This window comes from Amycolatopsis samaneae (assembly GCF_039541975.1).
Taxonomy (GTDB): domain Bacteria; phylum Actinomycetota; class Actinomycetes; order Mycobacteriales; family Pseudonocardiaceae; genus Amycolatopsis; species Amycolatopsis samaneae.
Map to the genome: position 1 here is coordinate 113504 of NZ_BAABHG010000017.1, position 56161 is coordinate 169664.

Below are 56161 nucleotides of genomic sequence, written 5' to 3' on the forward strand. Positions count from 1 at the left end.
CGCGTCCGGCGGAGGTGGCCCGACCGGGCCCGGGACCCGGCCTGGGGGTGTCGCCCGTCCGCCCGGCCACCGCAGGGGCCGGGAACCCGCCGTCGCCTGGGGACGCCGCCGGGTCCTGCTGCTCAACGCCACTTTCGAGCCGCTCACCGCGTTGCCGCTGCGGCGCGCGGTGGTGCTCGTCATGTGTGGCAAGGCCGAGGTGGTGCACGGGGACCCGGCCGGCGTCGAACTGCACGCCGCGACTGTCTCCCTGCCCGTGCCCTCGGTGATCCGGCTGAGCACCTACGTCCGCGTACCGTACCGGGCCAAGGTGCCGCTCACGCGAGCCGGGCTGATGCATCGTGACCGATATCGCTGTGCCTACTGCGGCGGGCGGGCCGAGACGATCGATCACGTCGTCCCGCGCAGCAGGGGCGGGGCGCACAGCTGGCAGAACTGCGTGGCCTGTTGCGCCAAGTGCAACCACCGCAAGGCCGATCGGATGCTGTCCGAGATCGGCTGGCGACTGCGGGTGGTACCGAGGGCGCCGCACGGGCCGCACTGGCGGCTGCTCGCCCATTCCAAGGAAGCCGACCCGTTGTGGCGGCCCTACCTGGGATCCGCCGCGTAACTGCGCGCGTCGGCGCCCCGGCAGCCGGTGGGCGGCCGGGGCGAGCCGATGACCTGTGACGCGGTACTCAGGCGGCGAGCGCGTAGTCGCCCTGGCAGGTGACGCGGGTGCCCATAGTGACTCGCGTGCCCATCGTGACCCGGGTGCCTCGCGTGACCCTGGTGCCGCGCGTGACGCGGGTGCCGCAGGTGACGCGGGTACCGGCGGTGACACGCGTGCCCATCGTGACGCGAGTGCCACGGGTGACCCTGGTGCCGCGGGTGACGCGCGTGCCCATGGTGACTCGCGTGCCCGCCGTGACGCGGGTGCCCATCGTGACGCGGGTGCCCGCCGTGACTCGCGTGCCACGGGTGACGCGGGTGCCGCGCGTGACCCGGGTGCCCATGGTCACCCTGGTGCCCGCCGTGACGCGGGTACCGCGGGTGACGCGAGTACCGCGCGTAACCCTTGTGCCGGACGTCACACGGGTCCCGGGCTGGAATTCGACGTCGCTGGGTGACCAAACGGCCTCGGTGATCGCCTGTGCGGGGGGCTGGACGCTCTGCATGACGTGGCCTCCTGGGACCGGTGCGTTACCTGCTGGGGGCTGGGAAGCGGGGCGCAAGGCCCGTACAGGTGAAAAAGCTACGAGGATTTCAAGGGCCGGACAAGACGAATGCGTCGGGTGCGGCCACCTGTACGGTGAGTTGCCATCTTTCGGTCCGACGCGCTTCGCCTCAACGTTCCAGTCCGGGGACGGCAAGCGGCGGACGGCACCCGGGCGGCGATGAGCGGTCGGTCTCCGCACGGGCGCGGTGAGCGGGTGGCCGCGAAGGCCATCCGATACGCTCACCGGCGTGAACCTTGTCGAGACGATCCTGGTCTTCGCGGTGATCCCCTTGGCCATCTACGGAGTGGTCGGCCTGGCCACCCTGCGGACCAAGTTCGCCGGTACCCCCCGGTACCGGCCGGGACAGCCGTGGGAGTACCCGGCCATGTGGTGGAGTGCCAACCCCGACGGGGTCGGCACCGGGCACCGGCACGCCGGTGCGGACAACGCGGCGCCCGCGGACGGCGCCCCGACCGCTGCGGGAGGCGCTCGTGGCAACTGGTGAACTGACCCACGCGCACGGCGCCGACGTGGCCGGGCGTGAGCTCGCCTACGGGGAGGCCGTTACCTCCAGTGGGCGCCTCTCGGCGGCCAAGATGTACGAACCGGCTGCTCCGAAAGGCCCATTCACGATCAAGCAGTTGTCCCGGCTCGACGAGGCGCTGACCTTCGCCAGCCGGGAGACCGGCCTCGACTTCAGCATCTACCTCGGCGACCTCGGTGAGGACAGCCGGGCGGAGGCGGAGAAGCTGCACTCGGGCACGCAGGACCCGGCGAACGCCGTGCTGATCGCGGTGTCGCCCGCCGCGCGGGTGATCGAGATCGTCACCGGCACGCACGCCTTCCTGCGCCTGCCGGACCGCGGCGCGAAGCTCGCGGTCGCCAGCATGGTCGCCTCCTTCAAGGAGGGTGACCTGGTCGGTGGCCTCGTCAACGCCCTGCGCATGCTCTCGGACCAGGCCGGTTCGCCCGCCTGATCCGCCGAACGCCTCGAAGGGGCCCGTTCGCACCTGCCGGTGCGGACGGGCCCCTTCGTCGTTCGCCCGGTCAGTGGCAGGGATCGGCCTCGGCCGCGGTCTTGAGATCGCGGAGCCAGGTTTCGAGGCCCATGTCGGAGCCGGGGTCGGCCTGCGGGCCCCGGTGGCTCTCCTCGGTGCGGACGAGGACGCCGCCGGGGACCTTGACGAAGTTCCAGACGTGGACGCCGTCGATGCGATAGCCGGGGCCCTCGGCGGGGCCGGTCCAGCGGAGGCACTGGCCGTACCGGAGCTGCTGGACGGTCGAGGTGATGACCACGGTGCCGGGCGGGGTCGCGGGCGTCGGGGGAATCCGTACGGTCGCCTGGAACCGGGAGCGCTCGCGCAGCGGGCCGTGGTCGAGGCGCTCGACGGTCATGGGGGCGGCGGGTTTCTGCCAGGACGGCCAGTCCGCCACGTCGGTCTGCAGGCTCCAGACGGTGCGCAACGGTGCCCGGACGAACGTTTCGGCCCGGTGGCGGGCCTCGGCGCCGGTGTCGACACCCTTGCCTTCGCAGGTCAGCGAAGCCGGGCGGAGGCCTTGGCCGGAAGTGGTGGCCTGGGCGGGTGCCGTGACGCCAAGGAGACCGGCGGCCAGCGGGAGCGCGAGCAGGGCGGCCCGCGTGCCGGTCCGGCGCCGGGAGGTCTGTGCGGTGGCCGTGCGGGTACCGGGCAAGGTCCTTCTCCTTCGTTCAGCTGAGCACTACTAGTTATAGTTATAAGTTATAACGAACGAGCGTGAGCGTCAATAGAAAAAGTGAGAGGCTATAACTCGCCGTCGGAAACGCCGTTAAAGGCCACCTTCACAGCGTCGGCCTCGTCCGCGGTCGAGCGCCCCAATGTGGCATTGGGTGCTCCGCCCTTGCCCCCACCGCCACCCTCAACGGAGACGCTCCGCGTCCGGCCCCGATTCCACGCACCCAATGTGGCGTTCGGTGCGTTGGACGCACCGAACGCCACATTGGGGCGCATGGGCCGCCGGAGAAGGGGCCCCGCGCGGCTCCCCGGACATGCCGTCAAGGACCCTTGGCGCGTTCCGCGTACGGGTAACAAGCCCCGAAAACGCCGTGAAGGCCCTCTTACCGGCGCTCAACGCCGGTAAGGGGGCCTTCACGGACCAGGGACGATCAGGAGCGGTCGAAGTCCCGGGCGGCCAGCGCGCGGACGATGCCGGCGCGGCCCTCCGAGACCAGCCGCCGCAGCGCCGCCGGGTGCTCACCGGCGAGCCAGGCGTCCGAGGCCTCGACCGTGGCGGGCTCCACCGCCCACGACGGGTACAGGCCGATGATCGTCGGCTGCGCCCGCTCGCTCGACCGCCGCTGCCACACCTCGTCGACGACCGCGAAGTACTTCGCGACGTACTCGCCGAGCAGCGCCTTCTGGCCGGGGTGCGAGAACCCCGAGATGAGCGAGTCGCTGACCGCGTTGGGCAGCTCGTCGTCGTGGATCGCGCGCTGCCAGGCGTCCGCCTTGGCCGCCGCGGTCGGCCGCAGCGCGCGCGAGCGCTCGGCCTGGCGCCGCCCGGCGGCGGTGTCGTCCCGCGCCTGCTCGGCCTCGATCTCGGCCTGGTCCGCCTTGCCGTGCGCCACCAGGGCGTGCAGCAGCCGCCACCGCAGGTCGGTGTCGACGGTGAGCCCTTCGAGCGGCGCCGAGCCGTCGAGCCAGCCCGCGACGACCGCCAGGGTGTCCTCGTCCAATACCGAACCGGCGAGCGAGTTGACGAACGCAAGCTGGTGGTCCGAGCCCGGCTCCGCCGCGCGCACCAGCTCCAGCAGCCGGGTGGTGAACGCGGGCCAGCCCGTGGCCACCGCCCACTCCTGCTCGGCGTAGGAGTTCAGCGCGGTCTGCGCCTGCAGCAGCAGCCGCTGCACGACCCCGACCTCGGTCTCGGCGTGGATGCCGCGGGCCACCAGCGTGACGAAGTCGCGGGCCTTGAGCTCGGCCTCGCGGGTCATCTCCCACGCCGCCGACCAGCACAGCGTGCGGGGGAGCGGATCGGTGAAGTCGGCGACGCGGTCGATCAGCGTGGTCAGCGACGCCGGGTCGAGCCGCATCCGGCAGTAGGTGAGGTCGTCGTCGTTGACCAGCACCAGCTTGCCCGCGGGCACCCCGACCAGCGCCGGGACGTCGGTGCGCTCGCCGTCGACGTCCAGTTCGACGCGGTGCGTGCGCACGAGGCGGCCGTTCCCGTCCTCGTCGTACACGCCGACCGCGACCCGGTGCGTGCGCAGCTCACCGGCACCCGGCTTCGCCCCGGTCTGCACGACCGCGAACGAGCCGAACGTGCCGTCCCCGGCGACCTCGTAGCGCGGGCTCAGCGAGTTCAGCCCGGTGGTCTCCAGCCACTGCGCGCTCCACCACGACAGATCGCGCCCGGACGCCTCCTCCAGCGCGCCCAGCAGATCCGCCAGTGTCGCGTTGCCCCAGGCGTGCTTGCCGAAGTAGACCTTCAGGCCCTCCAGGAAGTGCTCCTGGCCGACGTAGGCGACGAGCTGCTTGAGCACGCTCGCGCCCTTGGCGTAGGTGATGCCGTCGAAGTTCACCTCGACCGCGTGCAGGTCGACGATGTCCGCGGCGATCGGGTGCGTCGAGGGCAGCTGGTCCTGCCGGTAGGCCCACGACTTCTCGATGTTCGCGAAGCTCGTCCACGCGTTGGTGTACTCGGTCGCCTCGGCCTGTGCGAGCACGCTGGCGAAGGTCGCGAACGACTCGTTGAGCCACAGGTCGTCCCACCACCGCATGGTGACGAGGTCGCCGAACCACATGTGCGCCATCTCGTGCAGCAGCGTCTCGGCGCGCCGCTCGTAGGCGTAGCGGGTGACCCGGCTGCGGAAGACGTAGTCCTCCAGGAAGGTCACCGCGCCCGCGTTCTCCATCGCGCCCGCGTTGAACTCCGGCACGAACAGCTGGTCGTACTTCGAGAACGGATACGGCGTCGCGAACTTCTCGTGGTAGAAGGCGAAACCCTGCTTGGTCTCGACGAACAGCTTGTCCGCGTCCATGTGCTCGGCCAGCGAGGCGCGGCAGTAGATCCCGAGCGGGATGGTGCGGTGCTCGTCGGAGAACTCGTCGCGCCATTCGGCGTACGGGCCGGCGATCAGCGCGACCAGGTACGTCGAAATCCGCTCGGACACCTTGAACACCGTGCGCACGGCGCCTTCCGGGGTGTCCTCGGCCGATTCGACGAGCGCGTTCGAGATGATCTTCCAGCTCTTCGGCGCGGTGACCGTCAGCCGGTACACCGACTTGAGGTCGGGCTGGTCGAAGCAGGCGAACATCCGCTTCGCGTCGGCGGTTTCGAACTGCGTGTACAGGTAGACGCCGTCGTCGACCGGGTCGACGAAGCGGTGCAGGCCCTCGCCGGTGTTCATGTACCGGCAGTCGGCGGTGACCACGAGCTCGTTGCTCTCGGCGAGCCCGGGCAACGTGATGCCGTCGTCCTCGACGTACGCGCTGACGTCCAGGTCGGTTCCGTTCAGCGTGGCGGACCGGACTCCTTCGGCGACGACGTCGACCCAGGACTGTTCACCGGCCCGGGCGCTCGAGAACCGGATGGTGGTCTTCGAGGCGAAGGTCTTCTCCCCGGGACCGCCTCGGCCGTCGGTGAGGTCCAGTTCGATGTCGTAGGACTCAACGTCGAGCAGGTCGGCGCGCTGCTTGGCTTGGTCTCGGGTCAGGTTCGGGGCGGGCACGGGCACCTCTGGTCAGTGAATTCGGTTTCGGTTTCCAACTACAGGCATCCAATCATGGGGACGTACCTACTGACGATGGGGAACAAGCGCGCGCCCGACGATGTTGGGCGGAGTGGGGGCCGTCACCCGGACCGCCCACGCCCCGCAGGACCCGCGCCACCTGGAGAGAGAAACGATGACCGCTGAGTCCCGGCCCACCAAGGTCGACTTCTTCTTCGACCCGATCTGCCCCTTCGCGTGGATCACCTCGCGCTGGATCCTCGAAGTCGAGAAGCACCGTGACCTGGACCTGAACTTCCGCGTGATGAGCCTGTCGGTGCTCAACGAGAACCGGGAGGACCTGCCCGAGCGGTACAAGGCGCTGCTGTCGGAGGGCTGGGCGCCGGTCCGCGTCGCGATCGCGCTCGAACAGCTCAAGGGCCAGCAGGCCGTCCGCGACTTCTACACCGAGTTCGGCACCCGCTACCACAACCAGGGCAACGAGGACCGCCGCCAGGTCATCAAGGAGGCGCTGGAAGCCGTCGGCGCGCCCGAGCTGATCGAGGCCGGTGACTCGGCCGAGTACGACGAAGCGCTGCGGAAGAGCCACCACGAGGGCATGGACCCGGTCGGCACGGAGGTCGGCACGCCGACCATCCACATCGACGGCGTCGCGTTCTTCGGCCCGGTGCTCAGCTCGATCCCGCGGGGCGAGGACGCGCTCAAGGTGTTCGACGGCGCGGTCGCCCTCGCGAGCTACCCCGACTTCTTCGAGCTCAAGCGCACGCGGACCGGCGAGCTGAACTTCGACTGATTCCGCTGATTCCGCGTCCGGCTCACGGCGTGCTCAGCGCGGCACGCGTGACGTCGGCGGGGTAGGGGGACATCGCGACGGCCTCCTCCTCGGTCGTTTCTCCCGCCGCGACAGCGGTTTTGAGGATGACGAGCCGGTGGAGGCCGTCGCGGTGCCGTGTCAAGAACGCGGCGTCGACGGGATCGCCGTGCCCCGGCACGACGGTTTCCGGCCGCAGCGCGAGGATCCGATCGAGCGCGGCGGCCCAGGCGGCGAGGTGTGTGTCGGTGCCGAACGAGTCGGCGGTGAAGCCGGACGGCCCGTGCTCGACGGTGTCGCCGGCGAACACGATCCCGGCGTCGGGCACGTGCGCGACGAGGTCGTGGTCGGTGTGCGCGAGCCCGGGATGCACCAGCGCCACGACCCGGCCGCCGAGGTCGAGCTCCGCGCGGTCGGTCACCAGGTGTCCCGGCGGGATGATCGTGGTCCGTGTCAGCGCGTCGGCGATGTGCGGCTTTCCCTCCTCGCGGTAGGTGGTGATCCGCCGCTGCCGGGCGCGTTCGCCGTACGCGGCCAGTTCGGCGACACACCCCGCCTGCGCCCAGACTTCGCACGGCAGGAACGGCGTGGTCCCGAAGCAGTGGTCGAAGTGCGCGTGCGTGTAGGCCACGGCCCACGGCAGCGACGTGATCTCCCGGACCGCCGCGGCGAGTTCGGTGCCCTGGTCGACGTCGCCCCTGCTGTCGATCACCAGGCAGCGTTCGGTGCCGACGACGAGCCCGGTGGTCAGGTCCAGCTCCTCGTACCGGCGCGCGTAAACGCCCTCGGCGAGTTCGAGCCAACGGCCTTCGGTCACGATGACAAAATCCCTTCGGAAAGAACGGGGGCGACCATGCTGACATCCACCTGCGCGGCCAGCGTGATGTTCACTTCGTGCCCGGCCGCGCCGTGTTCCCTGCCCGAGGTGCAGGCGTGCAGCGCGCGGAGCACGTCGGTGCCGCCGTACGCCGTGGCCGCCAGCGCCGCTTCGGGCGATGGGACGCGGTCGTAGGCGGTCAACGCCGCCACGATCGCGCCCGCGCCGAGCTGATCCTCGACACACGGGCGCAGCGGCCCGAGCTCACCGTCGTTGTCGCCGAACAGGCTGACGCCCCAGCGTTCCCCGGCGGCGATCACCCCGATCGGCCCGCCGCGGGAAAGTTCGTGCGCGCGTTCCGCGACGGCGTACGCGTTGCGCAGACATCCGACGAGGACCGCCGCCCCCGCTGTGCTCGCCTTGTCGCACAGGGTGGCGCCGTTCGGCGAGGGTAACGCGAGCAAGGTGTCGGAGGGGATTTCGGTCACCGTCGAAGGACGCAGGGTCCGCGCGCCTTCTCCCGCGAGGTCGGCTCCGGCCGCCCGCGCGCGTGCCACGCCCTGCTCGTCCCGCCATCGCAGCGGGAGTACCCGGCTGCCCCGGCCGAGGACGATGTCCGTGGTGGTGCTGAAGGAAAGTACGTCGACGATGACCAGCGCGGTGCAACCCGGCCCGAGGTTTTCGATGCCCTCCGCACCCCATTCGAGCCGGACGTCGTAGCCCGGCTGCTCCCAGATGTCCACCCCCACAGCATGCCCGTGCGGAGGCGGGATGGCAGACTCCCTTGCTGTGCGTGTCTACCTGGGATCCGACCATGCCGGTTTCGAGCTGAAGAACCACCTGGTGAGCCACCTGCGCGAGCAGGGCCACGAGGTCACGGACATCGGTCCGGCCGTCTACGACGCCGCCGACGACTACCCTGCGTTCTGCGTCGAGACGGCGCTGCGGGTGGTCGCCGACGAGGGCAGCCTCGGCATCGTGATCGGCGGCTCCGGCAACGGCGAGCAGATCGCCGCGAACAAGGTTCCCGGCGCGCGGGCGGGCCTCGCCTGGAGTGTCGAGACCGCGAAGCTGTGCCGCGAGCACAACCACGCGCAGCTCATCGGTGTCGGTGCCCGGATGCACACCACCGAACAGGCCACCGAGATCGTCGAGGCCTTCCTCGCGACACCGGTTTCGCCCGACGAGCGGCACGCGCGCCGGGTCCGGCAGCTGCTGGACTACGAGCGCACCGGCACCCCGCCGGCACTGCCGGGGGCCTGATGCCCGAAGGGCACACCCTGCACCGGCTCGCCCGCCTGCACAAACGGCGCTACGCGGGCGCACCGGTGTCGGTCAGCAGCCCGCAGGGCCGGTTCGCCGCCGAGGCGTCCCGTTTGGACGGTCGGGTGCTGGTGTCCGCCGAGGCGCACGGCAAGCACCTGTTCCACCACTACGGTCCACAGGGGACGGTGCACGTCCACCTCGGGCTGTACGGCACCTTCGGCGAGGCGAAGCTGCCCGCGAGCGCGCCGGTCGGCCAGGTCAGGATGCGGCTGGAGGGCCGGACGCACTGGACGGACCTGCGCGGCCCGACCCGGTGCGAACTCCTGGACGAGGCGCAGGTCGACGCGATCAAGGCGCGGCTCGGGCCCGATCCGCTGCGCGCGGACGCGGACCCGGACCGCGCGTGGGCACGGATCTCCCGTTCCCGCACGTCGATCGCGGCGTTGCTGATGGACCAGTCCGTGCTCGCCGGGGTCGGCAACGTCTACCGCGCCGAGGTGCTGTTCCGGCACGGCGTGCCGCCGCTGCTGGCCGGGCGCGAGCTCGACCGGGCGCTGTGGGACGACATGTGGGCCGATCTGGTCGCGCTCATGCGCGACGGCGTCCGCGTCGGTCGCATCGACACCGTCGCGCCCGAGCACCTGCCGGAGGCCACCGGCCGCGCCCCGCGCCAGGACCGGCACGGCGGCGAGGTCTACGTCTACCGCCGCGCGGGCGAGGAGTGCCTGGTGTGCGGGACCTCGGTGGCCCACGCCGATCTCGTGGGCCGCAACCTCTACTGGTGCCCGGCCTGCCAGCCCGCCTGAGCCGGCGTCGTCAGGCGGGTCGTGTCCGGTAGTGGTAGCGCGCGGCCGTGGTGAATCCCGCGCGGTCGTAGAGCTTCAACGCCGGTTCGTTGTCCGCGAGTACCTGGAGCCACACCGAATCGACGCCGTGCCCCGACGCCTCGGCGAGTAGCGCGCGCAGCACGGCCGCGGCCTGGCCTCGCCGTCGCGCGTCCGGGCGGACGGCGAGTCCGTACAGCCCGCCCCAGGTGCCGACGAGCGCGAGCCTGCCGATCGCGGTGACCCCGGAACCCCCGGTCACCGAGGCGTAGAGCGCGGGGGTGGACTCCATGATTTCGCGTGCCACGGCGAGGGTTTCGGCGCCGCCCCTGCCATCCGTGCGGGACCACAGGTCCAGCCAGGCGGCGTCCGGGCTCTTGTCGATCCGCACGGCGGACTCGTCCGGCGGGAGCCGTCTCAGCACGGTCGCGACCTCGGCGGTCTGGAGGACCGTCGGGCGGAGTGGCGTGTAGCCGCGTGCGGCGAGGAGGTCGTCGAGGTCGCCGGGCCGTGCGGCGGGACCGACCTGGAACGTCGAGGCCAGCCCCGCGTCGTGGTAGAGCCGTTCGACCTCGCGCAGCGCGCGGACGGGGTCGGCGGGCGGGGTGCGGGGCAGCACCGAGTTCGCCCGGGTGGTGACCCCTGCCGACCGGCGGACGAGCCAGCCGTCGACCTCGGCGCAGGTCAGCGCCCGCCAGCCCTGGTGCATCAGATCGTCGAGTTCTCGTGCGGTGATCATGCGGTCAACGCTAAGCGGCCTGTATGAAGAACCGCAACTGTGTATAGATATTCATTATGCCGCCGAGCGGGTGATCGGCCCGGAAACGACGAAGGGGATTTTCCGCCTGGTGTGGCGAAAAATCCCCTTCGGGTCAGGAAGCCGGGGGCTCAGAAGTCGAAGCCGCCGCCCCCGCCGTCGAACCCGCCGCCGCCACCGTCGAAGCCGCCCCAGTCGCCGCCGAAGTCACCGCCGCCGTCGAACCCGCCGCCGAAGTCGCCCCCGCTGTCGAGCCCGCCGGAGCCCAGCGCGTCCATCTGGCCCGCGTCGTAACCGGACTCCCAGGCCGACGCGCTGGCGATGCCGCCCATGCCGCTGAACATCGCGCCGAACAGCAGCGCCGAGCCCAGGCCCCACGCGCCGCCGATCAGGGCGGGCTTCCACCACGGCTCGCTGTACCAGCCCTCGGGTACCGGGCGCCCGGCGACGCGGCCGCCGGGGTAGTAGTACGGCGTGTTCTGGCCCGCCTCGGGCGAGGCCTCGTAGTGCTGGCCCTCGACGTCCACCCTGCGGTGCTCGGTGACCTTGCCGGCGCGCTCGCGCTCGGCTTCCTCCGGCAGTTTCGGGCCGGGGTCCATGCCCATCGCGGTGCGCGCCGCGCGCACGTAGTAGAGGCCCTCGATGGCGGTTTCCTTGACCAGCTTGGCCTGCTCGGCCGTCTTGGCCTGCTCCAGCTGGGAACCCGCCGCGTTGTACCGCTCGCTCGCGTCGGCCATCGCCTGCTGCGAGGCGGTGTCATTGCCGGTGATGTTGAGGACCTGCCCGCCGAGCCGCTCCACCAGACGGCGGGCCTCGGCCTTGGCGTCCTCGAGCTGCCGCTGTCGTGCCGCGGCCTGGGATCGTGCGAAGTAGAGGCCGCCGCCGACGATGACGACGACGAGCACGATCAGGAAGATCGCGGTCCCCATGGGTCACTCCATTAACTCGGGTGCGGGTGTCCCGCAAGACGCCCTTTGAAACGGACAACGCGGACGGTACCCGGTGGGTTCCCGGGACGTGACCCGGCGCACCGGCGGGGGGACGGCGGACTGGCCGAACAAACTAGAACACGTTATAGTTCGGCGGTATGAAGTTCACCCTGTCGGTCGCGATGAACCCCCTGGAACAGCTGACCGGGCTCGCCAGGGTGGCGGAAGAGGCGGGGTTCGCCTCGATCGCCCTCCCTGACTCGCTCTTTTACTCCGAAACGGTGTCCGCCGACTACCCGTACACCCCGGACGGGAGCCGGTTCTGGAACGAGGAAACCCCCTGGGCGGATCCTCTCGTCGCGGCCGCCTCGATGGGGGCGGTGACGAACAGGATCAGGTTCTACACCTCGGTGCTGAAACTGGGTTCGCGCAACCCGGTGCTGCTGGCCCGTCAGGTCAACTCGGTGGCCGCGCTGACCGGCGGCCGGTTCGGGCTCGGCCTCGGCGTCGGGTGGTCGCCCGAGGAGTTCGAGTGGTGCGGGGCGCCCTACGCGCGGCGCGGCAAGCGCGTCGACGAGGCGATCGACGTGCTCCGGCTGATCCTCGACGGCGGCATGGTGGAGTACCACGGGGAGTTCTTCGACTTCGACAAGCTGCGCATGAGCCCCACGCCGCCCTCGCGGGTGCCCTTCTACATCGGCGGGCACACCGACGTCGCGCTGCGGCGGGCGGCCAGGGCGGCGGACGGCTGGTCCTCGGCGATGATGAAGTTCGACGACCTGCGCGACACGATCGCGCGCCTGCGCGAACTGCTCGCCGAGCGGGGGCGCGCCGACGAGCCGTTCGAGTACCAGGCCGTGTGCGTCGACCGGTTCGGCCTCGACGGCTACCGGGAGCAGGCCGCGATCGGCGTGACCGACGTGATCACGATGCCGTGGGTGTTCGAGGGAATCGGGTTCGACGCGGACATCGAGCCGAAGCTCGCCGCGATCCGGAAGTTCGGTACGGAGATCATCGCGAAGTTCGGAGACTGAGACATGGGCATATCGGTCAGCTGGGACAGTGCGGCGGAACAGCCGCCGGCGCGGACGGCCGCGTGGCGGTCGATGAACGCCGTGTGCGCGGGGGACAAGGCGGGCTGGCTCGCGCTGTTCGCCCCGGACGGGGTGGTCGAGGACCCGGTGGGGCCGTCGATGTTCGACGCCGAGGGCAAGGGACATCACGGCCAGGAGGGGATCGCCGCGTTCTGGGATGCCACGATCGCGAACGTCGAGCGCTTCGAGTTCGAGATCCGGGATTCGCACGCCGCGGGCGACGAGGTGGCCAACGTCGGCACCATCACGACCTACCTGCCCGGCGGCTACCGCGTGGACACCGACGGCGTGTTCGTCTACCGCGTCGGGGAGGACGGCCTGATCAGGTCGATGCGCGCGTTCTGGGAGACCGAGCGCGCGATGGCCACCGCCCGCAAGGTTGAGTGACGACGGTGCGTCATATCTGATGTCTGGTGTGTTTGGGTCTTGACCGCGCTTCGGTAGGTCTCTTAACTTTTTAGGGTCAGACCTCCTGCCCTCCGCCGTCGCACGAGGTGCGTGCTCACGAGCCGAGGAGCGGTCATGCCCTTGTTTCGTCGTCCCTTGTTCCGGCGCCGCGCGATGGCGGCCGCGGCCGTCATCGCGCTCACCGCGACCGCGGTCGCCGTCGGTCCGCCCGCCGCCGACGCCCTCGAAAACGGGCTGGCGAGAACGCCGCCCATGGGGTTCAACAACTGGAACTCCACCGGCTGCCGCGCCGAGTTCGGCGAGGCGATGATCAAGGGGATCGCCGACCTCTTCGTGGCGAAGGGCCTCAAGGACGTCGGCTACACCTACGTCAACATCGACGACTGCTGGGCGCTGCCCGCGCGGAACGCCACCGGTGACCTGGTGCCCGACCCCGCGCGGTTCCCACACGGGATCAAGGCGCTCGCCGACTACGTGCACGAGAAGGGCCTTAAGTTCGGCATCTACACCAGCGCGGGCACCAAGACCTGCAACAAGGCGGGTTTCCCCGGCGCGCTCGGGCACGAGCGGCAGGACGCGAACCTCTTCGCCTCCTGGGGCGTCGACTACCTGAAGTACGACAACTGCAACAACCAGGGCGTCGACGCGCGGAAGCGGTACACCGCGATGCGGGACGCGCTGGCCAAAACCGGCCGCAAGATCGCGTATTCCCTGTGCGAGTGGGGAAGGACCGAGCCGAAGGTGTGGACCTGGGGTGCGCCGGTCGGCAACCTGTGGCGGACCACCGGGGACATCTCGGACAAGTGGTCGAGCATGATCGGCAAGGCGCAGGAGAATCGGGTGCTGGCGCGGTACGCGGGGCCGGGGCACTGGAACGACCCGGACATGCTGGAGGTTGGCAACGGCGGCATGACCGCGACCGAGTACCGGACGCATTTCAGCCTGTGGGCGATGATGGCCGCGCCGCTGCTGATCGGCAGTGACCTGCGGAAGGTGTCCGACGAGAACTTCGCGATCCTGAAGAACACCGACGTCATCGCGCTCGACCAGGACCGGCTCGGGAAGCAGGCGACGGTGCTCAGCGCGTCGAACGGCCTCGTCGTCTACAGCAAGGTCCTGGCGAACGGCGACCGCGGTGTCGCCCTGTCCAACGAGACCGGCGCGACCGCGGAGATCAGCACCACCGCGGCAGCCACCGGTATCGACGCCGCCCCCTCCTATCGGCTGAAAGACTTGTGGAGCAAGGAAACCCGGACCACCGCCGGTGCCGTCTCCGCGTCCGTCCCGGCACACGGCACCGTGCTCTACCGCCTCTCCCACGGGTGATCGTCAGCCCCGGGAGTAGAAGTAGCTGCGGGCGGTGAATCCGATGTCCAAGCCGAAGTAGCCCTGTATCCGGGTGCTCTGGCCGGTGCAGTCGCTCTCCGCGTACACGGTCGCCGCGACGTCGGTGTGGTACGACCGCGAGGGCGGCAGCCGGAAGCAGCCCGGGAAGTAGATCGTGGTCTTGTACTCGGTTCCGTGGAACGCCCGCTCGGGGTAGAAGCAGGCGTTGAAGATGATGCTGTCGCAGGCGTCCTCTTCGGCGGCCCCGGCGGGCGTCATGGCCGTGACCAGCGCGGCGGCCACGGCGAGCAGTGCCAGGGGCAGGGTTCTTCGCGTCATGTCGGCAGGGTACGAATCGCCCGTCCCGGCGGAAACCGCCGGATGGCACGCGCTGGAAACGCGTGGAGCCGGAGGCACCCGAAGAGTCGCGGAAGCAGCTGCTGTCCCTGGGGCGGGGGCACTCGCGGTGGGCCCGGCGACTGAACAGGAGATCGTGATGAACGACGTGCGGGGCTGGATGCCTGAGATCGATGACATCGCGGGTGAGCGCCTTGCATACTGGGTGCCACCCGATCCGCACCTCACGTTCGATCGCGACCGGCTCGCGCTCGTCGCCCAGCGCTACCCGCACCACGGCACCGACACGGACAGCAAGATCGCCCAGCATAAGAAGTGCGCGAGGTGCGAAGGCCGGCCTCCCTGCCCGGTGGGAACCCACCCGGTCAGCTGAACAGCCCGCGCTCTCCGGGCGGAACCGCTGACAGGCCCGAACGGTCACTAGTACAGTGCCAACGGGACACTCAGGGTGGTCGCCAACGGTGAGGGAGGGCACCATGGATGGCACTACGTGGGAAAAGCCCGGTTCAGCGGCTGGCGACAAGCCATCAACGGGTGACGCGGGGAAGAACTACCTGAACGACCTGCTCAACCCCCAGATGGATGCTGCCGGTGCCCGGCGAATCGCGACTGGCGGCGACGAGCTGAAGAAGATGGCCGAGACCGGCGGGTTCGCGATCAACGAAGCCGGTCTTCAGACGTACCTCAAGGCGTGCGACAAGTTCCTGGAGGGCTACGACTACTGGAAGGGCCAACTCCAGGTCCTCACCCTGCCGGCCAAGATGGGTGGCAGTCAGTACGCCGGTGCTGTCGCGAACTTCAATGTGAAGGTCGCCAACGGCGACAAGCAGGCGCTGCTGCCGAACCTCGACCTCATGGCCGAAGGCATCAAAACGGCAAGGGAAGCTCTGCTGATCGCGCGGAAAAACTACCGCGAGACCGAGGAACGGCACAATGTCACCTTCGCCAAGCTCAACAAGGAACGCGATCACCAGTGAGCCGACGCACCGCCGCCACCTTCACGGCCCTCGCCTTCGCCGCGATCACGCTCACCGCGTGTTCCAGCCACGTCGGAGGGCAGGCATCGCCCAGTCCGACCGCGCCGGGCAGCAGCGCATCGAGCACAGGCGCGACCACCGATCCCTCGAACCCATTCGCCGGGTTGAACCAGTGCACCTTGCTCGACCAACTCCTCACCGGGCAGGGGTTCCCCAAGGCCGAGCCTGCGCGGGCCGACCGCACACACACGTGCCACTCACAGAGGTACACCGGGGGCAGCAACGAAAACTACGATGTGAACCTTGGCCTTCACCCAGGCCAGAAGATCAACGAAAATCTCAACAACCCCGCCCAAGCCCAGAACGGCAAGATCAACGGCACCCGCCCTTCGGTACGTCAGCCCGAACCGCTCAACTCCAAGGGACAGTGCCAAATCAACCTCCAGGTCGCCACCAACTCACGCGCCTACGTCCTCGTCACCTCCGGCCTGGACACCGAACGCGCCTGCACGTTCGCCCAACAGCTCGCCGAAAAGCTCGACTCTCAGCTCCCCCCAAGCTGACTACCCCGCGCATGCGGGGAGCACGCTGTCATGACCAGCAGCTTTAGGGGCGCGCCGTCGCGTTTGGCTGTCACCTAAAGCAGTCCGCCCGACAGGTACCCGTCGGGCGGAGTCGTGCGCGCGTTCCGTAGCTGCGCTCGCGCCGTACCGTCGCGCCATCTGCGGAGTGGTTCAGCCGTTCGACAGCATGAGGTCGCCCTCCCTGCCTCCGTTGGCCAGAAAAAGTGTGCGACTGGAAGTGGTGACCAAGGTAGCGTGCGACGGCCTTGCCCGTGGTCGGGCTGAACGGCAACGCACCATGTCGATGTTCGCGATCTCGGCCAGACGGCCCCCCGATGCCCCACCGGATGCGAAGCGACCCCCGCGATCCCGACACCCCAATCGACCCCACGGAACCCCCTCAGGCCGCCAACAGTCACCAACCGCACCGTGGGGGTCCGGGGGGCTCGGCCCCCCGGGTACGACTACGAGGATTGCCCTGCGAGGCGCGCAGCGCGAGCAGGGTATGCCCAATCCGAGTCGGCCTCATTGAGGCCCTTAAGAACCCGTGTTACCGGGTTCGGAGGCTGCTTGACCTGGCAAAAGCCTGGCCTGAACAGCAAAAACTTGTTGTTGATCATGATACGCCCACTCGAACAGCTCGTCAACTTGAAGTTGACGACATAGATCGGCTGGTGGCCGCCTACGCCAAAGGGGCTACGGTGCACGAGCTGGCAGAGCGCTTCGGCATCCATCGGAGCACGGTTGGTCGGCATCTTCGCGCTCGAGGTGTCGATACCGTACCTCCGGGGCTGTGTCCGGCCGACGTGCCCGCGGCAGTCGAGCTTTACCGGTCGGGTTGGACCTATGCGCAGATCGCGGACAAGTTCGACGTAGGGGAGAGCACGGTCAGGGATCACCTCCACCGAGCTGGCGTTCCGAAGGCTGAGCGGTACGGGCGCACTGGCCGCAACTTGTCAAAGCCGAGCCGCTAGAAACGTTCGGGTCTCCAGCCCTCTGAGTACTTGCGCGCAAGATCAAGAACGCGGTTTGTAAGCTCGTGGTCGCCTGCAACGGTCTGTGCTGACTCGATGGCGTCACGTATCGCTGCCTCACTGCCGTAGACTTGCTCAAGTGCTTCCCAGCTGAGGCGAGGTTCGCGCGTGACCGCCCTGCTGTCCATCGCTTGAATTCGCGCCTCGCCGTAGGATTGCAGCAGGAGCGACAAGTTGAGTGTTGGCTCAGAAAAGAGGGCAGTCATAAAACCCTGCTCGTTCTCGGGTCTCTCCCGCGCCCAAAGTAGTATCCTGAACAGTCCTGGATCCTCGCGGATATCCGTGGCGACAACTTCTTGCAGTTGCCCGCTTAAGATGTCTTCGAGAACCTTGCCCCCTTCTTCTGATGCGAGCTTATGCCCAACATGCTCACGGTGGCCCACCATGTGGATAAGCTCAAGTTTCGAAGATAGCATTTCTACCTGAGGTAGTATCTGCTTCACCGCGTCTTCGACGGCAGCTGGATTATCGAGCCTCTGGAAGAGCCGTAGTACTACGCGCGTCACGACAAGACGGCCGTCGCTGAACGAGAACATGCCCCGGTCTCGCTCGGGCAACGTCGGCATGATGTTAAGAAGCACTGCGCTCGCGGGAACAACAGCCTCAACCGGATAGTCGCCTTCGAAAGTCTCCAGGCTGGTGATGACGTCCTCGCGGTTGGCAAGAGGTATCTCAGCAAATAGCGTTGCCAGTTGATCGGCATCGCTAAAAACGGCGAATGCACGTTCAGCATCGTTGAATGCGAGCAAATCATCACCGACAAGTTGCTCTAGATAGAGCGCCAGCATGTGTGGGTGTGCAAGCCGTCGATCCTTTAGCCACCGTTTCTGCCAGTCGGGGCCGTAGTTCGTGCCGCCTTGAAGGTACTGCTCTCCTGCCGGGAATATGCGGCGTATGAGTGCCTCGGCGACTTTCTCGTGGCCTGGAGAATCCTTAAGCATCGTACTAATGGCCGCCGTATGCGCTTCGCTTGGACGACTTCCAACGTGGATGCTTCTGGTTGTAGTCAGCGCGACCCGGTTGGTCGCCACGGCTCGGAACAAGTCTGGCGCAAATACTCGAACCGCCTCGAGGCCGAAGATATCTACAACTTCGACAGCGCCCTCAAGGCTGCGAAGGGTTCCCCGAATCGACGCCGCAAATCGACGAACGTCGCGCATGTTTCTCACGAGGGGATGGACTATTTCAAAAAGGACATCTGGCCAGCGGTCCTGGTCGAACCGTACTTCGCTGCTTATGTCGCTAAGGGCTCCATCAAGCGCGTTGGTGAGCTGCGAGATGAGGAGTTTGTCTGAGACTGCGGGTATATCTACCGAAGCCTGTACGATCTTCTCAAGATAATTTCGCCCGGTCAGGCCGTCTCCGGTTAGCGCCTGTTCGACTCGTTCGCGGTCGAAGGCAAGGAGGTAGATCACATTTGGAAAGCTGGCGGTCAAGCGCACGAGCTTAAATATATCCCTGATCTCGTTGCTGTCGAGGCGGTCGATGTCATCTATGACGACCACAAACGGATGCTCAAGCTCGGACAGCTTGTCAGCCAAGACGGCGCGCCGTTGTGTCACGCTCTGTTTGCGTCGCTCATGGAATTTCTTGATTGCCTTCGCGCTGCTTCCGAATCTGGCAACCCAAGGTCCAACAAACGGTACGACCCCAAGTGGGCTAAGCAGCTCGCCATACGCGTCCAGTTCGGAGGCGATCTTGCCCAGCTTGCCAGGTTTTTCTCCAAGCTGCGCTGAAAGTTCGGCGAAGAACGAGTCAACGAGCTGCTCCGTGCCGGAAAACATCCACGGGTTAAAGTCTAGTACCGCTAGTGCTGGGTTGTCGCCAAGGTTATGGCGAATCATGTTAATGAGCGACGTTTTTCCTGACCCCCATGGGCCAATTACGGCAAAAACGCTGCCCTCGCTGGTGTCGAGGTGACGCAACTCTACAGCCAAGTGTCGAGCCAGAGACGCGCGCCCAAGGGTGTCTTCAGCAGGATCTTTAATTGGGTTGTCGCCCGTAGTTGCCACTCCCATATTCAGCACACCCCTGCCCGTGTTGCCAACGTAAAAGCTTGTTGCCTGGTTATTGAAGAAACTAGCGCTTATCCATGAGTCCGCCGCGAAACGTCTCGGAGCGCCGCGAGGTAACGCGACGATGCTTCGTTCGTCGGGAGGCGGCGAACTGCCGTTACGAACCGAGACCTGTCGTTATCGTGCGGTAAGCAAGTAGTTACGCGCCCCGCCTGAACTCATCCGCGGCTGGCCGAACGGCTCGGGACCACTCTTCACCGAGTACGCCGCCGGCCTCGCCGCGAGGCTTCAGCTCCTCATCAAGAAGCCCCCGAGGCGAACCTTGGGGGCTTCTTGCGTTGTGTCCACCTACTTTTGTAGTGCCACCGTCTGGATAAAACTGGTCCAAGCCGCTGGTGAAGCGGCCAGTGTGCCGCCGTCACGGTCTTTGGTGTCACGCACGGCGGTTACGTCGCTGACAAAGGCCACCTCAACGCAGGCGCCATTACCGCTGGAACGTGAGCTCGTCCGCCAGACCGCCCCCGACAGATCGACTTCATTCATGAGTTTCCCTAGCCTCCCTTCTCGTGCTCGCCCGCCAGCTCGGCGACCAGAGCCGCCGAATCGTTCGGGCTCTTGGCCACCGCCACCAGGTGGTCGAAGATGGCGCGGTACCGGCTGATGTCCGCCTCCGACTCCAAGAACAAGTCCCCAGCCATCGAGTCGATGTAGATCAGGTCGGTATCCATCGGGTCGGCGAAGTCCATGAGGATGAACTGACCCGGCATCCCGGGATGAGCGCCCGCCTCGAACGGGATGACCTGCAGCGTCACGTTCGGCGCCGCCACCACTTCCGCCAGGTGCTGCAGCTGACGGCCCATCACGGCAGGGCCGCCCACCACCCGGCGCAAGGCGGCCTCATCGACGACGGCCCAGAACTTGAGCGGCGCGGCCTTGGTCAGGAGCGGCTGCCGCTCCAGGCGCGCCCGCACCCGGTCCTCAACCTGCTCCTCGGTAGCGGTCGGCAGCACCCCGCGGATGACGGCCCGGGCGTAGTCCTCGGTCTGGAGCAGACCCGGCAGGAACAACGACTCGTAGTTGCGAACGCCCTGCGCCTCGCTCTCGAAGCTGATGTAGGCGGTGTACTCCTCGGGCAGATCGGAGTGATACGGCCGCAACCAGCCCTGGACACTGGCATCCTTCAAGAGCGCCAGCAGATATTCGCGCTGGGCCGGGTCGACCTCGTACAGGTTGAGCAACGCCATGAGCGTGCGCTTCTGCGGCTTGGCCTTGGCGGTCTCGATCCGGTAGAGCGTGACGCTGTTGATACCGGTCTGGTCGCTGACTTCTTCGCGGCTCATATCAGCGCTGGCGCGAAGTCGACGCAGCTCAGCCGCCATCCGGCGCAACCGGACAGACGGTGTCTGCTTCTTCGGTGCCACGGTCTCGATCCTTCCTCACCCCTTCGGTTGGGGCCACGTCAGTGTGGCCAGGACTGCACGGCTTGCTCAAGCCGGGGTACGAACGCAACCTAGTAAAACGCAATGTTGCGTTCGCCGGATTGCGGGGGCATGATTGCACGCGGGACGGGCGGTGGCGTCCTCGCTACCCACCGCGACCGACCCAAGCGGCCGGGCCGGGTGGCGGTCTCCCCGACGCACGTCACCCGGCCCGGCCGTCCACTCAAAGTCGTGCGACACGGAAGTAGGCGATGCGGCCATGACCACCGACGTACCGGTCAGCCCAGTCCAGCCCTGGCAGAAGAACCGGCTGTCGCCGCTGGCCGAACCGCGGCTGCCAGAACCGGCCCAGCTGTACAGCCTCATCACGCTGACGCTGCGACTCCATGCCGCTGCCCTGACCGGCCTGGCCTGCCGGTGGTGCGGCGAGGACTGGCCCTGTCCTGACGTGCGGCTGGCCTGGCGCTTGCGGGAAGGGTTCTAAGCCTCGTGCCCACGATCTCGCCGACGAACCCGCCACGGGTGCTGCCGACGATTACCCGGCTGCATGTCTTGTGCCTGCTCAGCCAGCACGAATGGCGGCGTCACCAGTACTTGTGTCAGGCCACGGGCAGTACGAAGGACCAGTTCCGGCGCCATCTGGACGTCTTGCTGAGCGGCGGCTACGTCACGGCCAGCCGGGGTCGCGGCCGGGCCTGCCTGCTCCGGCTGACGCCGTTCGGCGCCCAGCAGCGCGACCGGTACCTGGCGATGTTGGGCGCCTTGTTCCACCACGCGGCCCAGCAAACCGCCGTGGCTCGGGTGGCCCGGCCGGACTGGTTCGTGACCGTAGACGACCCGACCGACCCGTTGCCCAAGGCGAAGCCATGAGCCGCCACACCGGAGAGCTGCCAGCGTCGCTCGGTCAGGACGCCTCGACTCCCGTCACCAACCTCGAAGCCAAGATCGCCCTGCTCAATCGCGTCGTCAACGCGGTGACCAACGACCTGTACGACCGCATCGACGCGGGCGAACTGGACGACAATATGCGCCGCGAGTTTCGCGGCCTCGGGCTGTACGTGCTGGAGATTGGCGTGTGTCTGGCGCTCCAAGGGCAGCTGGGTCTCGCCGAACTGGAACAGGTTCTCACCACGCTGGCGGGTGAGCCTGGTGACGAATGAGCCGCCCGCCGTGACCGAAGCGGTGTTGTACATCGACACCAGCGCCTTGTATCCGGTGGTGGGTGACACCTGGCACCGGGCCCGACTGACTCGTGTTCCGGAACCGGACGAGCAGCTGACGATGTTGTGCGGCCTTTCGGCCTCAGCCGCCTTTGCGCACGTCAGCAAGCGTGACGCTTTCCGGGTGCCCCGACAATGTTGGGATTGCGAGCGGATTTTCCGCCGGGAGCACGGCTTTCCACCGCCGCCCAGCCCGCCGACGGCCACACATCGCCGGGAGCCATGAACCCGGTCGGCGGATATCTGGTCGTGCTTGGGGGTCTGCTCCTGCTCTACGGCTTGGCCGCCCTGGTGATCCGGCGGTACGCCCGCGATACGGGCCGTCACGCTGACGCGGATGGGGTGTCGGTCCAGGCCATCCGGGCTCGAGTCCAGCGCGAGCGGTTCCACGAGCAGCTGACCGGCGCTGACACGGAGGTCTTGCCGGTGACGCCCGAGCCGGCCGGGGCCGATGAGCCGCCAACGGAGCCGCTGTCCCTGCCGAAGCGGGCGCGTCGCTACGTGCAACCGACGCCGTATCCGCGGACGCCGGTGAAGCGGCCGAGTCTGGAGCTGAAACGGCGAGTGCTGGAAGGACTCGAGCATCTGGATGAGCCGGACGAGCAGCCCGGCCAGGAGCTGCCGGAGTCGGACTTGCCGCCCGGGGACGGATGAAGCTGGACGGAAAGCGGGTCTTGAAACCCCACGTCGAACCGAGTCTGACGTGGGGTTTCTCCGTGGTCGACGGTCCGGCCACGGTATCCTGGTGATGCGCGGCGAGCTCGGCGCCGCGCGTTTGTAACATTGCTTCCGAGCACAATGTCAAATAAATAGAGCCGCCTAGTTAAACCAGACGGCTCACTTGCCAGGACCGAAATCTCTGACAGAACTAACTGGCGTATCGAGATCGCCGCCAATCGGAGTACATTTCCCTAAAACTTTCCCCGGATAGAAACTCCCAGAACGTGCTGTCTTCACCCGATTCAGGCACGTTAATCTGAATTATCGTATACTCGTCAGGCTCGCCGTCAGGATTCGTAAGAATTCGCCTGTGCTGCGGGTTTGATATGCACAACGACAAATACGTCAACATGACTGACACAGCAACAGAATAGTCGTCTCCGAATGCATCAAAACCATCATCCCAGAGCCAACCCCTGAACGCCCCCTGCAGCGTCGAGAAAGATCCTTGGTTGCCAAACCGACTCATCCATGATTCGAACAATTCAACAAGCACGCCGACATCTCTGGCATGCCCTCCACATCCACTTGCCACGTTTTCTCCATGGCTAAGATATGTGTATCTCACAGATCCGCCCAGCGTCTCTTGATCAAGACTCAAGAAATACTGGGCAAACCCGTGTTCTTGCTTATTTTAAAACCAATTAAACCTACCGTCAATCAGAAGCTGCTAAACGTGGCGGTTACATGATTTCCTGGCGGCAAGTTAATGACGGTCTTACTGATTTGATACCACTCGTACCGGAGGTCTTCCAGAAATCCCATAATCTCCTTTATCAGCCCATGAAAGACGCAATCATTAACCGATGCTGAACCAGTTAGGCACTCGCAGGTTTCCTCAAGCGCTTGGAAGCGACGAAAAACGGAGCGCCCCTTAGCTTCCTCCCTTAGTAGACGAGAGAACTTCTTAAAGCTCTCCCCCAACGGACCATCAAGCTTCCGTCGCCCTTGACTAATCAACGAATGAGTCAGCCATTCAGCGTCCGCTTTTGTCAGTTGCAGTCTATCTCGGAGTCCATCAGGAGTAGCCCAAGAAATCGTACGACATCGAGCCAAAAGGCTATAAGTAGGGACTTCGTGTCCACTTAAATCAAGCTCTGATCCGAGAATATATAGCCTGCCTAGCTCATAAAGAGCACACTCAAGCAGGTCTGGAAGATCAAGGACATCGAGAGTTGTCGCGACGACAGTTTCGCCCTCGTCGTTATCTTTCTTATTCAGGTACTCCGCCATAAATGCGGCAAACGTCTCAGCCGGAATTGAAATCTGAAAGAATCTTCTGAAACGGTTTCGCCAAGCAAAATTCAGCTGATCGATTTCCGTTTCCTCGCCATGACCACTGCCATAGGAACCGGATGAAAGCATCTGCTCCCAGTCCAGCAGTGCGGCAACCATAGGCGGCAATATTTCACGCTCATACACTCGCCGCTTGAAGTTGGCATCTGAAATATCACGCGTACGACCAACTTCAACTGCCAAATTTGCCTGGTAATAAACTCGAGCACTTCGCCAACGTAATTTGGTGTCGTAAGCTTTCGTGCGCGATACGCCAAACAGAAGCTTCCTGACCTCAACATAGTGTGCCGCGTATAGCTCCAGGTCAAAGTTGGCAGATTTGTAAGCAGCTTGTTCTATTGCAATACTAACAGTCTCAAGATTCCACTCCTCTGGTCTGTCAACACTCTCATCTGCCTGATTTGCCATCTTTTGGCATGCTCGATGCACATGAGTCAGACGAGCTAACGCCTTCCGCTCGCGGCAATGAGACGACGAAAGACTCTTACCCTTTTCAACTATCTTACGTAGATCGTTATCCAACTCCTTCTCTAGCTCGGACAGATAGGCGCCATGTCTGTCTTGATCTTGTCCTGACTTCATACTCGCTGTCCCGGGTTTGTCCCAATCTGCATGCCATAGTCGTTCATATCAGGCAAAACGCCTGGTCGGCAAGGTAACTAATCGAGATCAAGGAGCCCAGATGTCCCGGGACACCACCACCAGCACGGGGAGGCCGGCGTGAACGCCACGCTCTACTCCTACCTCCTCACGGCCGTGCTCGCGTCACTGCTGACGCTGCTGCCGACGGTGTGGTACTTCCGCCGCAAGCAGCGAGAAGCCGACCAGCGGCTGGCAAAGCAGCTGCGCGCGGCTTCGTGCGGGCGCTGCAATCGTCCGTAGCTGGGTGTCGGTGGGCGGTGGGCCGGGCAGCCCGGCCCACCGCGGTTCCCCGGAAAAGGAAAGGAGGTACAAGCTCATGCGCAACCGCTTCGGCCCGGTGCTCGGGCGGGTGGCCGGGATTATCGGCGGGCTGTTAGCTCTCGGGCTGGTGCTCCGGCTGCTGGTGGGGATTTTGCAACCGGTGTTGCCGGGTCAGCTCATGACGGCGCTGGTGGCGGGCTTCGATCTGTTCGTCAGCCTGATCGCTCCAGCCCTCATCCCCATCATCGCGGTGGCCGTGGCGGCGGCCATCGGGTGGATCATCCTCGGATTTCGGCGGTAAGGAACAAGTCACGAAAGGTAGGTGTCGCGTAACGTGCTGTTTATCCTGCTTCTGCTCCCGTTTCTGCTCATCGGCCTGATCTGTGCCAGCGCGCAGCTGGCGGTCATCGTCTGGCCGGTCGCCATCATTGTGCTGATCGTCTTAATTGTCATCAAGCTCGCGAAGTAGTCCGCGAGCGCTTGTAGCCACGGTGATGTGGCGTTTTTCTTCTCATCCCGCTTGATACGGAGTCGGTGAGTGGGTGCCGCACGCCCATTCGCCGATTCCTCCAGCCCTTTTTCAAATTCTCCCACTTGAAAGCTGAGGTACCCCATGCCGACGTACTCCCACTCTGACCCGGACGAGCCGACCGGCGATCTGGTGCCGACTTCGGGTTCGGCCCCGACCGACGCCCACCTGGCCACCAATGCGTTGCTGGCGCGGGTGCTCTTGGAGGTTGCCCGGCGGCGCGGGGATGAGCTGCCCGGCTTGACGGAGACGCTTCAAGACCAGGTGCTCATCACCTGCGGCGGGACGGCCAGCCGGGTCTACGGCTGGTTCGACGCGGAAGCCTGGCAGCACGGTGACCGGCCAGTGCACGAACTGTTCGTCAACGCCTGTTTTTCTGACCGGCCACCGGATATCAGCCCGACGGAGAACGTCATGACGACGCTGCTGCACGAGGCCTGCCATGTGTACGCGGCGGCCGAAGGTATTAAGGACACCTCCCGGCAGGAGCGGTATCACAACCGGCGGTTCGCCCAGCTCGCCGTCCAGATCGGGCTGGTGGTCGTACCGGACCAGCGCATCGGGCATCACACGCCGCGGCTGTCCGCCCGGGGCCAGGCCGACTACGCCGATCTGCTGGTCGAACTTGGTCAGGGCCTGGTGATTCAGCGGACCCCGCCGCCGCTCCAGCCTCGAGAGCCGGCCGGGACACCTGGCAACTCCCTCAGCCAACCGTCTCCGGAGACCGCCCCGCCGGCGACGGCGTCGAAGTACGTCTTCGCCGCCTGCAGCTGCCAGGTGGGCCGAGGCCCGGTGACGATCCGGGTGGCGCGGGGTGGTTGGCGACCGGGTGTCATCCGCTGCGGGGTGTGTCAGCGCTCATTTGACGAGTCTCGGTCAACCACGTAACCGGCCTTCCGCCAGGAAGGGCCACGGCGCGGGGTCGCCGAATCACGACTCCAGGCCCACGTGCTCACGACCGATTCCGTTCCACCCCAACCACAAAGGAGGTATCCCATGCCCAGACGCACGAGAAAGCAGCTCGTTGAGGCGAGTGGTAATGAAGACGTGGCCCGCGCGGAGCGCGAGCAGACCTGCCGAGAGCTGGTCCGCGAGCTGCATGGGCAGTGGCGGCAGCTCCAGAAGGGAGCGGCCCATTGACCAGCAAGCAGCCATACCGCACCATCCTGGCAGATCCACCCTGGGGCCGGTCCTCTCAGTGCGGCCAGCGTGGAGCAGACCGCCACTATCCGCTGATGTCACTGGAGGCGATTCGGGCATTGCCGGTCGGACAACTGGCTGCCGAAGACGCACACTTGTGGTTGTGGGTGACCAATCACGACTGGCGCGAACAAGTCACGGTCATGGAAGCCTGGGGGTTTACGTACAAGAGCTGCCTGACGTGGATCAAGCCGTATTTTCGACTTGGCCGATACTTGCGCAACCAGACGGAACACCTCTTGCTTGGCACCCGAGGGGCGGCTCCGATCCAGTTTCGCGGTCAGGGCACCTGGTTCTATGCCCCGTCACAAGAACACAGTCACAAGCCGGAAGAGCAGTACGCCATTATCGAGCGGTGCTCACCGGGACCGTACCTTGAGCTATTCGCCCGGCGACCGCGACCGGGTTGGCAGGTCTGGGGGAATGAGGTGGCGTGTGATGTGGAGCTGTAACCCGCGTGGCGGACTGCCGCCACGTCGTTCACCTCAAGCTCCACCCTCGCTTGTGACCACGCTTTCAAGCCGCGATTTTGGCAGCATAACCATCTTTGTCGCTATATTAACAGATGTTTTGCCATCTTTCGTCAGGCGTTTAGTCAAGCCGCGTAGCGGATGTTCGGCTTATGTCCGTCATTCGGTCCATGGTTTCTGGCCTACACGCTAGTGAATAATACAAAAGCCTGAGCCGCCGCCAGGCGAAGAACATGCAAGATCGACGACGAAATCTTCTTGCGTGCAACTCTCGCCAGCGGCAGAGCTCAGGTGATTACACAACAGCAAGCCTCGAATCCGAGGAATGCCGCGCGTCCTTATTTTTACGCGCCTGGTGCCGCGCGTCAAGCGTTGCCAGCGTGGTTCGTGCGGCCTCCTGCCTGGTGTTCGAGTTCATCCGAGAGGAGGGCCTATGTCCGAGTCAGCATCAGAAAAACGAATGGTGGTTACGGCCCAGGAGCGGGCGCACCCCGCGCTCCAGAAACTGGCGCGGGCGGCAATTGCCCTTGCTCGGTTGGAGCTGCGCCGCCCGCGGCCGGAGGTGACACCGGCTGACCAGGAGGGCCCGCGATGATGGAACTCTCCTGGTACAACGCCGTTCCGCCGCGTGACGCCACGCTCGCTGGCCTAACGGCCATGATGCGGGTGCTGGCCGGGCGGCCCCATCATGGTCTGCGGCAAGTCCAACCACTGGTGGTGTTCGAGGTTTGGGTTCAGCCGGAGCGGGTGCGCTGGCTCGTCGGCATCGAGCCGCGGATTGCCCGGACCCTGCCCGGGGAACTGGTGGCGCAACTGCCGGGCCTGGTGCTGACGCCTACCGCCACGCCAGAGCGCCCGGCGCCGATCACGGCGCGAGAAATTCGCATAACCAGCCTGGTTCACCCGCTGCGACTCGATACGGCCCAGGCCGTGACGGCCGGACTGGTGCGACTGCGTGACGTAGTCCGGTCCGGTGAGGCCGTGGTGGTGCAGTTCGTCGTGGGCCCGAGTCAGCGGGCTACGCAGGTGCCGATCAAGCAAACGACCTCGGAGTGGCTGGGGTTTCAGCCGCTCCGTCAGCCCAGCGGTGAGGAACAACGCGGCTGGGCGACCCGCCTGAAGGAACCCCTGCTCGGGGTCCGCGGCCGGATCGGCGGCGTCGCCCCCAATCCACGGCGGGCAGGCGAACTCTTGCGCCCGGCGGTCTCGGCCTTGGGACTGGCCAGCGGTTCCCACTCGCGGGTGTATGCCTCGCCGCAGTCGAGCCGCACCGCCGACCAACTGACCCGCGTCATGGGTCGCGTCCGGTCGTTCTCAAGCATCGCCAACGCCAGTGAGCTGGCCGCGTTGTCCGGCTGGTGCCTGTCGGGTCTGGACGTAGCGGAGGCCGCGGGCAACTTCGCGCCACCGCCGCCCAGTTTGCTTCGGCCGGTCACGGCCGGACCGCCCCGTGGGGCAGCGCGGCCGTTGGGTGTGAGCCCGCATCCAGCCGCCGAAGGTTCTGCGGTGTGGTTGCCGCGCTCAAGCTACGGCACCCACGTCCACCTCATCGCGCCCACCGGCGCGGGCAAATCAACCTTGCTGGCTCATTGGGTCACGGCCGAGGCCGCTGCCGGCGGTTCGCTGGTCGTCATCGAGCCACGCGGAGATCTCGTCCAAGATGTACTTTCCCGGCTGCCACAGTCGCGTCACGACGACGTGGTGGTGATTGACCCTGGCGCGGATGGCCCGGTGACAAGCTTCAACCCGCTCGCCGGGCCACGGGACGACGCTGAGCGCCGGGCCGACAGCGTCCTAGCGCTGCTGCGCGAACTATTCGGTTCGGCCGTGGGACCGCGCAGCGGGGATGTTTTGCTGCACGCACTTTACCTCGCGTCCCGTTTGGACGACGGCGGGCTGACCGATATTCCAGCCCTGCTGCTGAATCCGAGCTTTCGGCGCTCGGTGGCCGCGAAGGTTAGCGACCCGCTGACGCTGGCACCGTGGCTCGCCTGGTTCGACAACCTCAGCGATCCCGAACGGGCCCAAGTGGTCCAGCCGGTCTTAAACAAGGTTCGCCCCTGGACGGCTCGCCCGGCCATTCGCCGCCTCCTCGGCGCCACCAACCCGAAGTTCGATCTGGCCCAGGTCTTCAACCGGCCGACCATCCTGCTCGTGAACCTGAATGCTGGAACCATCGGGCCAGAAACGACAAAACTTGTCGGCAGCCTGCTGCTAGACCAAATCTGGAACCTCTGCCAGCACCAAACCACCTTGCCCGCATCCAGTCGCCGCCCCGTGTCGGTGTTCGCTGACGAATGGCAAACCTTCACCGCCGGTTTGGATTTCGCGGATGTTCTGGCCCGCAGCCGCGGGGCCAATGTCACTTGGACGTTGGCGCACCAAGACCTGGGGCAGTTGAGCACCAGCCTGCGGGCGGCAGTACTAGCCAATGTCGGCACCCGGGTGGCATTCCGACCGGCCGAAGGCGACGGTGCTGCCCTGGCCCGGGTGTTCGGCGCCCCCATCACACCGGATGATCTGGAACGGCTCGGTGCCTTCCGCGCGGCGGCCCGGGTCCTGGTGAACGGCGCTCCTAGCCGAACGTTTGAAGTCGTCACCCCACCCCTGCCGGATGCCACGGCTGACCCGGACGAGCTGCGCCGAACCAGTGCTGAGCGCTACGGCATCGACCCGGCCGCGCTGGATGCGGAGTTGCTCCATCGCTGGCAGGGCGGTGATCCACCAGCCGCACCGGTCGGCCTGCGGAGGGCTGGCCAATGAGGCGGCCGGACTCCCTCACGAGGGCTACCGCTGGGCCTACCGCTCGCGTCGAGCCCGCAATGTCCCGACGTGCGGGGATTTCGGATAGCCGCCCTGGACTCTCTGCCGCTCAAGGAGTGTTCCAATGAGCGGCCGCGAACGAGCCCGGCGGCTAGCCCCTGACCTGAGCGACCGTGATCTCGCGATCCTCCAGGCGCTACGAGACATGCGCCTCATGACGGGCGCTCAGCTCGGCCGACTGCATGTCTCGGCGGCTACTCCGACAACGCAGGCTCGCAAGACGCGCGCGGTCTTGCAGCGGTTGACCCGGCTGGGGCTCCTCATCCGATTGGAGCGTCGCATTGGCGGCATACGGTCGGGCAGTGACGGGATGATCTATGGCCTGTCCGGGCTTGGGCATGCGGTGCTCGACCTGGGTCAGGAGACCGCTCGGCGGCATCGCCGACGACTTGAGGGCAAGCCACCGTTTCAAGATCACGTGCTAGCGGTCGCTGAAACCTACGTGCAGCTGGTCGAGCGGACTCGCACCGGCCGAGCCGAGCTGTTGGAATTCGCCGCCGAACCGCGGTGCTGGCGACGCTTCAATGGCATGGCGGGCGATCTGGTGATCTTGAAACCCGACGGCTTCGTGCGGGTTGAAGTAGGCGACTACGAGATCAGCGCGTTCCTCGAAGTGGACCGCGACACCGAGAACATGACCCGGATCGCCCGCAAGCTGGACGCCTACCGCGCCTACTTCAACAGCGGCACGGAGCAAGAGCGCTTCGGCGTGTTCCCGAAAACCTGGTGGCTGGTCCCACGTCCGGCCCGTGCCGAGGCGCTCGCTCGCCAGCTTGCCCGACTCCCCAATGAACACCAAGCCCTGTTCACGGTCTGCCTTGCCAGCGACGCGGCCGACCGGCTCATCGAAGTCCCCACCGAAGGAGGTGCCCGATGATCCCTACCCCCAACCTCCCCCTCGGGCACATCCTCATTGGCGACGTCCGCCAGCGCTTGGCCGAACTGCCGGATGCCTGTGTGGACACCATCATCACGTCGCCACCGTATTTCGCGCTCCGGGATTACGGTCACGGCGACCAGATCGGGGCCGAAGCCACGGTCGAAGCCTGGGCGGCCGAGATCGCGGCGGTCTGCGACCAACTGGCCCGGGTGTTGGTACCGACCGGCTCACTGTTTTTGAACCTGGCGGATGGCTACAGCCGCCACAAAACGGAAGGCACGGCCAAGAAGAGCTTGCTGTTGGGGCCGCAACGGGTGGCCCTGCGGCTAACCCGCTCGGGCTGGCTGCTACGCAACCAAATTGTTTGGCACAAACCCAATCCGCTGCCAACGAGCGTTCGTGACCGCTTCGCTACCACCCATGAGTTCGTCTACTTCTTCACCCGCCAACCCAATTACTACTTTGACTTGGACCAGGTACGAATTCCGGCCAAGACGCCTGCCACCGGCCCCACGGGCGCCATCGCGAAGGCTTCGTTGCCAAGGGATGCGGTGCCGAATCTGGGCGGTGGCACCAGTCCCCGGGTGGATCTCAACCACGGCCTGGCCGGGATGAAGTCAGCGGGGCTGGCCAGTCATCCCCGGGGCAAGAATCCGGGCGACTGCTGGGAAATCCCGACTGCCAGCTACCACGGCGGCCACTTCGCCACGTTTCCGGTCCAGCTGATCCGGCGGCCGATCTTGGCCGCCTGCCCGGAACGGGTCTGCACCGCGTGCGACCGGCCGTGGCGGCGCGCTGCCCAGCTCCATGACGGCCGCTGGCTGGCCACGGGCCCCTTGCGACCAGTCTGCCCACACTCGGACTGGCGGCCCGGTCGGGTCCTCGATCCCTTCATGGGGGCCGGGACCGTGGCGATTGCCGCCGAAACCTACGGCCGCGACTGGATCGGGCTGGAACTCAACGCCACCTACGCCGAGCTGGCCGAACAGCGGCTGGCCGCCTGGCGGGCGAAGCAGGGTGGGGCGGCGTCATGACACGGTCCTGGGTTAGAACTCAAACGTGTGGTCTGCGTCGTCGTGCTCAGGGGCCATAGTCACGGCTACGCCGCGCGCCGAGGCGTAGACCAGCGCCGTGTACAGCAATTCAGGTTCCCGGTAGAACGCTTGTAGCGTCAAAATGAGCTGAGTATTCTCCGCCCGAGCTCCGGTCACGGCTTTGATGAAACTCTTAGCGTTGTGACGACGCAAAATGTCTTCCAGATGCGACAGGTCTGAAGTCATGAAAGATTCCTTTACTTACGGTGAATAACATAGCACTTCGACAACTCTGTGACCATGAGAGCAAGTTTTTCAGGGCTCCCGACCCGCGCCTGCCTCATCGGTGACCTGTGGTCGCTCATCTCCAAGCTCCCAGCGCATCCGGCGCGGGACATGGGCGACCACAACAACACTGAGGAGGCAGGTCAACCATGACCGACCCCAATGGCAAGGGCGTCAAGACACTTGGCCTGAAAGTGGGCTCCGAACTCCACGCCCAGTTCACGCTTGTGGCTCAGCTCGACGGCATTTCGTTGAACGACGCGGCCCTCAAGGCCGTGGAGCTGTACGTCGAGACGAAACGGTCGGAGCCGGACTTCGCCCAGCGAGCCTCGGCCGCACTGGAGGCGATTGAAGCGGAAGCCGCGGCCCGACGGGGCGCCATTCAGGGCCTGTTTGGCACCGGCTCGGATGAGGTTGCCGAGGCGGCCAAGTCGGCGGGCGGCCGGAGTCGCAAGACGGCCACGACTGAATAACTCTTCACGGTGACGGGTGGCGGCGCTAGGCCGCTACCCGCCACTCCACCGACAAAACCAAGAAATTGACTCACGGTACCGCCAAGAAATAAGGACAGGATGGCCTGTCTTGGCACTGTCAGAAAAGGCTGAGAAAATGAATACGTAACGTAATTTATGGCTCCGTAGAGCCAAAAGGAGGATTTCGTATGACGGGAGAAGTCTACCCAAAAACAGCCGTGAGGTATTTGCGTACAGCATGCCATGACAATGGCGAGTCACGGGCGATTACCGCCCAGCGTCACGCCTGCCAGCGGCGTGCGGATGAACTCGGGCTTGAGGTGGTTCGCGAATACGTGGATTACGGCTCGGGCCTCAAAGCTGACCGACCCGGCCTGATCAAGCTGCTGGCCGACCTCAAAGCAGCGCCACCGAATTACGTGATCTGCTTCGACCACGCCTGTCTGGCGCAAGACGTGAATTTGCTGGCTCGGATCTGCTGGACGATTCGCACCAGCGGTGCCCGGCTGGAGCTGGCTGGGTTGCCCCACCAGGAGCCTGGCGCCTTGAGTGAAACAGCGCTTGGTCAGGTGGGTGAACGGCAAGTGGCTAGTTTTGCCGCGCTCGAAGTGATGCTGTGCGATCCGGCAGAGGACGACGCAAATCAGGCCGAAGCATAACAACCCATCAACCGAAAGGAGGTAACTCATGCGAAACCACGACGAACACCAGACCGAACTTAGTCAGAGGCCGTTGGCCCTTGACGCGGTACAAAGCGTCCGACAACTCCAGCAGCGAGGTAGTACCGGTAAGCCGAACCGAGCGGGCGAGATCGGGTTCGCGTATCTCAGGGTAAGCACCCGCGAACAAGCCCGGAGCGGCGGCGGTGCGGAGGGCTACTCCATCCCGGCTCAGCGCGAGGCTTGTTATGCGCGGGCCAGGCAAATGAGCGTCATGATCCAAGAGGAGTACGTGGACGCGGGGGAGTCGGCCCGATCTGCCAACAACCGTGATGAGCTGCAACAGATGCTCAAGGCCATTAAAGAAGTTCGACCAGACTACGTATTCGTGCACAAGATCGACCGGCTGGCCCGGAACCGCGAAGATGACATTGCCATTAACTTGTTGCTGCGCAAGCACGGGGTCAGGCTCATCTCCTGCACCGAGAACATCGACGACACGCCCAGCGGCAAGCTGTTGCATAGCCTCATGGCCGGAATCTCACAGTTCTACTCAGATAACCTCGCTCAGGAAGTCCTCAAAGGACTCGTACGCAAGGCCATGGAAGGAGGCACCCCGTTCCGGGCGCCCCTTGGCTACGTCAACTGCCGCGAGAGCCGTGACGGCATCGAGCGGTCTTGGGTAGAGCTGGACTACGAACGAGCCGAGATCATCCGCTGGTGCTTCAACCAGTACGCCACCGGTGAGTGGAGTGGCATTGACCTCACCCTGGCCGCTCAAGCCAAGGGCCTCACCAGTCGGCCGACACGTAACCGTCCAGCCCAACCTATTGGCCTGACCGGCATGTACCACATCCTGCAAAACCCGTACTACATGGGTGTGGTCAGCTACCAAGGGATTCACTACGAGGGCAAGCATCCCATCCTCGTAGAGCCGGATGTCTGGCTCGACGTCCAGCACATTCTGGCCGCTCACAACCACACTGGCGAGAAAGACCGTGTCCACAACCACTACTTACGCTCCACCATCTACTGCTCCGAGTGTGGTGGCCGCAAGGTCTACTCCCGCAACACCGGCAACGGCGGCACGTATGAGTACTTCATCTGTGTGCGGCGTAAAACCAAGACCAACAACTGCCAGCGTCGAGCTGTGCGGGTCGAGAAGGTCGAGGCAGGCATTGCCGCCTTCTACAGCGGGTTTCGGGTGCCACAGCGCTACGCCGAGCAGCTTCGAGCTGCCGTCCGCGAGGAGTTGGCCAGCCAGCGAGCCGAAGCCAGTCGTAGCCTTGAGCGCGCCCGCCGCGGTAAGCAACGCGTCGAAGACGAGCGGCAGAAGCTTCTCCAGGCCCACTACGCCGATGCTGTACCTAAAGACCTTCTCGCCTCGGAGATGAAGCGGCTGACACGGGAGCTGGCCTCAGCCGACGCGGAGATGGCGGCAGCTAAAGCGACGAATGCGGACGTTGAAGCTGTCCTGGCGGGAGCCCTCGAGGCGGCCAGCCACTGTGAGCAGGCCTACCTGACGGCTCCGGACACCATCCGGCGGCAGATTAACCAGGGGTTCTTCACCAAGCTGTTCATTGGCGAAGACGGCAACGTGGAGTCAGCTGAGCTGACTGAGCCGTTCGCGGCGATCTTGGCGGACACGAGCTTGGTCTACGCGCGGGTGACGCCGTCCGAAGCGGCCATTCCCGCGCCCCGGCTGGCCGGTGACACGACGGACGAATCCGATGTGACCAACCACACCGGCCGCCACACCCACCCGTCTGGCGATCTCCTGACGTTTGGCGAGACGATTACGGCCAGTGTACACACAACCACGTCCGGTGAGCTTGCGCTTCCCGGACGTGGTGTGAAAGACGACCATATGGTCGGGATGACAGGATTTGAACCTGCGACCCTTCGCTCCCAAAGCGAATGCGCTACCAAGCTGCGCCACATCCCGGCCGACCCGCCGGTCTCCCGGGGGGTGTGCACACAGCCTAGCGCCTCACGCTAAGCTGGTTGCGCACCCGGGGGTCACTCCGGGAGCACGCGGGTGTAGCTCAATGGTAGAGCCCTAGTCTTCCAAACTAGCTACGCGGGTTCGATTCCCGTCACCCGCTCCACCGGCCGGCGTCGTGTCCTGGTCGTCGGGGTTGCGATCCCGGCTGGACGCGGCGTCGGCTTCCAGTTTCGCGGCGATCAGGTCCAGCAGTTTCGTGGTGTCCACCGGTTTGGTGACGTAGTCGTCGGCGCCGTAGGCGAGGGTGCGGGCGCGGTCCTCGGCGGTGGCCTTGGCGGTGACGGCGATGACCGGCAGGTCGGCGTGGGCGGCTTCGGCGCGGATGGCGGCGATGGTGGCGTTGCCGTCGAGTTCGGGCATCATCACGTCCATCAGCACGAGTGCGGTGTCCTCGTGCCGTTCCAGTGCGCGGATGCCCGCGACGCCGGTGTCCGCGTAGATGACCTCCAGCCCGGCCTGTTCGAGCACCGCGGCGAGGGCGAAGACGTTGCGCAGGTCGTCGTCGACGATGAGGATTTTCTCGCCCTGGAAGCGTTTCGGGGTCGTCGCGGGGGTGGCGACGACGACGGTGCTGGGCAGCTCGGGCAGCCGGGGGCCTTCGGCGGGTGTGGCGGCGGGGGCCACCAGGTTCGCGGCGCCGACGGGCAGGTACAGCGTGAAGGTGCTGCCCTGGCCGGGGACGCTGCGGACCCCGAGTTCGCCGTCGAGCAGGTCGGTGAGCTGCTGGCTGATGGACAGGCCGAGCCCGCTGCCGCCGTAGCGGCGGCTGGTGGTGCCGTCGGCCTGGCGGAAGGCGTCGAAGATGATCGCCAGCTTCTCCTCGACGATGCCGATGCCGGTGTCCTCCACGGCGAAGGCGATGATGCCCGGCGCGGCGCGCAGGCTCTCCTCGGTCACCTCCTCCGGGCCGGCCATCCGGATGTGCAGCCGGACGCTGCCCTCGTCGGTGAACTTCGTCGCGTTGGACAGCAGGTTCCGCAGGATCTGCTGGAGCCGCTGCTCGTCGGTGTGGAGGCTGCCGGGCACCGGCGGGTCGATGAGCACCGCGAATTCGAGGCCCTTGTCGGCGGTGAGCGGGCGGCACAGGGACTCGACGTAGTCCACCAGCTCCGGCAGCGTGACGTCGGACATCTGCAGGTCGAGTTTGCCCGCTTCGACCTTGGCCATGTCGAGGATGTCGTTGATCAGCTGCTGCAGATCGCTGCCCGCGGCGTAGATGGTCTTCGCGAACTGGATCTGCTTGTCGGTCAGGTTCCCTTCGGGGTTCTCCGACAGCAGCTTCGCGAGGATCAGCGCGCTGTTGAGCGGCGTGCGCAGCTCGTGCGACATGTTCGCCATGAACTCGTTCTTGTACTGCGACGCGGTGGTGAGCTGCCCGGCCCGTTCCTCCAGCTCCTGGCGGGCCTGTTCGATCTCGCTGTTCTTGACCTCGATGTCGCGGTTCTGCTGGGCCAGCAGCGCCGCCTTCTCCGCCAGTTCGGTGTTCGACCGGCGCAGTTCTCCCTGCTGGGCCTGCAACTGCTCGGACCGGGCCCGCAGTTCCTGCGCCAGGCGCTGGGATTCGGTCAGCAGCGCCTCGGTCCGCGAGTTCGACAGGATGGTGTTCACGTTGACGCCGATGGTGTGCCGCAGCTGTTCCAGCAGATCCTGGTGGACGCCGCTGAACGCGTTGACCGACGCCAGTTCGAGCACGCCGAGCACCTCGCCCTGGAACAGCACCGGCAGCACGATGACGTTCACCGGCGCCGACGCCCCGAGCCCGGACGAGACCAGCGCGTACTCCGGCGGGGCCGTGCGCACGAGGATCGTCCGCCGGTCGACGGCGGCCTGTCCGATGAGTGATTCGCCGAGCGCGAACCGCAGCCCGGCCCGCGACTGCGCGAGCCCGTAGGCGGCGATGCACTCGAACACGGTGCCGTCCGGTTCGCCCTCGCGCGCCAGGAAGAACGCGCCCTGCTGGGCACTCACCAGCGGGGCCAGCTCGGACAGGATCAGCGCGGACACCGAGGCCAGGTCGCGGTGGCCCTGCATGCGCCCGGACAGCCGCGCGAGGTTGGTCTTGAGCCAGTCCTGCTCGCGGTTGGTCCGGGTGGTCTCCTCCAGGTTCGCGATCATCTGGTTGATGTTGTCCTTGAGGTCGGCCACCTCCCCGGACGCGTCGACGGTGATGTGCCGGGTCAGGTCGCCCGCGGTCACCGCGGTCGCCACCCCGGCGATCGCGCGCACCTGGGTGGTCAGGTTCCCGGCGAGCTGGTTGACGCTCTCGGTGAGCCGCTGCCACGTGCCCGACACGCCGTCGACCTCGGCCTGGCCGCCGAGTTTTCCTTCGGTGCCAACCTCTTTCGCGACCCGGGTGACCTCGGAGGCGAACGCGGAGAGCTGGTCGACCATCGTGTTCATCGTGGTCTTGAGTTCGAGGATCTCACCGCGCGCGTCGACGTCGATCTTCTTGGTCAGGTCGCCGTTGGCCACCGCGGTGGTCACCATCGAGATGTTGCGCACCTGGCTGGTCAGGTTGTGCGCCATGAAGTTGACCTTCTCGGTCAGGTCCTTCCACGTCCCCGCGACGTAGGGCACGCGTGCCTGGCCGCCGAGGATGCCTTCGGTGCCGACCTCGCGGGCGACGCGGGTGACCTCGTCGGCGAACGCGCGCAGCGTCTCGACCATGCCGTTGATCGTCTCGGCGAGCGCGGCGACCTCGCCCTGCGCGTCGATGGAGATCTTCTTGCCGAGGTCGCCGTTGGCCACCGCGGCCGCCACGGTGGCGATGTTCCGCACCTGGTCGGTCAGGTTGTCGGCCATCACGTTGACGTTGTCGGTGAGGTCCTTCCACGTCCCGGCGACGCCGCGGACGGTGGCCTGGCCGCCGAGTTTTCCTTCGGTGCCGACTTCGCGGGCGACGCGGGTGACCTCGTCGGCGAACGCGGAGAGCTGGTCCACCATGATGTTGACGGTGTTCTTGAGCTCCAGGATCTCGCCGCGGGCGTCGACGGTGATCTTCTGGGTCAGGTCGCCCTTCGCCACCGCGGTGGTCACCTGCGAGATGTTGCGCACCTGGTCGGTCAGGTTGTTGGCCATGAAGTTGACCTTCTCGGTGAGGTCCTTCCACGTCCCCGCGACGCCGGGAACCTGGGCCTGTCCGCCGAGTTTTCCTTCGGTGCCGACCTCGCGCGCGACGCGGGTGACCTCGTCGCCGAACGCCGAGAGCTGGTCCACCATGGTGTTGAGGGTGTTCTTGAGTTCGAGGATCTCGCCCTTGGCGTCGACCGCGATCTTCTGCGACAGGTCACCGCGCGCCACCGCGGTCGCCACCTGCGCGATGTTGCGCACCTGCGCGGTGAGGTTGTTGGCCATGAAGTTCACCGAGCCGGTCAGGTCCCGCCAGGTGCCCGCGACGCCGGGAACCGTGGCCTGACCGCCCAGGATGCCGTCCGTGCCGACCTCGCGGGCGACGCGGGTGACCTCGTCGGCGAACGCGGAGAGCTGGTCGACCATCGTGTTCATGGTCGTCTTGAGTTCGAGGATCTCGCCCCGCGCGTCGACCGCGATCTTCTGGGTCAGGTCGCCCTTCGCCACCGCGGTGGTCACCTGGGCGATGTTGCGGACCTGTGCGGTGAGGTTGTCCGCCATCTGGTTCACCGAGTCGGTCAGGCTGCGCCAGGTCCCGGCCGCGCCCGGCACCTCCGCCTGGCCGCCGAGGCGCCCGTCGCTGCCGACCTCGCGGGCGACACGGGTGACCTCGTCGGCGAACGCGGAAAGCTGGTCCACCATGGTGTTCAAGGTGTTCTTCAGCTGCAGTATCTCGCCGCGCGCGTCGACGTCGATCTTCTTCGAGAGGTCACCGGTCGCGACCGCGGTCGCCACCTGGGAGATGCCACGGACCTGCGCGGTGAGGTTGTCCGCCATCAGGTTGACCGAGTCGGTCAGGTCGCGCCAGGTCCCGGCGACTCCCGGCACCTTGGCCTGGCCGCCGAGCCGTCCCTCGCTGCCGACCTCGCGCGAGACCCGCGTCACCTCGTCGGCGAAGGCGGAGAGCTGATCCACCATCGTGTTGATGGTGTTCTTGAGTTCGAGGATCTCGCCGCGCGCGTCGACGTTGATCTTCTGGGTCAGGTCGCCACGCGCGACCGCGGTCGTGACTTGTGCGATGTTCCGCACTTGCTGGGTCAGGTTGTCGGCCATGAAGTTGACCGAGTCGGTGAGATCACGCCACGTCCCGGACATCCCCGGCACCTCGGCCTGCCCGCCCAGCCTGCCCTCGCCGGCGATCTCGCGGGAGACGCGGATCACTTCGGCGGCGAAGCGGGACAGCTGCGCGAGCAGCCGGTTGACCGTCTTGGCCAGCTCGGCGTACTCGCCCCGCAGCGGACGGCCGTCGAGCTGGAGCGCCATCGGCTGGGACAGATCGCCCTCGGCGACCGCGCCGAGCACCCTGGTCATCTCGAACGCCGGCCTGCTCAGATCCTCTATCAGGCCGTTGACGACGTCGGCCGCGGTGCCCCAGCCACCCGGCCCGACCTCCGCCTCCAGCCGAGCGGTGAGCCTGCCCTCCTGGCCGACCGCGGTCCGCACCCGGAGCAGTTCGGTGACGAGTTGCTGATTGCGTTCGGCGACGACGTTGAACGCGGCGGCGAGCTGCGCCGCGAGCCCGTCGCCGTGGGCGACCAGGCGGCGACGGAAATTACCCTCCCCGAGATCCCGCACCGCCGCGAGGAGGCGCTCGAGCGCCGCCACATCACCGCTGGTCACACCGGCGATCTCCGGGCGCTGGGAATCCGTTGTCATCGATGCCGACCCTCTCCACCACGCACACGCAAGCCACGGTCGTCGAACCAGCGTGCCACGATTCGCCCTACACTTCGACCCAGTCCACCCGCTCACGCTGTGCGATCCGGAAGCAGGAGGTGCGTGCATGGTGTCACGGCCCGCTCCGGCTTCGGCGGCGTTCCCTCCGGGAATCGCCGAAGGCGGGCTGCCCGCCGAGGGCGCCTTCTGGCGTGCCCTGCTCGAGGACGTGCGTGACGCGGTCTTCCTTCAGGACGGCGCGGGCGCGCTGCGCTGGACGAACCCGGCCGCGCGCGAGCTCGCCGGGGACGGCAAGGAGCCCGTGCTCGTGGCGCGGACGGAGACGACGGGACACGTCGACTGCCGGGGACAGCGCTGCCCGGCCCGGATCAAGGCGCTGCCGGACGGCTGGCGCGTGTGGACGGTGGCCGCCGAGGGCACGGGCCCGCGCCGGGTGGAGGATTTCCTCGCCGAGGCGGCCCCCCGGCTCGCGGCGGCGCGGGGACGGCACGGCACGGCGCGGGTGATCGCCGAACTCGCCGCGTCCGCGCTCGGCGAGAGCGTGTTCGTGCTGCTGCCCACGACCCGGGGCCGCTGGGAGTGGTGGAGCTGTGACCGGCTCGCCAACCACGGGCACGGCCGGATCCGGCGGGTGCCGGTGGAACTCGCGCCAGTGCTGGCGGAAACCTTCGGCGCGGTCGGGGATCCGGAGGCCGTCCCGGTGCCCTCGGCCGAGGTGGAGACCCTGCCGCCGATCGTCGCGGACCGGCTCGCCGGGCACGTCGACGTGTCGGTCGTCTCACTCGGTCCGTCCGCGACCGCCGGGGTGACCGGCGCGGTCCTGCTCGGCAGGCGCGCGGATCCGGTGTTCGGCGGCGGTCAGCGCCGGGCGATCGCCGAGTTCGCGCGGGCGGCGGGGACGGCACTGGCCAACGCCCAGCGCTACGCCCGCCAGGAAGAGGCCACCCGCGGGCTGGAGACGACCCTGCGCCCGCAGGAGCCACCCGAGTTCGACCGGGCCCGGTTCGAGGTCTGGTACCAGCCCTCCGGTGGCGTGCTCGGTGTCGGCGGCGACTTCTACGACGTGCTCGCCCAGGACGACGGCAGCGCGTTCCTCGTGCTGGGCGACATCTGCGGCAAGGGCGCCGAGGCGGCGGCGCTGACCGGGCGCGTGCGCCAGTCGCTCGCCGCGCTGCAACTGGTCGAGCACGACGGGCGGACGTTGCTGCGGCTGCTCAACGAGCTCCTCATCACCGGCGCCAGCAACCGCTTCGCCACGCTCGTGCTGGGCTCGATGACCCCGACCGAAGACGGGCTGACGCTCACTCTGGCCTCCGGCGGCCACCCCGCGCCGCTCGTGCTGCGCCGGGACGGCGTCGTCGAGGAGATCAGCGTGCCCGGCACCCTGGTCGGGATCTCGCCGCAGGCGCAGTTCGCCGAGGCGGTCACGGATCTGGCCGGTGGCGACATCTGCCTGCTCTACACCGACGGCATCACCGAGGCCCGCAACCGCGACGACCCGTCGAAGCTGTTCGGGGAACAGCGGCTGCGCGCGGTCCTCGCCGACTGCGCGGGGCAGCCCGCGGCCGAGGTCATGGCGCGGCTGCGGCAGGCGGTGCTGGACTGGCTCGGCAGCTCCGGCCACGACGACATCGCGGTGCTCGCCGTCGAGTGTGTCGCCTGAGCGAAGCAGAGACCTCGTGCGATGCCGTCGGCTTTCTCGGGGGCCGGGTGTGCTGAAGGACGCTTTCAGTGCGTTGGGCGCGCTGAAGGACGCCTTCAGTGCATCGAGCGCACCGATGGCGTCCTTCAGCACCGTCGCGCCTCCGTCCGAAAAGGACACGCTCGGGTAATCCGGTGGCGCGCCGGGCCGCGCCGGGGGACCCTGGAGGGGTAACCGGATACTCGTCGCGAGGGAGGTGACGGGATGACCGCGCACTCCAGGCGCTACGGCCGCTGGTGCCGTGAGCACTTCGGCGAGCCGTCGCGCCCCGATCGGCCGTGCCCCGGCGAGCAGGGCGTGCCCGCGCCCGCCGAGGACGAGGGTGAGGGCGAGGGAGCCGGGCGATCCGGCGAGGGCGAGCGACCCGCCCGGGAGTCCTGATCGGACGTCCCTTGTGGACGGTTACCGGCCCGGCCCGCCGTTCCCGTTGCCATTCCCGTTCCCGGCGCCGTGCCCGTTTCCCCGCCCGTTGCCGTTTCCGCGTCCGTTCCCGTTGTCTCCCTGGGACTTTCCCGGCGGGACGAAGGACGTCGCCGGGGACGCCGGTACGGTCGCCGCCACCTGGCTGGTGACGGTGACCGCCGGTGGCGCGGGCGCGGTCTCGGTGACCGGCACGGTCGCCGGCGCCTGGCTCGGCGTCACGGTGACCGTCGGCGCTGGGCCCTGCGTCGTGGGCATGCCCGACATCGCGGGCGGCGGGGGCGCGCCGGGACGGTCGGCCGGGGTCGTCGGCGAACCGGGCAGGCTCACCAGCGTCGCGAGCGCCAGCGCCGCCGGCGCGGTGACCGCGAGCAGGCGGAGGTACCGGCGCCGCGGCGGGTCGAGGTCGCGGCCCTCCCGCAGCGCGAGCGCGACGTCCTCGGCGGTCGGCCGTTCGTCCGGGTGCGGGGCGGTCATCGCGCGCAGGGTGCCCGTCAGCGGCCTGGACAGACCGTCCGGGATCCGCGGCCGCCGGTGCAGGCGGGCGATCGCGGCCTCGGCCGGGGTGCCGGGGTACTCCCGGGTGCCGGTCAGGCATTCGAGCAGCACGAGGCCGAGCGCGTAGACGTCGGCGGCGGATCCCGGCGCCTCGCCCCGCACCTGTTCCGGGGCGAGGTAGGCGGCGGTGCCGACCATCGCGCCGGGCTCGGTGACGCGGGTGGCGTCGATGAGCCGGGCGACCCCGAAGTCGGCGATCAGCGGGCGGTCGTCGGCGAGCAGGATGTTGGCGGGCTTGAGATCGCGATGGGTGACCCCGTGCGCGTGGACGTGCGCGAGCGCGTCGGCGAGGTCCGCGCCGAGCCGGGGCACCGCCGAGGGCGGCAGCGGCCCGCGCTGGAGCCGTTCCGCGAGGTTGGGCCCGTCGACGAAGCGCATGGCGAGGTACGCGCGCCCGTCGCAGACACCGGCGTCGTAGAGGCTGACCAGCCCGGGGTGCCGCAGCGCGCTGAGCGCCCGCACCTCCTGGCTGCGGCGGTAGCTGCTGACCGCGACGGTGCCGGGGTGGAAGAGCTTGACCGCGACGGTCCGGTCGAGCAGCCGGTCGTGGGCGCGGAACACCTTCGCGGTGGCGCCCTCGCCGAGCTGCCTGCCGAGTTCGTAGCGCTCGGCGAACAGCGCGGGCGTCGGCGTGAACGCGCCGAGGTCGAACTTGGCCACTGTGCTGGCCGCATCCTCGTCCGCAGCGGCCATCGGCGGCCACCTCCCGTCTCGCCGGGTGTGCGGGATCTGCCCCCGTCCCGAGGCGGTGAAACTACCGCTTCTCCCGGCGAAGGTCTCGCCCGCTGTCCCTTTTCGCCGGAATTCACCGACGGCGCACCGCTGCGGCTGGGCCACCACCGGCGCGGCGCGGCCCGACACGCCGCGGAAAAGGGCGACACGCGGAACCGGTGCAACCCCGGCGCGACCGGCACGTCCTGGTCACCATGACGTGCAACCGCGCCGTGTCCGTGGTGTTCGCCCTCCTCGTCCTTTCCGCACTCTTCGCACCGATGCCGCCCGCGAGCGCGGAGCCCGCCGTCCCGGAAGGATTCGCGCCCGCGTCGGCGAGCTGGGCCGACGCCGACGACGGCTACGTCCTCGGCTACGCGCCCTGCGCGGGCTCGCGGTGGTGCCCGGTCCTGCTGGGCACCACCGACGGCGGAACGCGCTGGCAACGCCTCGGCGCGCCGTCGCTTTCCTTGCCGGACAACCACAATCACGTCCAGCTGAGCTACTTCGGCGCGGGACGCGCGTACGTCTCCGACGGGAACCGCCTCGAAGCCACCCGCGACGGCGGCCGGACCTGGTCCGCCGTCACGCTCGCCGACACCGGGAACGCGTTCTACCTCGGCAGGATCGCCGAAACACACGGGCGGACGTTCGCGCTGCTCAGCACCTACGGCGAGACCGGCAGCACCCGGCTGTACTCGGGTGTCGCGGGGACGCCGCTGCTCGCGCCGGTGCCGGGTTTCGTGGCGACCGGCGGTCTCACCTACGGCGATCTCGCGGTCGGCGGGGGCCTGCAGGTCGTCCTCGGCGCGGACTATGGCGTCGAGCGGTACTGGACGGCGGCTGACGGCGAGCACCTGACCCCGGCCCCGGCGCCCTGTCCCGCCGGGAGCACGGCCGCGCTGGGCGGCGTACGCGAGGGGCGTGTCGTCGCGTTGTGCAGCGGGAGTGCCGGATCGCCGCGGCCGGGTTCGATGACGCGCGGTGTCCGGCACGCCCCGGGGCTGGGCGGTGAGTTCACCGGAACGGCCCAGGGCCCCGCGCAGGGCATCCATCAGGGTTTCGGCGCCGCGACGGCGAATTCGGTGACGGTCGCCGCGGTCGGCGGCGGCGCCGATTTCCTGCACGGCACCGACGACGGCGGCGCGACCTGGCACACCACGGTGCTCGGGGACCACGGCGCCGGGCTCGCGGATCTGGATTTTCCCGGCACGGACACCGGAATCGTCGTCGCGGGCGCGCCGGACGACCCGAACGGATCGGCGGTCTTCCGGACGACGGACGGTGGCCGGAGCTGGCACGAGCTCACGATCGGGTGACATGAAGGGAATTCGCGCGGAGCGCGAATTCCGCACCAGGTCGTTCACCCGCCGCGCCCGTTGTCGTAGCCTGGGCGCTGTCCGTTGCGGGACAGGGTGATCGGCCGGAGGCAGGCACGGTCACGGCGCAGGTGGGAGTGTGGGCGATGACGCCTGGCAGGGTCGACGCGGCCGAGCGTGGTGCCTCGCTGGACTTCGGCAGGGCCAGCCTGGCCCGGCTGTCGGACGCGCTGCTCGGCGGGCACGACCACTACGAGGCCGACCGCGAGGCGATGCGCCGCCTGCTGGCGATCGCGCCGGGCGCGCGGGCGATGGCGAAGGAACACCGCGACTGGCTTGTCCGGGTCGTCCGGTTTCTCGCGGCGAAACGCGGGGTCGGCCAGTTCCTCGACCTCGGGTCCGGGATGCCGACCGCGGAGAACACCCACCAGGTGGCGCAGCGGTACAACCCCGAGGCCAGGGTCGTCTATGTCGACAACGACCCCGTCGTCCAGGTACACGGCCGCGCCGTGCTGGAGGAGAACGACCGGACCCACGTCAGCGGCGCGAACCTCACCGTGCCCGCGGAGACGCTGTGGGACCCGGTGGTGGTCGAGCACCTCGACTTCGCGGAGCCGGTCGCGCTCATCCTGTGCTCGATCGTCCACCACATCGACGACTTCGCGCGGGCGAGCCACATCGTGCGCTCCTACGTCGACGCGCTGGCCCCCGGCTCGTACCTGCTGCTGACCCACCACGTCGAGCCGGAGGCGGACGGGCCGCGCCGGGAGCTGGCGCGGTTGCTGGAGAGCACGTTCCAGGGCACCGGCCTGGGCACCGTGCACCGGCCGCGGGAACAGATCGAGTCGTTCTTCACCGGCCTCGACCTGCTCCCGCCCGGGTTGTGCCTGCTACACGAGTGGTGGCCGGACGGCCCGCGGCTGGCCCCGCTGAGCGAGCTCAACTTCCTCACCCTCGGCGGGGTCGCGCGCAAGCCATAAGGACTCAGGCCGCGTTGAAGGTGTCCGGATCCGGTCCCGTCCGCAGCCCACGCTCCAAAGTGGACAGTGAGGCCGCGTCCTCGTCGGTCAGCGTGAAGCCGAAGACGTCGAGGTTCTCGGCGATCCGCGAGGGCGTCACGGACTTCGGGATCACGATCGTGTCGCGCTGAAGGTGCCAGCGCAGCACGATCTGTGCCGGGCTGCGGCCGTACTTCCGGGCCAGCGCCGCCACCGCGGGTTCGCCGAGCAGGTCGCCGCCCTTGGCGAGCGGGCTCCACGCCTCGGTGGCGATGCCGTGCGCGGCGTCGAACTCGCGCACCCGCTGCTGCTGCAGGTAGGGGTGCACCTCGACCTGGTTCACCGCGGGCACCACGCTGCCGGCGTCGAAGAGCCGTTCGAGGTGCTCGGGCTGGAAGTTCGACACGCCGATGGCGCGGACCCTGCCGTCGGCGTAAAGCTTCTCGAACGCCTTCCAGGTGTCGACGTAGCGGTCGAGTTCGGGCGCGGGCCAGTGGATCAGGTACAGGTCGAGCCGGTCGAGGCCGAGCTTCGCCAGGCTCTCGTCGAACGCCTTGAGCGTCGAGTCGTAACCCTGGTCGGCGTTCCACAGCTTGGTGGTGACGAACAACTCGTCGCGAGGAATACCCGATTCGGTGATGGCTTTGCCGACGCCGGCCTCGTTGCCGTAGATGGCCGCGGTGTCGATGCTGCGGTATCCGGCTTCGAGCGCGGCCTTGACCGCCGCGGTGGTTTCCGCGTCCGGTACCTGGAACACGCCGAAGCCGAGCTGCGGCATCTCCACGTCGTTGTTGAGCTTGACGGTGGGCACGCTGGTCAACGGTCTCTTCTTTCGTTTGCTGGGATTTTCTTGCCGGTTAGGGGGTTCAGCGGGCGAGGACCGCGTCCGGTGTCCCGACCGTAACCGAGCGCCTGCGGTCCAGCAGCCCGGAGATGATCGCGACGACGAGGCCGGAGGCGGCGAGCGCCGCGCCGATCCAGTTGCCCGCGGTGTAGCCGAGGCCACCTTCGATGGCCAGGCCGCTCAGCCACGCGCCGATGGCGTTGCCGAGGTTGAACGCCGCGATGTTCGCGGCCGAGGCGAGCGCGGGAGCGCCCTTGGCCTTCGACATCACGCGCGCCTGCAACGGCGGGACGGTCGCGAATCCGGCGGCGCCGAACACCGCGATCGTGATCGCGGCGGGGAGCTGGGCGTGCGCGGTGAACACGAACACCCCCAGCACGACGGCGAGCAGGGCGAGGATGACGTAGAGGCTCGGCATGAGCCTGCGGTCCGCGGCCCTCCCGCCGAGCAGGTTGCCGACGAACAGACCGCCGCCGAACAGCACGAGCAGCCAGGTGACGGCGCCCGGCGAGAAGCCCGCGACGTCGGTCATCATCGGCGTGATGTAGGTGAACGAGGCGAACACCCCGGCGAAGCCGAGGACGGTCATCAGCAGCGCCAGCCAGACCTGCGGATCGCGGAACGCGGCGAGTTCGCGGCGCAGCCCGGCGTCCGCCTCGGGCTCCTGGTGCGGGACGAGCGCGATGACCCCGAGCGCGCCGACGATCCCGAGCGCGCTGACCACCCAGAACGTCGACCGCCAGCCGAAGGCCTGGCCGAGCGCGGTGCCGGCGGGCACACCGAGCACGTTGGCGATGGTGAGCCCGGCGAACATCATCGCGATCGCGCTGGCCTGTTTGGCGGGCGCGACGAGCGAGGCGGCGACGACCGAGCCGACGCCGAAGAACGCGCCGTGCGAAAGCGCGGCGACGATGCGGCCGGTCATCAGCAGCCCGTAGGTCGGCGCGAGCGCCGAAAGCAGGTTGCCCGCGATGAACAGCCCCATCAGGGCGATCAGGACGGTCTTGCGTGGGACCCGCGCGGCGAGCGCGGTCAGGATGGGCGCGCCGACGACGACACCGAGCGCGTACCCCGAGATGAGCAGGCCTGCGGTCGGGATCGTGACGCCGAACTCGCCCGCGACCTCGGGCAGCAGACCCATGATCACGAACTCGGTGGTGCCGATACCGAAGGCGCTGATCGCCAGTGCGAGCAGAGCGGCGGGCATGGACTTCCTTCTTCCAGGAGTAGAGTGGTGGCCAGCGTGAGCAACTACGAGCGTCTGAGATAGTTGCACACGCCGGTTATTGCACGGAGTCGATAGTGCCTCGTGCAAGGATGTCTCCGCAAGCCGGAGGCGAGCCTGAGAGAGGTGAAACGTGTCACTGGCCGACGACGCCAAGGAAGCTCGTGCGCAGGGCTGGCGCACGCTCGCCGCGTTGCACGCGCGGATCGAGGACAAGCTCCAGCGCGCGCTGGAGCGGGAGCACGAGCTCTCGGTGAGTGAGTACACCGTGCTCGATTCACTGGGCCGCCAGGACGGCTACCACCTGCGGATGAACCAGCTGGCGACCGCGGTGGTGCTGAGCCAGTCCGCGACGACCCGGCTCGTCGGCAGGCTGGAGGACCGCGGCCTGCTCCAGCGCTACCTCTGCCCGGACGACCGGCGCGGCATCTACACCGAGGTCACCCCGGCCGGCCGCGCGCTGCTCGCCGCGGCGCGTCCCACCCACGACGCCGCGCTCGCCGAGTCGCTCGGTGAGGCGGGGGAGCTGCCGGAGCTGGCCCCGCTGGTCGCCGCGCTGGGCAGTCTCACCTTCGCCCGCTGAGAGTTTCCTGTCACTCCCTCGGTCCGTGGGGGTCGCCTTGAGGGACTCTAGGTCCCTCAAGGCGACCCCCACGGACCGCTGCGCTTGCTGGGGCGCTCTGGTTGCGGACGGCGTGCTCGTCCCGTTCGCGACGCCTCACAATCCCTTGCCGGTCAACGACTTTCACGCGATTGTCCACAGCGTGGCCGCTCTCGGCCGCCGTTGTGGACAACTCGCCCGCTCCGTCGCCCGGACCCCACTTTTCGTCGTACCCACGCGATAGACTGGCCTGGGGCCGTCCCCCGGAGAGGGTGGGGGATGCCTGTTCGATGGGGCATCCGAGCACCGGAGGTCCATAGTGGACAATGGCCCCGAAGTGGGCGGCGCTTCCGGTGCAGGGACAGGTCCCCGGGCACGAGCAGAGGTCCCGGTGCGGGCCAACTTCCATTGCGGGCCAAGGAAGCCGCCCGCTCCTGCTTCGACGTCTCAGGGGGTCAGCGGACCCCGAGCAGATGTTCCAGCGCCAGCTGGTTCAACCGGGTGAAGTGATACCCGCGTTCTCCGGCGGCTTCCGCGTCGAAGGAATCCGAGTCGAGGTCGTCGAGGCTCTCGTCCGGGTCGAGGGTCGGCACGCCGAGGGCCGGGACCCGGGCGGCCTCCAGGAGTTCGGCGACCTCGCGGTCCTCGCGGAACGCCTGGGACTTCGCCTTGAGAATCAGGTACATCCGCATGTTCGCCGCCGCCGACGCCCAGACGTCGGCGGCGTCCTCGGTCCGCGCCGGTTTGTAGTCGAAGTGGCGCGGGCCCTCGTAACCGCCGTGCTCCAGCAGGTCCACCAGGAAGAACGCGTTCGCCAGGTCGCCGTGACCGAAGATGAGGTCCTGATCGAACTTCGGGCCCCGCTGTCCGTTGAGGTCGATGTGGAACAGTTTTCCGTGCCACAGCGCCTGCGCGACGCCGTGCACGGGATTCAGCCCGGCCATCTGCTCGTGCCCGACCTCCGGGTTCACCCCGAACCGTTCCGGCCGGGCCAGTCGCGAGAGGAACGCCAGCGCGTGCCCGATCGTCGGCAGCAGGATGTCCCCGCGCGGCTCGTTCGGCTTGGGTTCCAAGGCGAACCGGATGTCGTAGCCCCGTGACACGACATAGTCCGCGAGGATGTCCAGCGCTTCCTTGTAGCGCTCCAACGCGGCGCGGACGTCCTTGGCCGCGTCGGACTCCGAGCCTTCCCGGCCGCCCCACAGCACATAGATCTTCGCGCCGAGTTCGGCGGCGAGGTCGAGGTTGCGCCGCACCTTCCGCAGCGCGAACCGGCGCACGCCGCGGTCGTTGCTGGTGAACCCGCCGTCCTTGAACACCGGGTGGGTGAACAGGTTCGTCGTCGCCATCGGCACCTTGAGCCCGGTCTCGGCCAGCGCGGTCCGGAAGCGCGCCACCGCCTTGTCCCGGTCCTGTTCGGTGGCGAGGAGGTCGTCGTCGTGGAAGGTCACGCCGTACGCGCCGAGTTCGGCGAGCCGGTGCACGCTCTCGACCGGATCGAGGGGTGCGCGCGTGGCGCTGCCGAACGGGTCGCTCGCCTGCCAGCCGACGGTCCACAGGCCGAAGGAGAACCTGTCGCCCGGCACCGGGACGAACGCGCTCATACCGGTTCCTCCATTTAGTTCGCGTTGTAGACTAAATATGCTGCGGCGGCCTTCGCCCGTCAAGGGCGGCTAGAGTGCGGACGGGAGGAAAGCCGTCATGACGTTGCCCGTCCGTCACGATTCGATGCGTGCCCGCAACCTCGGCGTGGTGCTCGACGCCGTCCGGCGGGGCGGCCCGCAGACCCGCGCCGCGCTCGCGGAGCGCACCGGGCTGACCAAGTCCACGGTGTCCAAACTGGCCGGCGACCTGATCGAGGCCGGGATGCTGGCCGAGTCCGGCCCCGCGCGCGCCGGCGAGCGCGGGCGTCCCGGCGTCGAGGTCGTACTGAGCGGGGACCGGGTCGCGGCGCTGGGGTGTGAGGTCAACGTCGACTATCTCGCCGTGTGCCTGCTCGATCTCGCGCAGCGCGTCCGGTTCACCAGACGCCGTGGGCAGGACAACCGGGGCAAGCCCGCGAAGCGGGTCCTCGCCCAGTTGCGGACGTTGGCGGTCGAGGCGATGGCCGAGGCGCGTCGCCTCGGTCTCGACGTCGCGGGGGCGGGCCTGGCGGTGTCCGGGCCGGTCGCCGACGGCGTGCTGCTCACCGCGCCGAACCTCGGCTGGCGCGACGTCGGCGCGGTCGACCTGCTGGGGCTCCCGGTGGAGACCACGCTCGGCAACGAGGCGAGCCTCGCCGCGCTCGGCGAGCTGTGGTTCGGTGCCGGGGGACAGGATTTTCTCTACGTGTCAGGGGAAATCGGTATCGGTGCCGGGCTGGTCGTCGGCGGTGAGCTGTTCCACGGGACGCGCGGCCTCGCCGGGGAGCTGGGGCACGTCGTCGTCTCGCCGGACGGGCCGAGGTGCCGGTGCGGGGGCGCGGGCTGCCTGGAGACGGCCGCCGGGCAGGAAGCGATCCTCACCGCGGCGGGTGACGTCGCGACGGTCGCGGAGCTGCTGGCACGGCTGGAGAACGACGACGAGCTGGCGGTGAAGGCGTGTGGCGAGGCGGCCCGCGCGCTCGGTATCGCGCTGACCTCGACGGTCAACCTGCTGGACCTCGACCGCGTGGTGCTCGGCGGGATCTACGCCCCGTTGTTCGGCTGGCTGGCCCCGCCGATCGAACGCGTGCTCGCCGACCGCCTGGTCAAGCTGCGCTCCACACCGCCCACCCTGACCGCGTCGCAGCTCGGCGGCCAGGCCGCCACCCTGGGCGCCGCCGGACTGGTCGTGCACCAGGTCCTCGCCGACCCCACCCGCTTCCTGCCCCGCTGAAGACGCCGGTTGCGGGAGGCAAGCCGCCGTCCCGCGATCGCGCACTGGGAACCAAGAAACGTCCCCACGCTGGTTCCGCCGCCGACCGCACCGTGGGGGTGTGGGGGCTCGGCCCCCACCGGGAAACGGAACACCGGGAGGAAGCCGTCAGGCTTCCGAACACAACTCGAGCGGCAACCGAGGGAGTCGAACCCTGCGCGGCTTGTGAAGGCGGCGCTCATGACCGGCCCTGACCCTTCGGCGGGCGACGGCTGCCGATGCGGTACCTCTGCTTCAAGGTCTGGGGTACCCGGAAAATTCCGTGCCCAGCGGGTAGCCGCTCGTGTTCACCCGATCGGACTGGCAGGCTGAGGGCATGGACGATCTTCTGCTGCGGCGGGTGCGGCCGGGGCTCGGCGGTGAACCGGCGGACGTGCTGATCTCGGACGGCCGGATCGCCGCGATCACCGGCCCCGGCGAGGGAACGGCCAAGCGGGTCGTCGACGGGCACGGCGGGACGCTGCTGCCGGGGCTGGTGGACGCCCACGCGCACGTCGGGCAGTGGGCGGCGTTCCGGCGCCGGATCCCGCTCGGCGCGGCGAAATCCGCGGCGGAGGCGGTGGAACTGCTGCTCGCGCACCTGCTCGCCGGCGAAGGGTTACCCGGGGAACTCGTGGTGGGCGCGGGATTCCGGGACGGGCTCTGGCCGGACGCGCCGCACAAGGACCTGCTGCAGCGGGCGTTGCCGGGTCGTCCGGTCGCGTTGTTCAGCGCGGACCTGCACACGCTGTGGCTCAGTCCCGCGGCGTTGCGGCTGATCGGACGTGACCATCCGACCGGGGTCCTGCTGGAGAACGACTGCATGCGCGCGACCGCCGAACTGCCGTCCGCACCGGTCGAGGTCCATGACACCTGGGTCGCCGAAGCCGTCACCGCGGCCGCCGCGCGGGGTGTCACGGGCATCGTCGACTACGAATACGCGGACACCGTCACGGACTGGACCAGACGGCTCGCGGACGGCCCGCTGAACGCGCGCGTCGGCTGCGTCATCGCGCGGTATCTGCTCGAAACCGCCATCGAACGCGGCCACCGCACCGGTGATGTCCTGCCCGGCTCGGACGGGCTGCTCAGGGTGGGGCCGTTCAAGCTGTTCGTCGACGGCTCGCTCAACACCCGCACGGCCTACTGCCACGACCCCTACCCGGGCGGGGATTCCCTTGGGCAGCTGGAACTTCCGCCCGAGCAGCTGGTGCCGCTGATGCGCCGGGCGGCCGGGCACGGCCTCGCGCCCGCGGTGCACGCGATCGGGGACCGGGCGAACACGATCGCGCTCGACGCCTTCACCGAACTCGGCTGTGCCGGGCGCATCGAGCACGCGCAACTGCTCAGCCCACGTGACGTCACGCGGTTCGCGCGGCTCGGCGTCGTGGCGAGTGTGCAGCCCGCGCACCAGCCCGACGACCGTGACGTCGCCGACCGCCACTGGCCGGGGCGCACCGACCGGGCCTTCCCGTACCGCGCGCTGCTGGAATCGGGCGCGCGCCTGGAAATCGGCTCGGACGCGCCGGTCGCGCCGCTCGACCCGTGGGACGGTGTCGCCGCCGCCGTCGGGCGCACCGACGACGACCGCCCCGCCTGGCACCCGGAGCAGGCCATCCCGCTGGCCGACGCGCTCGCCGCCGCGTCCGGCGGCCGCCGGGGAATCGCGGTGGGCGAGGTCGCGGACCTGATGGTCACCGCGGCCGATCCGTCGCACCTGTCCCCGGCGGACCTGCGGGCGATGCCGATCACCGCGACGCTGCTCGCGGGCCGCCTCACGCACCTCAGCGCTTGACGCGGTTGCGCACGGCCAGCGCCGCGAGGCCGAGGAAGAGCGGTGAGCCGATCCGCACGATCATCCGGAGGACATGGCCGCACCGGGTGAGTGTCTCGGGCTTGACGACGTCCAGTCCCATCGCGGAGCCGACTACGTCCAGCAGACCGTCCCCATAGGACAGTGAGACGCCGGTGATTCCGAAGTGCTGGAAGAAGAAACCGGCCAGCAGGAGAAGAACGGTCAGGCAGGCGAACGCCCGGCTCGCCCGGAGCCCGTATCCGGACGCGGCCCAGTAGAGGGTCAGTATGACGCGTTCGGCCAGGGAGTTGTCGCGGTCGTTGCGGCGCATTTCCATTTCGCCGTAGTAGAAACCGGCCGCGCCCGGCTCGTACTTGTTGTCCTCCTGTGCCTTGCGGAGCTGGCGGTACAGGCTCGCGATCCGCCGGGGCTTCAGGACGTCCTCGCCGGTGGCCCACCCCGTGCCCTTCGCGGTGGTGGCCCGCCAGGCGCCTTCCTCGGTGATGACCTGGCGGCGCGTCCAGCGCCATACGGGCGGCCATGCCCAGCCGGTGCGGAACCCGGCCGGTGGGCGGCCGAAGACGTAGTCGCCTTCCAGGCGCAGCTTGTCCAGATGGAGCGCGCCGCCGAACCGGCAGGAACGAAGGTCGAGGTCGGTGAGCGTCAGATTCGTGACATCGACGCCGCGTAGCGAGATCAGCTCGGGCCGGTCTTCGCCGGGTCCGGCCGGGACGGCGGTGATCGCCGAGGGGGCGGTGAACACGGCGCGGTCCATGACCACGGCCGAACCCCGCAGCCGTATCGTGGCCGCGTCCTCGAATCGGGTGGCCACGCAGGACAACTCGCCGGCCGAGAAATCGAGCACGACCGGCTTGCGGAAGGTGGCTTTGCCGAGGCTGAGGTGCCCGGTCGTGAAGTGGTCGAACGAGTAGTCCTCGGCCTCGAACTCCGCGTGGTCGAACACCGCGGTGTCCGAAGACGAGGAGCCGGTGAACCGAGCCGGGCTGTGGAACACGGCGGATCTGGCGGAAAAGCCGCCCTGGAAGTCGGCATGGCCGAAATCGGTGAGACCGTGGAATTCGGTGAAGTCGAAGGTCACGTTCTGCTTGAAGCGGGTGTGCGGGAAGAAGGCCGCTTCGTGGAAGACCGCGGCCACGAACGACGAGGTCAGTTCGAAGGTCGCGCCCTCGAAGGACACGTTGTGGGAGAACGTGGCGCGATCGAAGGCGGGGCCGTGCGCGAACACCGCGTTGGTGAATCTGGCCCAGTACTCGAATTTCGTGTCCGCGAACGAGACCGGGCCGAAGAAGGTCGCCTCGGTGAAGTCGGCTTCGCCGAACACGGCGTTCGTCGCGTCGCGGATGTCGTCCCACAGTTCGGGCAGGAGGATCGTGCCCATGAGGGAGAGGCGGGACCCCGGCCGCAGCGCCGCCAGTACTTCCCTGCGCTGCCGGGAGCGCAGGTGCGCCAGGCAGCGGCCGGTCCCGCCGGCCTGGACGCCGATACACGGTTCACCTCGTTCGTCCGCCTGATCGCAGGTTTCCCAGTGGCGCGCGGGTGGCCGGGGCAGCTCCATGGACTCTTTGTAGTGCATCCGTCACGACCAACGGCGGGATTGACGGAACCGGACGTATCGGTGAGGATCGATGGATACGCGTCATGACAACGTTGTCAGAGAGGAATCCTCGCGATGAGAGCGCGATATCGGGTCTTCGCCGCCCTGCTCGCCGGTGTGCTCGGGGCCGCCACCGTGGCCGCCCCGTCCGCGTCGGCCGGGAGTGGTCCGAAGTTCGCGGACGACCCGACGAAGCTGGTCGACACGTCGATCGGCAACAACGGGGACGGGACGACGTTCCCGGGCGCCGCGTCGCCGTTCGGGATGGTGCAGCTGTCCCCGGACACCCAGCTCAAGAAGTACGCGTCCTACGACTACGCGCAGGACAGGATCCTCGGGTTCAGTCACACCCACCTCTCCGGCGTCGGCTGCCAGACCATGGGCAACTTCCGGTTCATGCCGACCACGGGTGCGGTGACCTCGTCCGATCCCGCGCAGTACGGCGCGAAGTTCAGCCACGCCAACGAATCACGGGAACCCGGCTATTACGGTGTGAAACTGGACAACGGCATCGACGCCGAGCTGAGCACCACCGAACGCACCGGCCAGCACCGCTACACCTTCCCGGCCGGTGCCGCCGCGGACAACGTGCTCATCGAGGCCACCGAGAGCAATGGCTACAGCTACGCCGGCGACGTGCACGTGGTCGGCGACGACACCGTGGAGGGCTGGCTCCAGGGCGGCAACTTCTGCTGGGAAACCCAGAAGGAACGCTACAAGATCTTCTTCAGCGCCAAGTTCGACCGGAAGTTCGCCTCGTTCGGCACCTGGGTCGACGGGAAGCTGACGCCCAACCAGCGTGACGCGAAGTTCGGCGCGGGCCGCACCGGCGCGTGGCTGAGTTTTGATCCGAAGGCGGGTAAGCAGGTCGGCGCCTCGGTCGGGATCTCGTACACCTCGATCGACGGGGCGCGCGGCAACCGCGTCGCCGAGCAGCCGAAGTCGTTCGACAAGGCCCGCAAGGCCGCGAACAAGACCTGGCGCGAGGAACTGAACCGGATGCGCGTCGCCGGTGGCACCACCGCCGACCAGCGGACGTACTACAGCGCGCTCTACCGCTCGCTGCTGCACCCCTCCGTCGGGTCCGATGTGGACAACCGGTACCGCGGCTTCGACGACCGGATCCACCAGAGCGATTCGCCGTACTACCAGATGTTCTCGCTGTGGGACACCTACCGCTCGCAGAACCAGCTCGTCGCGCTGCTGCACCCGGAGAAGGCCGCGGACATGACGAAGTCCGTGCTCAAGATCTACCAGGACGGCGGCTGGGTGCCGCGCTGGGCGCTCGGCCAGGGCGAAACGAACGTGATGAGCGGCGACCCGGTCACCCCGTGGGTGGTCGACAACTACCGGCGTGGCCTGCTCGACGACAGGACCGCGCGGCAGCTGTTCGACGCGCTGTGGAAGAACGTCAACGAGGTCCCGAAGGACCAGTCCTCCTTCCGCGGCCGTGACGGCAACCCGACCTACGTCAAGAACGGCTGGATCGGCTACCAGGACGTCCCCGGCTACAAGTTCGGTGACACGCGTCAGGCGGGCTCGGCCACCCTGGAGTACGCGCTGGCCGACTGCGCACTGTCCACAATGGCCACCGGGCTCGGCGAGAGGGACAAGGCGAAGACCCTCGCCGCGCGCTGTGACAACTTCACGAAACTGTGGGACACCGGCGTGC

54 protein-coding genes, 2 tRNA genes and 2 pseudogenes (1 of these 58 only partly in view) are annotated in these 56161 nt (G+C 67.7%); 37 read left to right on the forward strand and 21 right to left on the reverse strand.

Annotation, left to right across the window (positions count from 1 at the left end):
* The first annotated feature begins 115 nt into the window (after window positions 1–115).
* Window positions 116–610, forward strand: coding sequence for an HNH endonuclease (locus ABD987_RS36055; protein ID WP_378214330.1), 495 nt, complete (start codon window positions 116–118; stop codon window positions 608–610).
* 67 nt (window positions 611–677) lie between these two features.
* Here ABD987_RS36055 and ABD987_RS36060 read toward each other — a convergent pair whose 3' ends face one another.
* Window positions 678–995, reverse strand: coding sequence for a hypothetical protein (locus tag ABD987_RS36060; protein WP_345404916.1), 318 nt, complete (start codon window positions 993–995; stop codon window positions 678–680).
* Window positions 996–1446: 451 nt separating this feature from the next.
* On the opposite strand from ABD987_RS36060, the gene ctaJ reads away from it, so the two are divergent.
* Window positions 1447–1704: an aa3-type cytochrome oxidase subunit CtaJ gene (gene ctaJ / locus ABD987_RS36065; protein WP_345404919.1), complete on the forward strand. Its 258-nt coding sequence runs from the start codon at window positions 1447–1449 to the stop codon at window positions 1702–1704.
* Window positions 1691–2176, forward strand: coding sequence for a DUF5130 family protein (locus ABD987_RS36070; protein WP_345404922.1), 486 nt, complete (start codon window positions 1691–1693; stop codon window positions 2174–2176). The genes ctaJ and ABD987_RS36070 overlap by 14 nt, the downstream gene beginning before the upstream one ends.
* Window positions 2177–2246: 70 nt before the next feature.
* Here ABD987_RS36070 and ABD987_RS36075 read toward each other — a convergent pair whose 3' ends face one another.
* Complete coding sequence (locus ABD987_RS36075) at window positions 2247–2891, reverse strand: SRPBCC family protein (protein WP_345404925.1); 645 nt, start codon at window positions 2889–2891, stop codon at window positions 2247–2249.
* Window positions 2892–3342: 451 nt separating this feature from the next.
* Window positions 3343–5907, reverse strand: coding sequence for an aminopeptidase N (gene pepN / locus ABD987_RS36080; protein ID WP_345404928.1), 2565 nt, complete (start codon window positions 5905–5907; stop codon window positions 3343–3345).
* A 175-nt stretch (window positions 5908–6082) separates the two neighbouring features.
* Here pepN and ABD987_RS36085 point away from each other — a divergent pair, with 175 nt between their 5' ends.
* On the forward strand, window positions 6083–6700 hold the full coding sequence (locus tag ABD987_RS36085) for a mycothiol-dependent nitroreductase Rv2466c family protein (protein ID WP_345404931.1): 618 nt from the start codon (window positions 6083–6085) through the stop codon (window positions 6698–6700).
* Between the two features lie 22 nt (window positions 6701–6722).
* Here ABD987_RS36085 and ABD987_RS36090 read toward each other — a convergent pair whose 3' ends face one another.
* Window positions 6723–7535 carry an MBL fold metallo-hydrolase gene (locus tag ABD987_RS36090; RefSeq protein WP_345404934.1) on the reverse strand — a complete coding sequence of 271 codons (813 nt, stop codon included), beginning with the start codon at window positions 7533–7535 and terminating at the stop codon, window positions 6723–6725.
* A complete protein-coding gene (locus ABD987_RS36095; protein ID WP_345404937.1) occupies window positions 7532–8278 on the reverse strand; it encodes a 2-phosphosulfolactate phosphatase in 747 nt (248 codons plus the stop codon). Before ABD987_RS36095 ends, ABD987_RS36090 begins: the two co-directional genes overlap by 4 nt.
* Before the next feature lie 46 nt (window positions 8279–8324).
* Here ABD987_RS36095 and ABD987_RS36100 point away from each other — a divergent pair, with 46 nt between their 5' ends.
* Both ABD987_RS36100 and ABD987_RS36105 read left to right on the forward strand, forming a co-directional pair.
* Window positions 8325–8798 carry a ribose-5-phosphate isomerase gene (locus ABD987_RS36100; protein ID WP_345404940.1) on the forward strand — a complete coding sequence of 158 codons (474 nt, stop codon included), beginning with the start codon at window positions 8325–8327 and terminating at the stop codon, window positions 8796–8798.
* A complete protein-coding gene (locus tag ABD987_RS36105) occupies window positions 8798–9607 on the forward strand; it encodes an Fpg/Nei family DNA glycosylase (protein WP_345404943.1) in 810 nt (269 codons plus the stop codon). Before ABD987_RS36100 ends, ABD987_RS36105 begins: the two co-directional genes overlap by 1 nt.
* Window positions 9608–9617: 10 nt before the next feature.
* Here the strand turns inward: ABD987_RS36105 and ABD987_RS36110 are convergent, their stop codons facing one another.
* Together ABD987_RS36110 and ABD987_RS36115 are read right to left on the reverse strand one after the other, a co-directional pair.
* Complete coding sequence (locus tag ABD987_RS36110; protein WP_345404946.1) at window positions 9618–10364, reverse strand: GNAT family N-acetyltransferase; 747 nt, start codon at window positions 10362–10364, stop codon at window positions 9618–9620.
* Window positions 10365–10513: 149 nt separating this feature from the next.
* A complete protein-coding gene (locus ABD987_RS36115) occupies window positions 10514–11311 on the reverse strand; it encodes a hypothetical protein (RefSeq protein WP_345404949.1) in 798 nt (265 codons plus the stop codon).
* A 158-nt stretch (window positions 11312–11469) separates the two neighbouring features.
* Here ABD987_RS36115 and ABD987_RS36120 point away from each other — a divergent pair, with 158 nt between their 5' ends.
* The 3 genes and pseudogenes from ABD987_RS36120 to ABD987_RS36130 all read left to right on the forward strand — a co-directional run.
* On the forward strand, window positions 11470–12345 hold the full coding sequence (locus ABD987_RS36120; protein WP_345404952.1) for a TIGR03619 family F420-dependent LLM class oxidoreductase: 876 nt from the start codon (window positions 11470–11472) through the stop codon (window positions 12343–12345).
* 3 nt (window positions 12346–12348) lie between these two features.
* A complete protein-coding gene (locus ABD987_RS36125) occupies window positions 12349–12792 on the forward strand; it encodes a nuclear transport factor 2 family protein (RefSeq protein ID WP_345404955.1) in 444 nt (147 codons plus the stop codon).
* A gap of 174 nt (window positions 12793–12966) precedes the next feature.
* A pseudogene (locus ABD987_RS36130) lies at window positions 12967–14130 on the forward strand (glycoside hydrolase family 27 protein); the annotation flags it as partial.
* A 12-nt stretch (window positions 14131–14142) separates the two neighbouring features.
* Here ABD987_RS36130 and ABD987_RS36135 read toward each other — a convergent pair.
* On the reverse strand, window positions 14143–14478 hold the full coding sequence (locus ABD987_RS36135; protein ID WP_345404958.1) for a hypothetical protein: 336 nt from the start codon (window positions 14476–14478) through the stop codon (window positions 14143–14145).
* Between the two features lie 157 nt (window positions 14479–14635).
* Here ABD987_RS36135 and ABD987_RS36140 point away from each other — a divergent pair, with 157 nt between their 5' ends.
* From ABD987_RS36140 to ABD987_RS44650, 4 genes are all read left to right on the forward strand, one after another.
* Complete coding sequence (locus tag ABD987_RS36140; RefSeq protein WP_345404961.1) at window positions 14636–14869, forward strand: hypothetical protein; 234 nt, start codon at window positions 14636–14638, stop codon at window positions 14867–14869.
* A gap of 103 nt (window positions 14870–14972) precedes the next feature.
* The gene (locus ABD987_RS36145; RefSeq protein ID WP_345404964.1) at window positions 14973–15473 is read left to right on the forward strand and encodes a hypothetical protein; all 501 of its coding nucleotides are present in this window, start codon (window positions 14973–14975) and stop codon (window positions 15471–15473) included.
* Window positions 15470–16036: a DUF3558 family protein gene (locus tag ABD987_RS36150; protein WP_345404967.1), complete on the forward strand. Its 567-nt coding sequence runs from the start codon at window positions 15470–15472 to the stop codon at window positions 16034–16036. The genes ABD987_RS36145 and ABD987_RS36150 overlap by 4 nt, the downstream gene beginning before the upstream one ends.
* A 347-nt stretch (window positions 16037–16383) precedes the next feature.
* A complete protein-coding gene (locus ABD987_RS44650; RefSeq protein ID WP_378273140.1) occupies window positions 16384–17010 on the forward strand; it encodes a helix-turn-helix domain-containing protein in 627 nt (208 codons plus the stop codon).
* Here the strand turns inward: ABD987_RS44650 and ABD987_RS36155 are convergent.
* The 3 genes from ABD987_RS36155 to ABD987_RS36165 form a co-directional block, all read right to left on the reverse strand.
* Window positions 17007–19088 carry a KAP family P-loop NTPase fold protein gene (locus ABD987_RS36155; protein WP_345404970.1) on the reverse strand — a complete coding sequence of 694 codons (2082 nt, stop codon included), beginning with the start codon at window positions 19086–19088 and terminating at the stop codon, window positions 17007–17009. The two genes, ABD987_RS44650 and ABD987_RS36155, sit on opposite strands and share 4 nt — an antisense overlap.
* A gap of 345 nt (window positions 19089–19433) precedes the next feature.
* A complete protein-coding gene (locus tag ABD987_RS36160) occupies window positions 19434–19628 on the reverse strand; it encodes a DUF397 domain-containing protein (protein WP_345404973.1) in 195 nt (64 codons plus the stop codon).
* 8 nt (window positions 19629–19636) lie between these two features.
* Window positions 19637–20506 carry a helix-turn-helix domain-containing protein gene (locus ABD987_RS36165; protein ID WP_345404976.1) on the reverse strand — a complete coding sequence of 290 codons (870 nt, stop codon included), beginning with the start codon at window positions 20504–20506 and terminating at the stop codon, window positions 19637–19639.
* A gap of 277 nt (window positions 20507–20783) precedes the next feature.
* Between ABD987_RS36165 and ABD987_RS36170 the strand changes: the two genes are divergently transcribed.
* The 4 genes from ABD987_RS36170 to ABD987_RS36185 all read left to right on the forward strand — a co-directional run bounded on the left by ABD987_RS36170 (window position 20784) and on the right by ABD987_RS36185 (window position 22398).
* A complete protein-coding gene (locus ABD987_RS36170; RefSeq protein ID WP_345404979.1) occupies window positions 20784–21008 on the forward strand; it encodes a hypothetical protein in 225 nt (74 codons plus the stop codon).
* A 5-nt stretch (window positions 21009–21013) separates the two neighbouring features.
* On the forward strand, window positions 21014–21394 hold the full coding sequence (locus tag ABD987_RS36175; RefSeq protein ID WP_345404982.1) for a helix-turn-helix domain-containing protein: 381 nt from the start codon (window positions 21014–21016) through the stop codon (window positions 21392–21394).
* Complete coding sequence (locus ABD987_RS36180) at window positions 21391–21684, forward strand: hypothetical protein (protein ID WP_345404985.1); 294 nt, start codon at window positions 21391–21393, stop codon at window positions 21682–21684. The genes ABD987_RS36175 and ABD987_RS36180 overlap by 4 nt, the downstream gene beginning before the upstream one ends.
* Before the next feature lie 282 nt (window positions 21685–21966).
* A complete protein-coding gene (locus tag ABD987_RS36185) occupies window positions 21967–22398 on the forward strand; it encodes a hypothetical protein (RefSeq protein ID WP_345404988.1) in 432 nt (143 codons plus the stop codon).
* A gap of 726 nt (window positions 22399–23124) precedes the next feature.
* Here ABD987_RS36185 and ABD987_RS36190 read toward each other — a convergent pair.
* A complete protein-coding gene (locus tag ABD987_RS36190) occupies window positions 23125–24168 on the reverse strand; it encodes a hypothetical protein (RefSeq protein WP_345404991.1) in 1044 nt (347 codons plus the stop codon).
* 312 nt (window positions 24169–24480) lie between these two features.
* Here ABD987_RS36190 and ABD987_RS36195 point away from each other — a divergent pair, with 312 nt between their 5' ends.
* The 8 genes from ABD987_RS36195 to ABD987_RS36230 all read left to right on the forward strand — a co-directional run bounded on the left by ABD987_RS36195 (window position 24481) and on the right by ABD987_RS36230 (window position 31599).
* Window positions 24481–24642 carry a hypothetical protein gene (locus ABD987_RS36195; RefSeq protein ID WP_345404994.1) on the forward strand — a complete coding sequence of 54 codons (162 nt, stop codon included), beginning with the start codon at window positions 24481–24483 and terminating at the stop codon, window positions 24640–24642.
* Window positions 24643–24718: 76 nt separating this feature from the next.
* On the forward strand, window positions 24719–24964 hold the full coding sequence (locus tag ABD987_RS36200) for a hypothetical protein (RefSeq protein ID WP_345404997.1): 246 nt from the start codon (window positions 24719–24721) through the stop codon (window positions 24962–24964).
* 21 nt (window positions 24965–24985) lie between these two features.
* Window positions 24986–25132, forward strand: coding sequence for a hypothetical protein (locus tag ABD987_RS36205; RefSeq protein ID WP_345405000.1), 147 nt, complete (start codon window positions 24986–24988; stop codon window positions 25130–25132).
* Between the two features lie 144 nt (window positions 25133–25276).
* Entirely contained in the window at window positions 25277–26080 is an 804-nt protein-coding gene (locus tag ABD987_RS36210) for a hypothetical protein (RefSeq protein WP_345405003.1), read from the forward strand.
* 248 nt (window positions 26081–26328) lie between these two features.
* Window positions 26329–26844 carry an MT-A70 family methyltransferase gene (locus tag ABD987_RS36215; protein WP_345405007.1) on the forward strand — a complete coding sequence of 172 codons (516 nt, stop codon included), beginning with the start codon at window positions 26329–26331 and terminating at the stop codon, window positions 26842–26844.
* 609 nt (window positions 26845–27453) lie between these two features.
* Window positions 27454–29625: a type IV secretory system conjugative DNA transfer family protein gene (locus ABD987_RS36220; RefSeq protein WP_345405010.1), complete on the forward strand. Its 2172-nt coding sequence runs from the start codon at window positions 27454–27456 to the stop codon at window positions 29623–29625.
* 124 nt (window positions 29626–29749) lie between these two features.
* Complete coding sequence (locus ABD987_RS36225; RefSeq protein ID WP_345405013.1) at window positions 29750–30562, forward strand: replication-relaxation family protein; 813 nt, start codon at window positions 29750–29752, stop codon at window positions 30560–30562.
* A complete protein-coding gene (locus tag ABD987_RS36230; RefSeq protein WP_345405016.1) occupies window positions 30559–31599 on the forward strand; it encodes a DNA-methyltransferase in 1041 nt (346 codons plus the stop codon). Before ABD987_RS36225 ends, ABD987_RS36230 begins: the two co-directional genes overlap by 4 nt.
* 12 nt (window positions 31600–31611) lie before the next feature.
* Here the strand turns inward: ABD987_RS36230 and ABD987_RS36235 are convergent, their stop codons facing one another.
* Entirely contained in the window at window positions 31612–31845 is a 234-nt protein-coding gene (locus ABD987_RS36235) for a hypothetical protein (protein WP_345405019.1), read from the reverse strand.
* A gap of 188 nt (window positions 31846–32033) precedes the next feature.
* On the opposite strand from ABD987_RS36235, the gene ABD987_RS36240 reads away from it, so the two are divergent.
* The 3 genes and pseudogenes from ABD987_RS36240 to ABD987_RS36250 all read left to right on the forward strand — a co-directional run.
* Entirely contained in the window at window positions 32034–32357 is a 324-nt protein-coding gene (locus tag ABD987_RS36240; protein WP_345405022.1) for a hypothetical protein, read from the forward strand.
* A gap of 188 nt (window positions 32358–32545) precedes the next feature.
* On the forward strand, window positions 32546–33016 hold the full coding sequence (locus ABD987_RS36245; RefSeq protein WP_345405025.1) for a recombinase family protein: 471 nt from the start codon (window positions 32546–32548) through the stop codon (window positions 33014–33016).
* A 28-nt stretch (window positions 33017–33044) separates the two neighbouring features.
* Window positions 33045–34142 (forward strand): annotated as a pseudogene (locus ABD987_RS36250) (recombinase family protein); the annotation flags it as partial.
* On the opposite strand, the gene ABD987_RS36255 reads toward ABD987_RS36250, so the two are convergent.
* Both ABD987_RS36255 and ABD987_RS36260 read right to left on the reverse strand, forming a co-directional pair.
* Window positions 34032–34367, reverse strand: coding sequence for a hypothetical protein (locus ABD987_RS36255; RefSeq protein WP_345405028.1), 336 nt, complete (start codon window positions 34365–34367; stop codon window positions 34032–34034). The pseudogene ABD987_RS36250 and the gene ABD987_RS36255 sit on opposite strands and share 111 nt — an antisense overlap.
* Before the next feature lie 517 nt (window positions 34368–34884).
* Window positions 34885–34961, reverse strand: a tRNA-Pro gene (locus ABD987_RS36260).
* A gap of 89 nt (window positions 34962–35050) precedes the next feature.
* On the opposite strand from ABD987_RS36260, the gene ABD987_RS36265 reads away from it, so the two are divergent.
* Window positions 35051–35124 (forward strand) — tRNA-Gly (locus tag ABD987_RS36265).
* On the opposite strand, the gene ABD987_RS36270 is transcribed toward ABD987_RS36265, so the two are convergent.
* On the reverse strand, window positions 35076–39806 hold the full coding sequence (locus ABD987_RS36270) for a HAMP domain-containing protein (RefSeq protein ID WP_345405202.1): 4731 nt from the start codon (window positions 39804–39806) through the stop codon (window positions 35076–35078). The two genes, ABD987_RS36265 and ABD987_RS36270, sit on opposite strands and share 49 nt — an antisense overlap.
* 127 nt (window positions 39807–39933) lie before the next feature.
* On the opposite strand from ABD987_RS36270, the gene ABD987_RS36275 reads away from it, so the two are divergent.
* Together ABD987_RS36275 and ABD987_RS36280 are read left to right on the forward strand one after the other, a co-directional pair.
* Window positions 39934–41490: a SpoIIE family protein phosphatase gene (locus ABD987_RS36275; protein WP_345405031.1), complete on the forward strand. Its 1557-nt coding sequence runs from the start codon at window positions 39934–39936 to the stop codon at window positions 41488–41490.
* Between the two features lie 243 nt (window positions 41491–41733).
* On the forward strand, window positions 41734–41910 hold the full coding sequence (locus ABD987_RS36280; RefSeq protein ID WP_345405034.1) for a hypothetical protein: 177 nt from the start codon (window positions 41734–41736) through the stop codon (window positions 41908–41910).
* A 21-nt stretch (window positions 41911–41931) separates the two neighbouring features.
* On the opposite strand, the gene ABD987_RS36285 is transcribed toward ABD987_RS36280, so the two are convergent.
* Entirely contained in the window at window positions 41932–43200 is a 1269-nt protein-coding gene (locus ABD987_RS36285; protein ID WP_345405037.1) for a serine/threonine-protein kinase, read from the reverse strand.
* 197 nt (window positions 43201–43397) lie between these two features.
* On the opposite strand from ABD987_RS36285, the gene ABD987_RS36290 reads away from it, so the two are divergent.
* Window positions 43398–44537 carry a sialidase family protein gene (locus tag ABD987_RS36290; RefSeq protein WP_345405040.1) on the forward strand — a complete coding sequence of 380 codons (1140 nt, stop codon included), beginning with the start codon at window positions 43398–43400 and terminating at the stop codon, window positions 44535–44537.
* Between the two features lie 146 nt (window positions 44538–44683).
* Window positions 44684–45517 carry an SAM-dependent methyltransferase gene (locus tag ABD987_RS36295; protein ID WP_345405043.1) on the forward strand — a complete coding sequence of 278 codons (834 nt, stop codon included), beginning with the start codon at window positions 44684–44686 and terminating at the stop codon, window positions 45515–45517.
* A gap of 4 nt (window positions 45518–45521) precedes the next feature.
* On the opposite strand, the gene ABD987_RS36300 is transcribed toward ABD987_RS36295, so the two are convergent.
* Entirely contained in the window at window positions 45522–46355 is an 834-nt protein-coding gene (locus ABD987_RS36300) for an aldo/keto reductase (RefSeq protein ID WP_345405046.1), read from the reverse strand.
* Between the two features lie 46 nt (window positions 46356–46401).
* Entirely contained in the window at window positions 46402–47586 is a 1185-nt protein-coding gene (locus tag ABD987_RS36305; protein WP_345405049.1) for an MFS transporter, read from the reverse strand.
* A gap of 151 nt (window positions 47587–47737) precedes the next feature.
* Between ABD987_RS36305 and ABD987_RS36310 the strand changes: the two genes are divergently transcribed.
* Window positions 47738–48187, forward strand: a complete 450-nt coding sequence (locus ABD987_RS36310) for a MarR family winged helix-turn-helix transcriptional regulator (RefSeq protein ID WP_345405052.1) — start codon at window positions 47738–47740, stop codon at window positions 48185–48187.
* A gap of 473 nt (window positions 48188–48660) precedes the next feature.
* Here the strand turns inward: ABD987_RS36310 and xylA are convergent, their stop codons facing one another.
* On the reverse strand, window positions 48661–49809 hold the full coding sequence (gene xylA, locus ABD987_RS36315) for a xylose isomerase (RefSeq protein ID WP_345405055.1): 1149 nt from the start codon (window positions 49807–49809) through the stop codon (window positions 48661–48663).
* Between the two features lie 97 nt (window positions 49810–49906).
* On the opposite strand from xylA, the gene ABD987_RS36320 reads away from it, so the two are divergent.
* Both ABD987_RS36320 and ABD987_RS36325 read left to right on the forward strand, forming a co-directional pair.
* Window positions 49907–51061, forward strand: coding sequence for an ROK family transcriptional regulator (locus ABD987_RS36320; protein WP_345405058.1), 1155 nt, complete (start codon window positions 49907–49909; stop codon window positions 51059–51061).
* A 355-nt stretch (window positions 51062–51416) separates the two neighbouring features.
* Window positions 51417–52874, forward strand: a complete 1458-nt coding sequence (locus ABD987_RS36325; protein ID WP_345405060.1) for an amidohydrolase — start codon at window positions 51417–51419, stop codon at window positions 52872–52874.
* Here the strand turns inward: ABD987_RS36325 and ABD987_RS36330 are convergent.
* A complete protein-coding gene (locus tag ABD987_RS36330; protein WP_345405063.1) occupies window positions 52864–54450 on the reverse strand; it encodes a pentapeptide repeat-containing protein in 1587 nt (528 codons plus the stop codon). The two genes, ABD987_RS36325 and ABD987_RS36330, sit on opposite strands and share 11 nt — an antisense overlap.
* Window positions 54451–54564: 114 nt before the next feature.
* Between ABD987_RS36330 and ABD987_RS36335 the strand changes: the two genes are divergently transcribed.
* Window positions 54565–56161: the 5' portion of a GH92 family glycosyl hydrolase gene (locus tag ABD987_RS36335; protein WP_345405066.1), read on the forward strand. It continues 767 nt past the right edge of the window; 1597 of the gene's 2364 nt are visible here — the first part of the coding sequence; its start codon is at window positions 54565–54567; the stop codon falls past the right edge of the window.

What these genes read in the sequence shown, in the direction of transcription:
- ABD987_RS36060 (WP_345404916.1), bottom strand. Translation starts at nt 995, where the DNA reads ATGGGCACCCGGGTCACGCGCGGCACCCGCGTCACCCGTGGCACGCGA.
- ABD987_RS36085 (WP_345404931.1), top strand. Translation starts at nt 6,083, where the DNA reads ATGACCGCTGAGTCCCGGCCCACCAAGGTCGACTTCTTCTTCGACCCG.
- ABD987_RS36105 (WP_345404943.1), top strand. Translation starts at nt 8,798, where the DNA reads ATGCCCGAAGGGCACACCCTGCACCGGCTCGCCCGCCTGCACAAACGG.
- ABD987_RS36110 (WP_345404946.1), bottom strand. Translation starts at nt 10,364, where the DNA reads ATGATCACCGCACGAGAACTCGACGATCTGATGCACCAGGGCTGGCGG.
- ABD987_RS36115 (WP_345404949.1), bottom strand. Translation starts at nt 11,311, where the DNA reads ATGGGGACCGCGATCTTCCTGATCGTGCTCGTCGTCGTCATCGTCGGC.
- ABD987_RS36120 (WP_345404952.1), top strand. Translation starts at nt 11,470, where the DNA reads ATGAAGTTCACCCTGTCGGTCGCGATGAACCCCCTGGAACAGCTGACC.
- ABD987_RS36125 (WP_345404955.1), top strand. Translation starts at nt 12,349, where the DNA reads ATGGGCATATCGGTCAGCTGGGACAGTGCGGCGGAACAGCCGCCGGCG.
- ABD987_RS36135 (WP_345404958.1), bottom strand. Translation starts at nt 14,478, where the DNA reads ATGACGCGAAGAACCCTGCCCCTGGCACTGCTCGCCGTGGCCGCCGCG.
- ABD987_RS36140 (WP_345404961.1), top strand. Translation starts at nt 14,636, where the DNA reads ATGAACGACGTGCGGGGCTGGATGCCTGAGATCGATGACATCGCGGGT.
- ABD987_RS36145 (WP_345404964.1), top strand. Translation starts at nt 14,973, where the DNA reads ATGGATGGCACTACGTGGGAAAAGCCCGGTTCAGCGGCTGGCGACAAG.
- ABD987_RS44650 (WP_378273140.1), top strand. Translation starts at nt 16,384, where the DNA reads ATGCGAAGCGACCCCCGCGATCCCGACACCCCAATCGACCCCACGGAA.
- ABD987_RS36155 (WP_345404970.1), bottom strand. Translation starts at nt 19,088, where the DNA reads ATGGGAGTGGCAACTACGGGCGACAACCCAATTAAAGATCCTGCTGAA.
- ABD987_RS36160 (WP_345404973.1), bottom strand. Translation starts at nt 19,628, where the DNA reads ATGAATGAAGTCGATCTGTCGGGGGCGGTCTGGCGGACGAGCTCACGT.
- ABD987_RS36170 (WP_345404979.1), top strand. Translation starts at nt 20,784, where the DNA reads ATGACCACCGACGTACCGGTCAGCCCAGTCCAGCCCTGGCAGAAGAAC.
- ABD987_RS36180 (WP_345404985.1), top strand. Translation starts at nt 21,391, where the DNA reads ATGAGCCGCCACACCGGAGAGCTGCCAGCGTCGCTCGGTCAGGACGCC.
- ABD987_RS36185 (WP_345404988.1), top strand. Translation starts at nt 21,967, where the DNA reads ATGAACCCGGTCGGCGGATATCTGGTCGTGCTTGGGGGTCTGCTCCTG.
- ABD987_RS36190 (WP_345404991.1), bottom strand. Translation starts at nt 24,168, where the DNA reads ATGGCAAATCAGGCAGATGAGAGTGTTGACAGACCAGAGGAGTGGAAT.
- ABD987_RS36200 (WP_345404997.1), top strand. Translation starts at nt 24,719, where the DNA reads ATGCGCAACCGCTTCGGCCCGGTGCTCGGGCGGGTGGCCGGGATTATC.
- ABD987_RS36210 (WP_345405003.1), top strand. Translation starts at nt 25,277, where the DNA reads ATGCCGACGTACTCCCACTCTGACCCGGACGAGCCGACCGGCGATCTG.
- ABD987_RS36220 (WP_345405010.1), top strand. Translation starts at nt 27,454, where the DNA reads ATGATGGAACTCTCCTGGTACAACGCCGTTCCGCCGCGTGACGCCACG.
- ABD987_RS36225 (WP_345405013.1), top strand. Translation starts at nt 29,750, where the DNA reads ATGAGCGGCCGCGAACGAGCCCGGCGGCTAGCCCCTGACCTGAGCGAC.
- ABD987_RS36230 (WP_345405016.1), top strand. Translation starts at nt 30,559, where the DNA reads ATGATCCCTACCCCCAACCTCCCCCTCGGGCACATCCTCATTGGCGAC.
- ABD987_RS36235 (WP_345405019.1), bottom strand. Translation starts at nt 31,845, where the DNA reads ATGACTTCAGACCTGTCGCATCTGGAAGACATTTTGCGTCGTCACAAC.
- ABD987_RS36240 (WP_345405022.1), top strand. Translation starts at nt 32,034, where the DNA reads ATGACCGACCCCAATGGCAAGGGCGTCAAGACACTTGGCCTGAAAGTG.
- ABD987_RS36245 (WP_345405025.1), top strand. Translation starts at nt 32,546, where the DNA reads ATGACGGGAGAAGTCTACCCAAAAACAGCCGTGAGGTATTTGCGTACA.
- ABD987_RS36270 (WP_345405202.1), bottom strand. Translation starts at nt 39,806, where the DNA reads ATGACAACGGATTCCCAGCGCCCGGAGATCGCCGGTGTGACCAGCGGT.
- ABD987_RS36275 (WP_345405031.1), top strand. Translation starts at nt 39,934, where the DNA reads ATGGTGTCACGGCCCGCTCCGGCTTCGGCGGCGTTCCCTCCGGGAATC.
- ABD987_RS36280 (WP_345405034.1), top strand. Translation starts at nt 41,734, where the DNA reads ATGACCGCGCACTCCAGGCGCTACGGCCGCTGGTGCCGTGAGCACTTC.
- ABD987_RS36285 (WP_345405037.1), bottom strand. Translation starts at nt 43,200, where the DNA reads ATGGCCGCTGCGGACGAGGATGCGGCCAGCACAGTGGCCAAGTTCGAC.
- ABD987_RS36295 (WP_345405043.1), top strand. Translation starts at nt 44,684, where the DNA reads ATGACGCCTGGCAGGGTCGACGCGGCCGAGCGTGGTGCCTCGCTGGAC.
- ABD987_RS36305 (WP_345405049.1), bottom strand. Translation starts at nt 47,586, where the DNA reads ATGCCCGCCGCTCTGCTCGCACTGGCGATCAGCGCCTTCGGTATCGGC.
- xylA (WP_345405055.1), bottom strand. Translation starts at nt 49,809, where the DNA reads ATGAGCGCGTTCGTCCCGGTGCCGGGCGACAGGTTCTCCTTCGGCCTG.
- ABD987_RS36320 (WP_345405058.1), top strand. Translation starts at nt 49,907, where the DNA reads ATGACGTTGCCCGTCCGTCACGATTCGATGCGTGCCCGCAACCTCGGC.
- ABD987_RS36325 (WP_345405060.1), top strand. Translation starts at nt 51,417, where the DNA reads ATGGACGATCTTCTGCTGCGGCGGGTGCGGCCGGGGCTCGGCGGTGAA.
- ABD987_RS36330 (WP_345405063.1), bottom strand. Translation starts at nt 54,450, where the DNA reads ATGGAGCTGCCCCGGCCACCCGCGCGCCACTGGGAAACCTGCGATCAG.